The 54,901-nt window shown below is 71.4% G+C and carries 54 protein-coding genes; 35 read left to right on the top strand and 19 right to left on the bottom strand.

What is annotated here, in order from left to right; translation table 11 throughout:
* Window positions 1–43: 43 nt before the first annotated feature.
* Both NS184_RS05600 and NS184_RS05595 read right to left on the bottom strand, forming a co-directional pair.
* Window positions 44–934, bottom strand: coding sequence for an aminodeoxychorismate lyase (locus NS184_RS05600; RefSeq protein ID WP_058725147.1), 891 nt, complete (start codon window positions 932–934; stop codon window positions 44–46).
* Window positions 935–999: 65 nt separating this feature from the next.
* Window positions 1,000–1,350 (bottom strand): hypothetical protein, encoded by a 351-nt coding sequence (locus NS184_RS05595; protein WP_058725146.1) that lies wholly within the window; start codon window positions 1,348–1,350, stop codon window positions 1,000–1,002.
* Between the two features lie 52 nt (window positions 1,351–1,402).
* Between NS184_RS05595 and NS184_RS05590 the strand changes: the two genes are divergently transcribed.
* Complete coding sequence (locus tag NS184_RS05590; protein ID WP_058725145.1) at window positions 1,403–1,903, top strand: 8-oxo-dGTP diphosphatase; 501 nt, start codon at window positions 1,403–1,405, stop codon at window positions 1,901–1,903.
* Here the strand turns inward: NS184_RS05590 and NS184_RS05585 are convergent, their stop codons facing one another.
* The 3 genes from NS184_RS05585 to NS184_RS05575 form a co-directional block, all read right to left on the bottom strand.
* Window positions 1,904–2,191 (bottom strand): hypothetical protein, encoded by a 288-nt coding sequence (locus tag NS184_RS05585; protein ID WP_058725144.1) that lies wholly within the window; start codon window positions 2,189–2,191, stop codon window positions 1,904–1,906.
* 75 nt (window positions 2,192–2,266) lie between these two features.
* Window positions 2,267–3,805, bottom strand: coding sequence for an ABC transporter permease (locus NS184_RS05580; protein WP_058725143.1), 1,539 nt, complete (start codon window positions 3,803–3,805; stop codon window positions 2,267–2,269).
* A gap of 128 nt (window positions 3,806–3,933) precedes the next feature.
* A complete protein-coding gene (locus NS184_RS05575) occupies window positions 3,934–5,622 on the bottom strand; it encodes a cation:proton antiporter (RefSeq protein WP_058725156.1) in 1,689 nt (562 codons plus the stop codon).
* 116 nt (window positions 5,623–5,738) lie between these two features.
* Here NS184_RS05575 and NS184_RS05570 point away from each other — a divergent pair, with 116 nt between their 5' ends.
* The 3 genes from NS184_RS05570 (at window position 5,739) to NS184_RS05560 (ending at window position 8,954) form a co-directional block, all read left to right on the top strand.
* Window positions 5,739–6,995, top strand: coding sequence for an inorganic phosphate transporter (locus tag NS184_RS05570; RefSeq protein WP_058725142.1), 1,257 nt, complete (start codon window positions 5,739–5,741; stop codon window positions 6,993–6,995).
* On the top strand, window positions 6,995–7,291 hold the full coding sequence (locus tag NS184_RS05565) for a hypothetical protein (RefSeq protein ID WP_058725141.1): 297 nt from the start codon (window positions 6,995–6,997) through the stop codon (window positions 7,289–7,291). Before NS184_RS05570 ends, NS184_RS05565 begins: the two co-directional genes overlap by 1 nt.
* 190 nt (window positions 7,292–7,481) lie before the next feature.
* Complete coding sequence (locus NS184_RS05560) at window positions 7,482–8,954, top strand: aspartate ammonia-lyase (RefSeq protein WP_058725140.1); 1,473 nt, start codon at window positions 7,482–7,484, stop codon at window positions 8,952–8,954.
* Window positions 8,955–8,990: 36 nt separating this feature from the next.
* Here NS184_RS05560 and NS184_RS05555 read toward each other — a convergent pair whose 3' ends face one another.
* Both NS184_RS05555 and NS184_RS05550 read right to left on the bottom strand, forming a co-directional pair.
* Complete coding sequence (locus tag NS184_RS05555) at window positions 8,991–10,070, bottom strand: YihY/virulence factor BrkB family protein (protein ID WP_058725139.1); 1,080 nt, start codon at window positions 10,068–10,070, stop codon at window positions 8,991–8,993.
* 173 nt (window positions 10,071–10,243) lie between these two features.
* Window positions 10,244–11,560 carry an MFS transporter gene (locus tag NS184_RS05550; RefSeq protein WP_083513482.1) on the bottom strand — a complete coding sequence of 439 codons (1,317 nt, stop codon included), beginning with the start codon at window positions 11,558–11,560 and terminating at the stop codon, window positions 10,244–10,246.
* A 69-nt stretch (window positions 11,561–11,629) separates the two neighbouring features.
* Here NS184_RS05550 and NS184_RS05545 point away from each other — a divergent pair, with 69 nt between their 5' ends.
* The 3 genes from NS184_RS05545 to NS184_RS05535 all read left to right on the top strand — a co-directional run bounded on the left by NS184_RS05545 (window position 11,630) and on the right by NS184_RS05535 (window position 15,219).
* Window positions 11,630–12,001: an FKBP-type peptidyl-prolyl cis-trans isomerase gene (locus NS184_RS05545; RefSeq protein ID WP_022902133.1), complete on the top strand. Its 372-nt coding sequence runs from the start codon at window positions 11,630–11,632 to the stop codon at window positions 11,999–12,001.
* Entirely contained in the window at window positions 12,001–12,837 is an 837-nt protein-coding gene (locus NS184_RS05540) for an aldo/keto reductase (protein ID WP_058725138.1), read from the top strand. The genes NS184_RS05545 and NS184_RS05540 overlap by 1 nt, the downstream gene beginning before the upstream one ends.
* A gap of 138 nt (window positions 12,838–12,975) precedes the next feature.
* The gene (locus tag NS184_RS05535; protein ID WP_058725137.1) at window positions 12,976–15,219 is read left to right on the top strand and encodes a HelD family protein; all 2,244 of its coding nucleotides are present in this window, start codon (window positions 12,976–12,978) and stop codon (window positions 15,217–15,219) included.
* A 547-nt stretch (window positions 15,220–15,766) separates the two neighbouring features.
* Here NS184_RS05535 and NS184_RS05530 read toward each other — a convergent pair.
* The 3 genes from NS184_RS05530 to NS184_RS05520 are packed head-to-tail and all read right to left on the bottom strand — an operon-like array spanning window position 15,767 to window position 18,220.
* Entirely contained in the window at window positions 15,767–16,036 is a 270-nt protein-coding gene (locus NS184_RS05530) for a protealysin inhibitor emfourin (RefSeq protein ID WP_058725136.1), read from the bottom strand.
* Window positions 16,037–16,068: 32 nt separating this feature from the next.
* Window positions 16,069–17,118, bottom strand: a complete 1,050-nt coding sequence (locus tag NS184_RS05525; protein WP_058725135.1) for a M4 family metallopeptidase — start codon at window positions 17,116–17,118, stop codon at window positions 16,069–16,071.
* Window positions 17,119–17,167: 49 nt separating this feature from the next.
* Complete coding sequence (locus NS184_RS05520) at window positions 17,168–18,220, bottom strand: glycoside hydrolase family 6 protein (protein ID WP_058725134.1); 1,053 nt, start codon at window positions 18,218–18,220, stop codon at window positions 17,168–17,170.
* Between the two features lie 103 nt (window positions 18,221–18,323).
* On the opposite strand from NS184_RS05520, the gene NS184_RS05515 reads away from it, so the two are divergent.
* The 3 genes from NS184_RS05515 (at window position 18,324) to NS184_RS05505 (ending at window position 19,941) form a co-directional block, all read left to right on the top strand.
* Window positions 18,324–18,770: a VanZ family protein gene (locus tag NS184_RS05515; protein ID WP_058725133.1), complete on the top strand. Its 447-nt coding sequence runs from the start codon at window positions 18,324–18,326 to the stop codon at window positions 18,768–18,770.
* A 119-nt stretch (window positions 18,771–18,889) separates the two neighbouring features.
* Window positions 18,890–19,159 carry a 30S ribosomal protein S15 gene (gene rpsO / locus NS184_RS05510; RefSeq protein ID WP_058725132.1) on the top strand — a complete coding sequence of 90 codons (270 nt, stop codon included), beginning with the start codon at window positions 18,890–18,892 and terminating at the stop codon, window positions 19,157–19,159.
* 164 nt (window positions 19,160–19,323) lie between these two features.
* Window positions 19,324–19,941 carry a CE1759 family FMN reductase gene (locus NS184_RS05505; RefSeq protein WP_058725131.1) on the top strand — a complete coding sequence of 206 codons (618 nt, stop codon included), beginning with the start codon at window positions 19,324–19,326 and terminating at the stop codon, window positions 19,939–19,941.
* Window positions 19,942–19,955: 14 nt separating this feature from the next.
* Here NS184_RS05505 and NS184_RS18230 read toward each other — a convergent pair whose 3' ends face one another.
* Window positions 19,956–20,291 carry a hypothetical protein gene (locus tag NS184_RS18230; protein WP_193750401.1) on the bottom strand — a complete coding sequence of 112 codons (336 nt, stop codon included), beginning with the start codon at window positions 20,289–20,291 and terminating at the stop codon, window positions 19,956–19,958.
* A 48-nt stretch (window positions 20,292–20,339) separates the two neighbouring features.
* Here NS184_RS18230 and NS184_RS05495 point away from each other — a divergent pair, with 48 nt between their 5' ends.
* Complete coding sequence (locus NS184_RS05495; protein ID WP_058725129.1) at window positions 20,340–21,308, top strand: FAD:protein FMN transferase; 969 nt, start codon at window positions 20,340–20,342, stop codon at window positions 21,306–21,308.
* 260 nt (window positions 21,309–21,568) lie between these two features.
* Here the strand turns inward: NS184_RS05495 and NS184_RS05490 are convergent, their stop codons facing one another.
* Window positions 21,569–22,798, bottom strand: a complete 1,230-nt coding sequence (locus NS184_RS05490; protein WP_058725128.1) for a hypothetical protein — start codon at window positions 22,796–22,798, stop codon at window positions 21,569–21,571.
* 303 nt (window positions 22,799–23,101) lie between these two features.
* Between NS184_RS05490 and NS184_RS05485 the strand changes: the two genes are divergently transcribed.
* Window positions 23,102–25,375, top strand: a complete 2,274-nt coding sequence (locus tag NS184_RS05485; protein ID WP_058725127.1) for a polyribonucleotide nucleotidyltransferase — start codon at window positions 23,102–23,104, stop codon at window positions 25,373–25,375.
* Between the two features lie 211 nt (window positions 25,376–25,586).
* On the opposite strand, the gene NS184_RS05480 is transcribed toward NS184_RS05485, so the two are convergent.
* The 3 genes from NS184_RS05480 to NS184_RS05470 form a co-directional block, all read right to left on the bottom strand.
* Window positions 25,587–26,114 carry a YbhB/YbcL family Raf kinase inhibitor-like protein gene (locus NS184_RS05480; RefSeq protein ID WP_058725126.1) on the bottom strand — a complete coding sequence of 176 codons (528 nt, stop codon included), beginning with the start codon at window positions 26,112–26,114 and terminating at the stop codon, window positions 25,587–25,589.
* Between the two features lie 104 nt (window positions 26,115–26,218).
* On the bottom strand, window positions 26,219–27,184 hold the full coding sequence (locus tag NS184_RS05475; protein WP_058725125.1) for a ferritin-like domain-containing protein: 966 nt from the start codon (window positions 27,182–27,184) through the stop codon (window positions 26,219–26,221).
* Window positions 27,185–27,438: 254 nt separating this feature from the next.
* Window positions 27,439–28,086 carry a TetR/AcrR family transcriptional regulator gene (locus NS184_RS05470; protein WP_206556260.1) on the bottom strand — a complete coding sequence of 216 codons (648 nt, stop codon included), beginning with the start codon at window positions 28,084–28,086 and terminating at the stop codon, window positions 27,439–27,441.
* A 243-nt stretch (window positions 28,087–28,329) separates the two neighbouring features.
* Here NS184_RS05470 and NS184_RS05465 point away from each other — a divergent pair, with 243 nt between their 5' ends.
* Both NS184_RS05465 and NS184_RS05460 read left to right on the top strand, forming a co-directional pair.
* Window positions 28,330–29,664: a M16 family metallopeptidase gene (locus tag NS184_RS05465; protein WP_058725124.1), complete on the top strand. Its 1,335-nt coding sequence runs from the start codon at window positions 28,330–28,332 to the stop codon at window positions 29,662–29,664.
* Between the two features lie 8 nt (window positions 29,665–29,672).
* A complete protein-coding gene (locus NS184_RS05460; RefSeq protein ID WP_058725153.1) occupies window positions 29,673–30,275 on the top strand; it encodes a histidine phosphatase family protein in 603 nt (200 codons plus the stop codon).
* 60 nt (window positions 30,276–30,335) lie between these two features.
* On the opposite strand, the gene NS184_RS05455 is transcribed toward NS184_RS05460, so the two are convergent.
* Window positions 30,336–30,842 (bottom strand): GNAT family N-acetyltransferase, encoded by a 507-nt coding sequence (locus tag NS184_RS05455; RefSeq protein WP_058725123.1) that lies wholly within the window; start codon window positions 30,840–30,842, stop codon window positions 30,336–30,338.
* Window positions 30,843–30,865: 23 nt separating this feature from the next.
* Here NS184_RS05455 and NS184_RS05450 point away from each other — a divergent pair, with 23 nt between their 5' ends.
* Together NS184_RS05450 and NS184_RS05445 are read left to right on the top strand one after the other, a co-directional pair.
* On the top strand, window positions 30,866–31,612 hold the full coding sequence (locus tag NS184_RS05450) for a 4-hydroxy-tetrahydrodipicolinate reductase (RefSeq protein ID WP_058725122.1): 747 nt from the start codon (window positions 30,866–30,868) through the stop codon (window positions 31,610–31,612).
* A gap of 10 nt (window positions 31,613–31,622) precedes the next feature.
* Window positions 31,623–32,075: a tetratricopeptide repeat protein gene (locus tag NS184_RS05445; protein WP_430733538.1), complete on the top strand. Its 453-nt coding sequence runs from the start codon at window positions 31,623–31,625 to the stop codon at window positions 32,073–32,075.
* A 58-nt stretch (window positions 32,076–32,133) separates the two neighbouring features.
* Here NS184_RS05445 and NS184_RS05440 read toward each other — a convergent pair whose 3' ends face one another.
* Complete coding sequence (locus tag NS184_RS05440) at window positions 32,134–33,054, bottom strand: TIGR01777 family oxidoreductase (RefSeq protein WP_058725152.1); 921 nt, start codon at window positions 33,052–33,054, stop codon at window positions 32,134–32,136.
* 58 nt (window positions 33,055–33,112) lie between these two features.
* Between NS184_RS05440 and NS184_RS05435 the strand changes: the two genes are divergently transcribed.
* The 14 genes from NS184_RS05435 to dapF all read left to right on the top strand — a co-directional run bounded on the left by NS184_RS05435 (window position 33,113) and on the right by dapF (window position 48,285).
* Window positions 33,113–33,940: a thymidylate synthase gene (locus NS184_RS05435; protein WP_193750400.1), complete on the top strand. Its 828-nt coding sequence runs from the start codon at window positions 33,113–33,115 to the stop codon at window positions 33,938–33,940.
* A complete protein-coding gene (locus NS184_RS05430) occupies window positions 33,940–34,482 on the top strand; it encodes a dihydrofolate reductase (protein ID WP_058725119.1) in 543 nt (180 codons plus the stop codon). Before NS184_RS05435 ends, NS184_RS05430 begins: the two co-directional genes overlap by 1 nt.
* Before the next feature lie 379 nt (window positions 34,483–34,861).
* Window positions 34,862–35,839 (top strand): 4-hydroxy-tetrahydrodipicolinate synthase, encoded by a 978-nt coding sequence (gene dapA / locus NS184_RS05425; RefSeq protein WP_058725118.1) that lies wholly within the window; start codon window positions 34,862–34,864, stop codon window positions 35,837–35,839.
* Between the two features lie 47 nt (window positions 35,840–35,886).
* Window positions 35,887–37,563, top strand: coding sequence for a ribonuclease J (locus NS184_RS05420; protein WP_058725117.1), 1,677 nt, complete (start codon window positions 35,887–35,889; stop codon window positions 37,561–37,563).
* A 116-nt stretch (window positions 37,564–37,679) separates the two neighbouring features.
* On the top strand, window positions 37,680–40,637 hold the full coding sequence (locus tag NS184_RS05415) for an FtsK/SpoIIIE family DNA translocase (RefSeq protein WP_058725116.1): 2,958 nt from the start codon (window positions 37,680–37,682) through the stop codon (window positions 40,635–40,637).
* A 5-nt stretch (window positions 40,638–40,642) separates the two neighbouring features.
* Window positions 40,643–41,281: a CDP-diacylglycerol--glycerol-3-phosphate 3-phosphatidyltransferase gene (gene pgsA, locus NS184_RS05410; RefSeq protein WP_058725151.1), complete on the top strand. Its 639-nt coding sequence runs from the start codon at window positions 40,643–40,645 to the stop codon at window positions 41,279–41,281.
* Window positions 41,254–41,820 carry a CinA family protein gene (locus tag NS184_RS05405; RefSeq protein ID WP_430733537.1) on the top strand — a complete coding sequence of 189 codons (567 nt, stop codon included), beginning with the start codon at window positions 41,254–41,256 and terminating at the stop codon, window positions 41,818–41,820. Before pgsA ends, NS184_RS05405 begins: the two co-directional genes overlap by 28 nt.
* A gap of 153 nt (window positions 41,821–41,973) precedes the next feature.
* Window positions 41,974–42,282 (top strand): helix-turn-helix domain-containing protein, encoded by a 309-nt coding sequence (locus NS184_RS05400; RefSeq protein ID WP_058725115.1) that lies wholly within the window; start codon window positions 41,974–41,976, stop codon window positions 42,280–42,282.
* A gap of 65 nt (window positions 42,283–42,347) precedes the next feature.
* Entirely contained in the window at window positions 42,348–42,572 is a 225-nt protein-coding gene (locus NS184_RS05395) for a DUF3046 domain-containing protein (protein ID WP_058725114.1), read from the top strand.
* A 257-nt stretch (window positions 42,573–42,829) separates the two neighbouring features.
* On the top strand, window positions 42,830–43,897 hold the full coding sequence (gene recA, locus NS184_RS05390; protein ID WP_058725113.1) for a recombinase RecA: 1,068 nt from the start codon (window positions 42,830–42,832) through the stop codon (window positions 43,895–43,897).
* A gap of 146 nt (window positions 43,898–44,043) precedes the next feature.
* Window positions 44,044–44,781 (top strand): regulatory protein RecX, encoded by a 738-nt coding sequence (locus NS184_RS05385; RefSeq protein ID WP_152998072.1) that lies wholly within the window; start codon window positions 44,044–44,046, stop codon window positions 44,779–44,781.
* A gap of 150 nt (window positions 44,782–44,931) precedes the next feature.
* Window positions 44,932–46,425 (top strand): tRNA (N6-isopentenyl adenosine(37)-C2)-methylthiotransferase MiaB, encoded by a 1,494-nt coding sequence (gene miaB / locus NS184_RS05380; protein ID WP_058725111.1) that lies wholly within the window; start codon window positions 44,932–44,934, stop codon window positions 46,423–46,425.
* Entirely contained in the window at window positions 46,412–47,398 is a 987-nt protein-coding gene (gene miaA, locus NS184_RS05375; protein ID WP_193750399.1) for a tRNA (adenosine(37)-N6)-dimethylallyltransferase MiaA, read from the top strand. Before miaB ends, miaA begins: the two co-directional genes overlap by 14 nt.
* A complete protein-coding gene (dapF, locus tag NS184_RS05370; RefSeq protein ID WP_058725110.1) occupies window positions 47,395–48,285 on the top strand; it encodes a diaminopimelate epimerase in 891 nt (296 codons plus the stop codon). The genes miaA and dapF overlap by 4 nt, the downstream gene beginning before the upstream one ends.
* A gap of 393 nt (window positions 48,286–48,678) precedes the next feature.
* Here dapF and NS184_RS05365 read toward each other — a convergent pair whose 3' ends face one another.
* A complete protein-coding gene (locus NS184_RS05365) occupies window positions 48,679–49,290 on the bottom strand; it encodes a class I SAM-dependent methyltransferase (RefSeq protein ID WP_058725109.1) in 612 nt (203 codons plus the stop codon).
* Window positions 49,291–49,351: 61 nt separating this feature from the next.
* On the opposite strand from NS184_RS05365, the gene hflX reads away from it, so the two are divergent.
* Window positions 49,352–50,890: a GTPase HflX gene (hflX, locus tag NS184_RS05360; protein WP_058725108.1), complete on the top strand. Its 1,539-nt coding sequence runs from the start codon at window positions 49,352–49,354 to the stop codon at window positions 50,888–50,890.
* Between the two features lie 185 nt (window positions 50,891–51,075).
* Here hflX and lexA read toward each other — a convergent pair whose 3' ends face one another.
* Window positions 51,076–51,720, bottom strand: a complete 645-nt coding sequence (gene lexA / locus NS184_RS05355; RefSeq protein WP_058725107.1) for a transcriptional repressor LexA — start codon at window positions 51,718–51,720, stop codon at window positions 51,076–51,078.
* Window positions 51,721–51,956: 236 nt separating this feature from the next.
* On the opposite strand from lexA, the gene NS184_RS05350 reads away from it, so the two are divergent.
* The 4 genes from NS184_RS05350 (at window position 51,957) to hisH (ending at window position 54,839) form a co-directional block, all read left to right on the top strand.
* Window positions 51,957–52,346, top strand: coding sequence for a LysM peptidoglycan-binding domain-containing protein (locus tag NS184_RS05350; protein WP_058725148.1), 390 nt, complete (start codon window positions 51,957–51,959; stop codon window positions 52,344–52,346).
* A gap of 137 nt (window positions 52,347–52,483) precedes the next feature.
* A complete protein-coding gene (locus NS184_RS05345; RefSeq protein WP_058725106.1) occupies window positions 52,484–53,608 on the top strand; it encodes a histidinol-phosphate transaminase in 1,125 nt (374 codons plus the stop codon).
* Window positions 53,605–54,207, top strand: coding sequence for an imidazoleglycerol-phosphate dehydratase HisB (gene hisB, locus NS184_RS05340; protein ID WP_058725105.1), 603 nt, complete (start codon window positions 53,605–53,607; stop codon window positions 54,205–54,207). Before NS184_RS05345 ends, hisB begins: the two co-directional genes overlap by 4 nt.
* Window positions 54,204–54,839, top strand: a complete 636-nt coding sequence (hisH, locus tag NS184_RS05335; RefSeq protein ID WP_058725104.1) for an imidazole glycerol phosphate synthase subunit HisH — start codon at window positions 54,204–54,206, stop codon at window positions 54,837–54,839. Before hisB ends, hisH begins: the two co-directional genes overlap by 4 nt.
* Window positions 54,840–54,901 lie beyond the last annotated feature (62 nt).

Genomic DNA, 54,901 nt, shown 5'->3' with positions numbered 1-54,901 from the left:
CGGGCCTCCCGTCCGTCACGGGGTGGGTCCGTGACCGGCGCGGTCAGGACTCGCGCGACAGCAGGAACTCGTTGATGCGCTCGGTGAGCGGCAGGTCCATCGCCCGGGTGACCCCGTTCACCGACCGGATCGGCGCCGCCTGGCGGACGCTCGACACGAGCCAGAGCGCGTCGGCTGCCTCGAGGTCGGCGAGCGTCACGAGCTCGTAGGCGGTGTCCATGCCGGCCTCCTCGGCGAACCGGAACACATCGGCCTGCGTGGTGCCGGCGAGGATGCCGATGTCGGTGCGGGGGGTCACGAACCGACCACCGACGGACATGACCAGGTTCGCGCGGGTGCCCTCGAGCACGTAGCCGTCCGTCGACACGAAGAGTGCGTCGTCGGCCCCTCGGCGGTCGGCCTCGCGCAGTGCGGCCATGTTCACCGCGTACGAGAGCGTCTTCGCCCCCTGCAGGAGCCACGGCGACGTGCGCTCGACGTCGTGCCGGTAGCCGCGGTCGAGCGTCACGACCGAGATGCCCTCGGTGCGTGCGGGCGTCTGGTCACCCGACGGCGCCGCGTACGCCCAGCCGGTCGGGCGGTCGGAGCCCTCGACGCCGCGGGTCAGCACGGTCTTCACGAAGCCCTCGCGGACGGGGTCCAGCTCGGCGCACACGGCCTCGATCGTGCGGCGCCAGGCGTCGGCGTCCGGGACGGGCAGGTCGAGCATGCGGGCGGACCGCTCGAAGCGCGCGAGGTGCGGCTCGAGCGCCTGCGGCCGACCGTCCACCACGGTGATGGTCTCGAACACGCCGTCGCCGCGGATGATCCCGAGGTCCTGCACCTGCACGTGCTCCTCGAGCGGGGCGGCGAACCAGAACGTGTCGGCGTCCGGGTCGTGCGGTGCGGCGTCGCGGGAGGGCTGGTTGAGGATCGCGAGGACGGTTTCGGTCATGTGCCCATCCAACCGCAGCGCGACCGGCCCCGGCACCGGACCGCGGCCGACGCCCCCGGCGCCGGTCAGCTCGCGTCGGGGAGTGCGCCCATGAGCTTCCAGACCGCCTCGGTCAGCTCCGGGTGCTGCAGGGCGATGCGGCGCAGCCGGTGGTACTCCTCGCCCATCGCGGTGCCCTGGCCGGACGCCGGGTGCATCGACCACTGCGCACTGCGCTTCCCGAGCGCGGCGTCGAGCTCGAGGGAGTCGGCACGGAGGATGAGCACGACCTGCTCGTCGACCGTCGGCAGCGTCGGCATGAAGTCCCACGGGTCCTCGCCCTGCCGGCTCCGGTGCTCGACGAGCATCGAGATCTCCTCGGCGGCCTCGGCACGCAGCACTTCGAGGCTGCGCCCCGACCTGCGGGACTCAGCCATGATGCCCCCGCAGCACGCCTGCCATGGGACGAGCGTACGCCACACTGGGGAGGTGACCGAACGCGCCGACCGCACGATCCAGCACCCGGCCGTGGTCGTCGTGTACCTGCTCCGCGACGGGGCCGACGGCCCCGAGGTGCTGCTCGGGGAGAAGCGCCGCGGCCTCGGCACCGGCCGCCTGGTCGGGCCCGGCGGCAAGCGGGAGCCCGGTGAGGCCGCGGTCGACACGGCCGTCCGCGAGGTGGCCGAGGAGGTCGGCCTGCGGCTCGACCCCGACGACCTGGAGGCGCGGGGCACGTTGGACTACCGGTTCCCGTTCCGTCCGTCCTGGTCGCAGGTCTCGGACGTCTTCGTCTGCCGCCGCTGGCAGGGGGACCCGACGGGCAGCGACGAGCTCGAGCCCCGGTGGATCCCGGTCGACACCGTTCCCTACGGGGCGATGTGGGACGACGCGCAGTACTGGCTGCCCGGGGTGCTCGCGGGCGGTCGCGTCCGCGCGCGCTTCACGTTCGCGGAGGACAACGCGACCGTGGCCGGGTTCACCGGAGCGTGATCAGCGGACCTGCTGCGTGCGGGTGCTGCCGGTCCGTGCTTCCTCGGCCGCGGCCATGACGTCCGCGTCGCCACTGCGGCCACCGAGCGGACGCACGAAGAAGTCGACGATGCCGAAGCCGATCGCGCCGATCATCGCGAACATCGCCCAGCCGACGAAGAGCCCGGCGGTGTTCCGGCCGTCGGCAGGGGCCAGGAACACGCTCAGCGCGTAGAGCACGACCGCGAGGGCGAGGAACACGACGACGACGGTGACGAGGACGCGGTGCCAGGCGATGCGCGGGTTCATCCGCCCAGGATACGCCCGGCGGCGGCGGGCCCCAGCGCCCGGCGCGGCGGGCCTCCGCACCCCGACCGGTGGGCCTCAGCGGTCGGCGTGCCGGCCGTGGGGGCGGTCGTCGTCCGGGCCGCCGGTCCGTGCGGACGACCGAGCCGGCACGTCGGAGCGCGTGGGCACCCGCGAGCCGTCCGCCCGTGGGACGGGACGCGTGCGCGGACCGCTGGTCGGGCCTCCCGGCCGTCCCGCAGGAGCGGACCGCTCGCCCGAGCGCACCACCGGGATGCGACCGGTCGGCGAGCTCTCGGTCTCGAGGCCGTCGCGACCGCCCATGAAGACGTCGCCGCCGGCTCGTTCGTCCTCCCAGTCGTCGTCGCGCAGCACGCTGAGCGTGCCGGTCTCCGTCGAGGTCAGACCGTGCCGCTCGAGTTCCTGGTCGCGCTGCTTGCCGAGGAAGTCCCGGTTCGCGTTCTGGGCGTCCTGGAACATCGTCGTGCGGCCGGTGACGATCGCGCGGATGCGTCGGTGCTCCCACCACATCTTGCCGAAGTACATGAGCACCAGGCCCGCTCCGGCGTAGCAGGCCATCGTGACCAGCCCGCGCGTCAGACCGGGCCCGACGCCGTAGATCTGGTGCTTGATCATGTCGACCATGCTCGAACCGACGACGACGTTGTTGAGCCACGCGAACGGCTCGGGCATGAACCACTTCGGGTACGCGCCGCCGGAGGACGGCATGGAGAGGAAGACGAAGCAGATCATGGCCGGGGCGGCGATGAACCGGCCGGCGAAGTAGCTCAGGCCGTTGACCGCGAGTCCGATCGCCACGATCCATCCCCACGCGATGAGGACGAGCGGGACGAAGTGGCCCTGGATCGCGCCGACGACCGGGCCCGCCAGGGTGTTCGTGATGAGGGAGATGACGAGGCCGCCGACGACGATCACGGCCATGCGGGTGCGGTGCCGGAGCGGGCCGCCCATGATCCCGATGAACATGGCCACCATGTAGCCGCCGATGCACCACGCGAGCATCACGTACATCGAGACGGTGCCGTACTCGTCGTAGGCGGGGAGCGGGGCGAGCTCGGTGACCTTCGGGGCTGCGGCTCCGCCGGCACCGATGACCGCGGACAGGGTGGCGGGGACGAGCGCCGCGACCTGGTACTGGTGCGCGCTGGCCTTGAAGAACTCGTTCGCCGACGGGTCGTAGGCGACGGCCATGCTGCCGGCGAGCACGTCGCGCTTCGCGGTGGCGAGCGAGTCGTACACGTGGAAGGCGTACTCGCCCGGCAGGGCCTTGCCGACGGCCGCGACGAGCGTCGGGTCGCTGCCGACGAGGGCGACGGGGACGTCGTGCGGGTGCGGCGCGTGGAACGCGACTACGTAGCAGAGGCAGAACCCGACGATGAAGAACAGCGGCATCCAGAGCTGCAGACCGATGAGCTGCAGCGACGGGTGCAGCGTGCCGTACCAGCGCCGGTAGCGGCTGATGCGCTGCGGCTCGGGGACGGGAGCCTGGCGGACCCGACGGTGACCGGCGACGGACGACCCTCGACGGGGACGCGTGCCGCGGGTCGACGGGCGGGTGGTCCGCTTCGGGGGGAGGTCGTTCCGCGGGGTGCTCACTCGGCCACGTGCTCCTGTTCTCGATCGGAGCGCCAGGATACGCCGTGACGTCCGACAGCGACCGGGGTGCGGAGCGCGCGGCCGCGCGGCGTGCACGGTCGCGCGCCGCACCCGGTGCTCCGGCGCGGTCAGCTCCGGCTGCGGGACGCCTGTGCCGAGTCCATGGCGAGCTCCTCGGCGTCGAGCGTCACGAGTACCCGGCGCATGACCTCCTCGTCGAGGTTGCCCTTCTCGCGCTCCTCGAGCACGATCTCCCGTCGCCGGTCGAGCAGGTCGCGGCGGATGTCCTGCATCTGCGCACCCCGGAGCCGCGAGGGCAGCTGCTGGTCCTCGGTCTCCTCCTCCACGGCGTCCTGCCGGAACGTCTCGGCGGCGCGTTCGAGCCGTGCCTTGAGCCGCGCGACGAACACGTCCGTCGCCTCGACCCCGAAGCGCTCGCCCCACTCCGGCCGTCGCTGCTCGATGAGCTCGATCGCGGCGCGGGTGGTGCGCTCGTTCAGCCGCATCTCGCTCCGGACGTCCTGGATGCCTTCCTCGGGGTCCTGCACCTTGAGCGCCCGGATGACGAACGGCAGCGTCAGGCCCTGGAGCAGGAGGGTGCCGACGGTGACGATGAACGCGATCACGAAGATGGTGTCCTGCGCCGGGATCTCCGTCGGGTTCGCCACGACCGACACCGCGGCGGCGAGCGTGACCACACCGCGCATCCCGGTCCACGAGATGACGGTGAGCTCGCGCCAGTTGAGCTTCGGCTCCGCCGAACCACGGATCCACCGCAGCGACGGGTGCCCGCGGGAGAGCCGGATGCGCAGGGGCCGGAGCCAGCGTCCGTTGATCCGGTTGCGCACGTAGGACTCGAACACGAAGAGGGGCCGGACGAGGATCACGACGAGGAGGATCACGACCGCCGCGGTCAGCGTCTGACCGAGGCTCCGCTCGCTCGCGATGAGCTTCTGCACGACGTCGTTGAGCTGCAGACCGATGAGGGCGAAGACGAACCCCTCGAGGATGACGTCGATGCTCGTCCAGAGGGGGCGCTCCTGGAGCCGGGTCGCGTAGCCCTCCTTCGGCGAGTTGTAGCCGATGTAGAGGCCCGCGGTGACGACCGCGATCACCCCGGACCCGGACAGGTGCTCCGCGCCGATGTACGCGACGAAGGGCAGCAGGATGCTCATGATCGTCTCGACCACGGGGTCGTTGATCCGCATCCGGATCCAGTGCACGGCGACACCGAGCACCCCGCCGACCACGAGGCCGACGCCGATCGCGAGCCCGAAGATGCCGAGGTCCTGCCAGATGGTCAGTGACGTCCCCGCGATGATGAGCGTGAACACCCGCACCAGCGTCAGCGAGGCCGCGTCGTTGATGAGGCTCTCGCCGGACAGCACCGTCATCACGCGCCGGGGGAGCCCGAGCTTCCGGCCGATCGCCGCCGCGGACACGGCGTCCGGCGGAGCGACGATCGCGCCGAGGAGGATCGCTGCCGGCAGCGTCATGTCCGGGATGAGGAAGTACGCGACGACACCGACCACGAGCGCCGTGACGATCACGAGGAAGATCCCGAGGCGCCGGATCTGCTTGATCGACGTCTGGAAGCTCTGCCACGACACGTCGAGCGCCGCCGAGTAGAGCAGCGGCGGGAGCACGACGGTGAGGATGACCTCGCTGTCGATCTCGATGTGCGGCAGTCCGGGGATGAACGACGCCGCGAGGGCCACGGCCGTGACGAGCAGGGGAGCGGGCAGGCCCTTCGCCCGCGCGAACCCCGTCACCGCAAGCGATCCGATCAGCAGGATGAGCAGCTCGACAGGGTCCATGAGGAACATTCTCTCATCGGAATGGTTCCGTTCCTGAACGGATCGACAGCACTGGTGAACGCGACGTGAACGGCAGGGTTTGTGCTCGGGGCGGTCGCCTGGGACACTTTCCCGCGGTGGACATCACACTCATAGTCGTCCTGGTCATCGCGTTGGCCCTCTTCTTCGACTTCACAAACGGTTTTCACGACACCGCCAACGCGATGGCGACCCCGATCGCGACCGGCGCCATGAAGCCCAAGGTCGCGGTCACCGTCGCAGCGGTGCTCAACCTCGTCGGTGCGTTCCTCAGCACCGCCGTGGCGACCTCGATCTCGCACGGCCTGATCAACGAGGGCCCCGGCGGCGTCGCGATCACCCCGGAGATGATCTTCGCGGGGCTCATCGGCGCGGTCGTGTGGAACATGATCACGTGGCTGCGGGGCCTGCCCTCGTCGTCGTCGCACGCGCTGTTCGGCGGACTGATCGGTGCCGCGATCGTCGGTGCCGGGTTCGGCTCCGTGAACTACGCGGCACTGCTGACGGTCGTGATCATCCCGGCCTTCCTGTCGCCCGTGATCGCGGCGCTCGTGTCGTTCCTGTCGACGCGCATCGCGTACCGGATCACCCGTCGCCCGGTCTTCCCGAACGAGCGCGGCGGCTTCCGCATCGGGCAGGTCTTCACGAGTTCGATGGTGTCGCTCGCGCACGGCACGAACGACGCGCAGAAGACGATGGGCGTCATCACGCTGACGCTCATCGCGTCCGGTGCGCAGTCGGCGGACCAGGGCGTGCAGTTCTGGGTCGTCGTCGCGTGTGCCCTCGCGATCGCCCTCGGCACGTACACCGGCGGCTGGCGCATCATCCGCACGCTCGGGTCCGGTATCACCGAGATCCGTGCGACGCAGGGTTTCGCCGCCGAGGCCTCGACCGCCGCCACGATCCTCGCGTCGAGCCACCTCGGGTTCGCGCTGTCCACCACGCAGGTGTCGTCCGGCTCGATCATCGGCGCAGGCCTCGGCCGTCGTGGGTCGAAGATCCAGTGGTCGACCGCGGGCAAGATCGTCATCGCCTGGTTCATCACGCTGCCCGCCGCGGCTGCGGTCGGCGCGGTCGCGTCCGGCATCGCCCGCATCGGCGTCGTCGGGCTCGTGATCGACGCCGTCGTCGGAGCCGCGGTGATCCTCGGCCTGTACCTCTGGTCGCTCCGCAAGCCGCACGACCAGGCCGCCGCGATCGAGGTGGACGTGGCCGCGAACGCGGTCCTCACCCGCAAGGAGCGCCGGGACATGCAGCGCAAGAAGCGCGCCGAGGTCGTCTCGGCCCGTCGTGCCGAGCTGAGCCGTGAGCGCACCCTGCGCCGCATGGCCGCTCGCAAGGGAGGTCGTCGCTGATGGGCATCGACTGGTTCGCCTTCCTGACGGTCGCGATCGCCTCGGTCGTCGGCGCGTGTTTCGTCGTGACGGTGTACTCGATCGGCCTGCGCTTCTGGAGCGCTGCGGACAGCCGCGCCGGCAAGTACACGGTGAAGGACGACGGCACCGTCGGGCCGGCCACGGCCGGGTTCCCGATCCCCGGACAGACCCCGCCGGGGGTGCGGCTGTACCGCTCGCTCGCGGTCGCCTGCTTCGCGGTGAGCGCCGTCGCCGTGCTCTACGGCATCTACCTCATCGTCCCGCAGTTCCACTGACGCGCACCGCGTGACGCCACGCGTCGGCTCGCGCGCTGCAGGTCGCTGACGCGACGGGATGACGGCCGGGAGGCTCGTGGCGGCACCGCCACGAGCCTCCCGGTCGGTTCCCGGTCGCGTCGGACGCATGCCGACACGCGCCCGCCAGCGGACCAGGACCGGCTGGACGGTTCGGACTAGCCTGGGCCGGGTGAGCAACGACGCACCACGACCCACCCGCACCGAGTCCGACTCCCTGGGCAGCCGAGAGGTCCCGGCCGACGCCTACTGGGGGATCAACACCCTCCGGGCGCTCGAGAACTTCCCCATCACGTCCGTCCCGATCGCGGTGTACCCGGACCTCATCGAGGCCCTCGCGACCGTCAAGCAGGCCGCGGCCCGCGCGAACAAGGCGATCGGGGTGCTCGACGGCGAGCGCGCCGACGCCATCGACGCAGCCGCGCAGGAGGTCCGCGACGGACGGCTCCGCGACCAGTTCGTGGTCGACGTCGTGCAGGGCGGCGCCGGGACGTCGACGAACATGAACACGAACGAGGTGCTCGCGAACCGCGCCCTCGAGCTGCTCGGGCGGGAGAAGGGCGACTACGCGTACCTGCACCCGATCGACCACGTGAACCGCAGCCAGTCGACGAACGACACCTACCCGACGAGCATCAAGCTGGCGATGATCCTCGGCGTGCGGCGGCTCAACGCCCAGCTCGAGGCGCTGTCCGACGCGTTCGCCGAGCGGGGGCGGGCCTTCGCGGACGTCCTGAAGATCGGACGGACGCAGCTCCAGGACGCCGTGCCGATGACGCTCGGTCAGGAGTTCACCGGGTTCTCGCACACCATCCAGGAGGACGTGCTCCTGCTGTCGAAGGTCATGCCGCTGCTCGCCGAGACGAACCTCGGCGCGACGGCGATCGGCACGGGCATCACCGCCGACCCGCTGTACCGCGACGAGGTCCGGCGGCAGCTGCAGATCGCGACCGACCTCGACGTCGTGACCGCGCCGGACCTCATCGAGGCGACGAGCGACGCCGGGGCGTTCATGACGCTGTCCGGCACGGTGAAGCGCAGCGCCGCGAAGCTCTCGAAGATCTGCAACGACCTGCGGCTCCTCGCGTCGGGGCCGCAGGCCGGCCTGGGCGAGATCACCCTCCCGGCACGCCAGGCCGGGTCGTCGATCATGCCGGGCAAGGTCAACCCGGTGATCCCCGAGGTGGTGAACCAGATCGCGTTCGCGGTCGTCGGGGCCGACACCACCGTCACGATGGCGGCCGAGGGCGGTCAGCTGCAGCTCAACGCGTTCGAGCCGATCATCGCGCACTCGATCATGCAGTCGTTGCAGTGGATGGCGAACGGCTGCGAGACCCTCCGCGTGCACTGCGTGACGGGCATCGAGGCGAACGAGGCGAAGCTCGCGGCGCAGGTGGACACGAACGTCGGTGTCGTGACCGCGCTGACGCCCTACATCGGGTACGCGGCGGCGGCGTCGATCGCGCACACGGCACTGACCACCTCGACGCCGATCGCGACCCTCGTCACCGCTGCCGGCCTCATGGAGGAGGACCAGGTGCAGCGGGTCCTGTCGCCCGCGCGCCTGTCGGGCATCGAGCTCGCGACGGGGGCGATCCCCGTCGTCACCGAGGAGATGCTGGACCAGGCCGCGCGGGAGCGCTGACGCGGCGGGGGTGCTGACGTCGGACCCCCGGTGCCGCTACGGCATCGGGGGTTCGCTCACCTGCACCTTGCCGGCGAGGTCGCGGAGGTGCGCTGCCTGCGCGGAGTCCTCCTCGTCGCGGGGGAGCTTCGCCGCCTCGACCCGGACGTGGTGTGCGGCTGCGATGTCGGCGTCCCGCCAGCGGGCCAGCACGAAGTTCCGCGTGACGTCGCGGAGGGGGAGCCGGATCGACTCGTCGGCCTCGATCCCGGCGAACAGCTGGCGCATCCGGATCACCTCGGAGTCGAGCTCCCCGCCGACCACGAGCACGAAGTTCGAGATGTACAGGTACACGAGCAGCAGGATCGCGCCGCCGAGCCACCCGTACGCGCGGTTGCCGGCGCCGATCGTCTCGACGTAGACGGCGAACCCGAACGTCGCGATCGCCCAGGTCACGATCGCGAACGCGGCACCGGCCGACACCCACCGGAGCTGCGGCGTCCGGACGTTCGGCGTCGCGTAGTAGAGCACCGCGACCATGACGACGAGGACCGCGGCGAGCACGGGCCACTTCGCCACGTTCCACAGGTCGTCCACCCAGACCGGCCAGCCCATCTGGTCGACGACGGCCGCGGCGATGGTCGGTGTGCCGAGCAGGATGAGGATCGCGATCGCCCCGCCGACCATGACGAGCAGGGTGACGAGGAGCATCATGCTGCGGAACTTCCAGATCCGCCGACCCTCCTCGACCTCGTACGCGGTGTTCATCGCCCGTCCGAACGCGGTCGCGTACCCGGACAGCGACCACAGCGTCAGGACCACGCCGGTCGCGAACCCGAGCCACGGGTTGTCGAGCGAGAGCAGTTGCCGGAGGGGCTCCTCGAGGTGCTGTGCGGTCTCCGGGCGCACGATGAACCCGAGGATCTGGATGATGTCCTCGAGCCCGTCGCCGGACCGGTCCACGATCGCCAGCGCCGACACGACCGCGAGCGCGGTCGGGAACACCGTGAGGGTCGCGAAGAACGTCAGCGACGCCGCCGCGTCGACGACGCGGTGCCGGATCACGGAGTGGTAGGTGCGCCGGACGACGGCTCGGACCCCGGTCCGCTGGATGGCGCGCGCATCACGGTCCGGCATGCGTACGAAACTACCCGGAATCGGACGGGAGGCGCGGTGCGGGCCCGCCACGCGCCTCCAGGCTGTCGGTGGTCGCCCTGGCGACCCGCTGCCGAGTCTCGGCCACGCGGACAGTTCCGCGATCCGCGAGGCTGGAACTGTCCGCGCGGCCGAGTCTCGTGGCGCGGCGGCCGCTAGTCCGCGTGCGGGTGCAGCGCGTCGTACCGGCGGAACGACGGCACGAGCCGGAGCAGCAGCGCGACGAGCCCGATGATGAGCACGCCTCCGATGATCGGCGGGTACGCGATGCCCGCCGCGACGACGAGGCCGGCGTAGAGGTCACCGACCCGCGGGCCGCCCGTGACGACGACGATGAAGATGCCCTGCAACCGCCCGCGCATCCCGTCGGGTGCCGCGGCCTGCAGGATCGTGTTCCGGAAGACCGAGCTGACGTTGTCGGCGCCGCCGGAGACCGCGAGGAAGAGCGCCGCCAGACCGAGGGCGGGCAGGATCCCGACGTCGAAGCGTTCGCCGGCGCGGCCGCCGAGCGCGTGCGCGACCGCGATCGTGATCCCGAACGCGGCGATCGCACCGCCGTACGCCGTGATCGCCCAACCGACCGCCTCGCCCTGGCGACGGACGTGGCCGAGCGGGCCCGAGAACACGCTCGACAGCAGCGCCCCGATCGCGTACGCGGCGGTGAGCGTCCCGACCGTGATCGATCCGCCGCCGATCACGAGCGCGCCGATCGCGGGGAAGAGCACCCGCGGCTGGCCGAAGGTCATCGCGACGATGTCGAGCACGAACGTCATCGTGATGTTCCGGGAGCGCTTCAGGAACCGCGCCCCCTCGATCAGCGAGCTCAGCCCGGGGCGGAGCGCGTCGTGCTCGGCCGCCATCCGCGGCAGCGTGAACACCCCGAGGAACGCGAACGTGAACAGGACGACGTCGATCGTGTACGTCGGGGCAAAACCGACGCTGGCGATGAGGACACCCGCGATCGCCGGACCCACCGTGACCTGGAACCCGGACGCGATGCCGCCGAGGGCGCTCGCCGCGGGCAGCAGGTCGGTGCCGACGAGTCGCGGCACGATCGCCGAGCGGGAGGCGTTGCTGACCGTCGCCGCGACGGCGTTCACGGTGGCGAGGACGTAGAGCAGCGCGACGCTGTGCAGGCCGAGCCAGGCGTGGGTGGCGATGAGGGCGACCGCGGCCCAGGCGACGACCGCCGACACGAGCGCCACGAGCCGACGGTCGAACGCGTCCGCGAGCATGCCGCCGTAGAGGCCCGCGACGATCATCGGCACGAGCGCGATCACGCCGACGAGCGCGACGGCGAAGGTGGAGTGGGTGATCTCGTACACCTCGAGGCCGACCGCGACGGTGGTCATCTGCGTGCCGATGCCGGCGATCGCCGTCCCGGCCCAGAGCCGAGCGAACGCGGGGGAGCGGCGGAGCGGGGTGAGGTCGGCGAGCAGGCGGCGGCGCGGGGCGGTGTCGGATCGTGTCACGGTGGAACCATTCTGCTGCCTCGAACGGGCTGCACGGCCAGGACCGCGCTCTCTGGTTGACTGGCGGGCATGACTGACCTCAACAGCAAGCCCGAGTTCGACGCACCCGAGGGTCCGGCCCCCACCGAGCTCGTGATCACCGACATCGTCGAGGGCTCCGGCGACGAGGCCACCGCGGGTTCGACCGTCAAGGTCCACTACGCCGGCGTCGAGTACGAGTCGGGCGAGGAGTTCGACAGCTCGTGGAACCGCGGCGAGCCGATCGACTTCCCGCTCGCGGCGCTCGTGCGCGGCTGGCAGGAGGGCATCCCCGGCATGAAGGTCGGCGGTCGCCGCAAGCTCGTCGTCCCGCCGGAGCTCGCCTACGGCCCCGCCGGTGGTGGACACTTCCTCTCCGGCAAGACCCTGATCTTCGTCATCGACCTGCTCGGGGTCCGCTGATGCAGGTCGGCGCCCCGACGATCGAGCTGAACGACGGCCACCGGTTCCCCGAGCTCGGTCTCGGCACCTACGGCCTGAACGGCGACGAGGGCACCGCGCAGGTGCAGGCGGCGATCGCGAGCGGCTACCGGCTGCTGGACACCGCCCTGAACTACGGCAACGAGGACGCCGTCGGTCGTGCCGTGCGCGAGTCCGGTGTCGACCGCGAGGACCTCGTGGTCACCACGAAGCTGCCGGGGCGCCACCACGGGTACGACGAGGCGCACCGGTCGATCGACGAGTCGCTCGCGAACCTCGGCCTCGACCACGTGGACCTGTACCTGATCCACTGGCCGAACCCGTCCGTCGACAAGTTCGTCGACACGTGGAAGGCCTTCGTGGACCTCCGTGACGCCGGCAAGGTGCGGTCGATCGGTGTCTCGAACTTCACGCCGGACCACCTGAAGCGCATCGTCGACGCCACCGGGGTGGCACCGGCGGTGAACCAGGTCGAGCTGCACCCGTACTTCCCCCAGGCCGAACTGCGGCGGGTGCACCAGGAGCTCGGCATCGTGACCGAGAGCTGGAGCCCGCTGGCGAAGCAGTCCGAGCTCATGAGCGAGCAGCCGGTCGTCGCCGCGGCCGAAGCCCACGGGGTCACGCCGGGCCAGGTCGTCCTGCGCTGGCACGTGCAACTCGGCGCCGTGCCGGTGCCGAAGTCCGGCGACCCCGACCGGCAGCGGCAGAACCTCGACGTCTTCGGCTTCGAGCTGACCGACGACGAGGTGCAGGCGATCTCCGCGCTCGAGCGGGGGCGCCTCTGGGACGGCGACCCGGACACGCACGAGGAGATGTAGCGCTGCGCGTCTGATGGACGGGAGGCGCGTGGCGGGTCCGCCACGCGCCTCCCGTCCGTCAGGGGCTCGCGACGCGACGTCTCCGGTGTCGGTCCTGCGGGACTACACTGGACACCCCTGTTTCCCGAAGGGTGGCGTGTGTCCGAACCGACCGAGATCGACCGCGAGCGTGGCTACGTCGACGGGCTGTTCGCCCGCCTCGACGAACTGACCGCCGAGGCCGAGCAGCGACTCGCCGAGACCCGCCGTCAGGCGGTCGGTGGGAACCACCAGAGCCGCAGCGAGCGCGATGCGTACGCCCGGCTGTACGAGGACACCATCGCGACGCTCGAACGGGTCGGCGACCGCCTCGTGTTCGGTCGGCTCGAGGTCTCCGAACCGGACAGCGACGAGGACGCGTTCCGGTACATCGGCCGGGTCGGTCTCCGCGACGACGACCACCGGCCGCTCCTGCTCGACTGGCGTGTCCCCGGCGCGAGCGCGTTCTACCAGGCGACCGCCGCGCACCCGATGGGCATGCGGGCGCGCCGGCACCTCACGCTCGACGGCCGGACCGTCGTCGGGGTCGAGGACGAGGTGTTCGACGCAGCCCTGTACGACGACGAACGCACGCACCTGCAGGGTGAGGGGGCGCTCCTCGCGGCCGTGACCGCCGAGCGCACCGGGCGCATGACCGACATCGTCGCCACGATCCAGGCCGAGCAGGACCGCATCATCCGCTCCCCGCTCGAGGGCGTGCTCATCGTGCAGGGCGGCCCCGGCACGGGCAAGACCGCGGTGGCGCTGCACCGGGCGGCGTACCTGCTGTACTCCTACCGCGAGCGCCTCCGCGGGTCGGGCGTGCTCATGGTCGGGCCGTCGTCGGCGTTCCTGACCTACATCGAGCAGGTGCTGCCGTCCCTCGGCGAGACCGGTGTCGTGATGGCGTCGCTCGGGTCGCTCTACCCGGGCGTGCGCGCCTCGACGCACGACCGTCGGGACGTCGCGGCCGTGAAGGGATCGGCGGAGATGGCGTCGCTGCTCCGCCGTGCCGTCCGCTCGCGGCAGGTCGTGCCGACCGAGCCCGTGACGCTCGACGTCGAGGGCGAGCGGCTCGTCGTCCCGCCGCAGCTCGTCGCCGACGCCATGAAGCGCGCGCAGGACCGCGGCAAGCCGCACAACGTCGCGCGGGTGACGTTCAACAAGATCGCCCTTGACGCGATGACCAGACTGCTCGCCGACCAGCTCCGCGAGCGCGGCACCACGGTGGACGAGGCCGACGAGAAGGTCCTCCGCGAGGACATCCGGTCCTCCTACGACGCCCGCGTCCTGCTCAACACCGCGTGGCTCCCGCTGCCCGCCGAGAAGTTCGTCGAGGACCTCTACGCCCGGCCGAACTGGCTGGCGTCCCTCACCCCGGACTGGACCCCGGAACGTCGGGCCCTGCTGCTCCGTCCCCGTGGTTCGGCGATGACGGTCGAGGACGTCCCGCTCCTCGACGAGGCCGCCGAGCTGCTCGGTCCCTTCGACCCCACCGGCGGCGCGGCGAAGCGTGCGGCGAAGGCGAGCCGCAACCGGGACATCGAGAACGCTCGTCAGGCCATCGAGAACATGGGCGTCGAGGGCATCGTCACCGCTGAACAGGTCGCCGGTTCCTTCGCCGAGGGCGGCGACCCGCGCACGACGGCCGAGCGTGCCGCCGAGGACCGCGAGTGGACCTACGGGCACATCGTGGTCGACGAGGCGCAGGAGCTCTCCCCGATGCAGTGGCGGGTGCTCGCTCGTCGGAACCCGCTGCGGTCCTTCACGATCGTCGGTGACATGGCGCAGGGCTCCTCGCCGGGCGCCGCCCGCACCTGGGACGACGTCGTCGGGGCGCTCGCCCGCCGTCGCCGTGGCCGGGTACCGCAGGTGCCGATCGAGCACCGCGTCGAGGAGCTCACGGTGAACTACCGCACGCCGCGGTCGATCGTGCGTGCAGCCGGGGAGTACGCGGCGTCCGCGGGGCTCGTCGTCACCCGGACCGAGGCCGTGCGCGACGGCGACCCGGTGCAGCGGGTGTCGGTGCCGCGGGCCGACGTGCTCGACACCGTCGCGTCGTTGGTCGACGGGGAACGCGAGTCGATCGGCAGCGGGACCATCGGCGTGATCGTGCCCGAGGCCGACGTCGACGCCGTGCGGCACCGGCTCGCCCGGACCGAAGCGGACGTCCGGTCGCTCGGGTCGCCGCGGCCGGGGTCGGTGACGGTGCTCACCGGGGCGGACGCGAAGGGCCTCGAGTTCGACGGGGTGCTCCTCGTGGACCCGGAGCGCGTCGGGGCGGATGCCGCTCGGGCGGCCGCCGCGGTGTACGTCGCGATGACCCGGCCGACACGGCGTCTGACGATCGTCGACGTGACCTGACGGGCGCACCGCCCCGCGCCCGCGTGCGCGCCCGCGTGCGCGTGCGCGCCCGCGTGCTGCGGCGCGCCGTGTGACGCCCGGCGCCCGCGCACGTGCTTCGCACAACCGAAGTCTCTTCGCATCGTGGTTTCGCGCGGTTCGGGATGCCCTTGGTTGTGCGCTGACGCACGTCGTCGGGGCGCCGCGTGGCGGGCTGGCGCCGTGCCACGACCTGCGCGCGCGTGCCGCGTGTGTGCACCGCGCAACCGAAGTCCTGTCGCACCGTGGTTGCGCGCGGTTCGGGATGCCTTTGGTTGTGCGCTGGCGCACATCGAGGGGAGGCGCGTGGCGGACCGGCGCCGTGCCTCCCGTCCGGCGCAGCACGACCCGCGTGCGCGTGCCGTGTGTGTGCGCCGCACAACCGAAGTCGTGTCGCACCGCCGTTGCGCGCGGTTCGGGATGACTGTGGTTGTGCACCGGTGCGCGCGGCCCGGGAGGCACGTGGCGGGCTGGTGCCGTGCCGCCGGTTGGTCCCGGCGCGTACCCTGCGTGCCGTGGCCGGCACCGGTCAGGCGGCGTCGCCCTCGTCCCGGACGCGTGCGACGAGGGACGCCCACGGCTCCTCGAGCCGGCTCCCCGGGATCGTCACGGTGCGCTGCTCGATCGTGATCGTCCACGTGAAGTCGTCGCGCACGCCCGGCGCCGGAGCCGGCACGTCGCGGGGGAGCGTGCCGACGAGGTCCGTCCACGCCGCTGGGTCACCGCATGCGTCGGTGTCGACGCGCCACCTCCGGGTGGTGCCGGCGAAGCCCCCGGTCCTCCGGACGTCGATGTGCATGCCCCGACCGTACGCCGGGCAGGGAGACGAGGTCAGCTCAGGACGCCGACGCCGCGCCACGCCTGCTGCACCGCGGCGTGCTCCCGTGACCCCGACCCGAACCGGGTGGCCGCCGCGTCGACCGTGACCGCCGCGAAGCCCGCGAAGTCGATCGACTCCGTCGTGGCGTCCGAGGTGAGGGCGTCCCACCAGACGGCCCCGGCGCCCTCCCAGGCGTTGCCGCCGATGGCCGTGGCTGCGAGGTAGAAGGCGTGGTTGGGGATGCCGGAGTTCGTGTGCACGCCCCCGTTGTCGTCGGTGGTCTCGAGGTAGTCCGCCATCGTCGCCGGTTGGGGGTCCTTCCCGAGCACCGGGTCGTCGTAGGCCGTACCCGGAGCCCGCATCGAGCGGAGGGCGACGCCGTGCACGCGCGGGGTGAAGAGCCCCTCGCCGATGAGCCACGAGGCCTGCTCGGCGGTCTGCCCGCGGGAGTACTGCAGCACGAGGGAGCCGAAGACATCGCTGATCGACTCGTTCAGCGCACCGGACTGCCCCTCGTACGTGAGGTCGGCCGTGTACTGCGTGACGCCGTGCGCGAGCTCGTGGCCGATCACGTCGACCGCGATCGTGAAGCGCTCGAACACTTCGCCGTCCCCGTCACCGAACACCATCCGGCTGCCGTCCCAGTAGGCGTTGTCGTAGTCCTGCCCGTGGTGCACGGTGGCGTCGAGCGGCAGTCCGGCGCCGTCGATGGAGACCCGGTCGAAGACCTCGAGCCAGAACGCGTGCGTGTCGCCGAGTCCGGTGTAGGCCTCGTCCACGGCGGGGTCTCCCGTCTCGGGCTCGCCTTCCCTCCGCACCACCGTGCCGGGCAGGGTCGTCGTGCCGTGCCCGTCCGAGATGGTCCGTTGCGGCGACCGGTCGACCGTGCCGCTCACACCCCGGGGTGCGTCGCGGTGCTCGTGCTTCGGCTGCTGCACGACCTCGAGCGACGCGAGGGCGGACCGCGCGGCGGAGGAGGCCCGGGGGAGGTCCGGCGCGTCGGCGACGGCTCGGAGGAGGTAGGGCGGGACGACGGAGCGGAAGCGCGCGGTCGGGGTCATGTCCCGATGCAACCACCGGGCACCGACACCGCGCCGTGAGGCTGCTCGTTCAGCCACGCTTCCGGTTCGCCACGAGATCGAGTGCGTACGACTCCCACCACTGCCCGGCCGCGGGACCGCCGTTGCAGGTCCCGTCGCTGAGTCCCGGCGTCTTCACCCAGAGCAGGGCGTCGAGTCGTGTGCTGCCCCGCGTGACGTGCGGTGTCTGCCCGAGTCCGGCTCCGGAGGGGTTGCACCAGGTCCCGCGCCACCCCTTCCCGTTGCGGGAGACGTCGATGACGAAGTGCGGGTCGTCGCCGATGCGGTCCGCGAGCTCGTCCGCGTAGGCGCGCTCCGTGTCCACGCGGTAGAAGTTCGAGACGTTCGTGAAGAACCCCTGGGTCCGGTCGACGCCCGCCCGCCGCAGCCAGGACGCCTGCTGGGCGACCGGGACGCGGTCCTCGTTGCCCCCGTCGAGGTACACGGTCAGGCCGTGCCCGCTCAGCGCGTCGACCGCCTTCCGCAGCAGGGGGAGCCGGGAGTCCCGGAGCCGCTCGCACACCGCGATCTGCGCGATCGAGTCGGGCTCGACGAGCACGACGGCGTGCGACCCGGACATCGCCCGTGCCGCGGCGCGGACCCAGGGCACGTACCCGGCCGTCGTGCTGCCGCCCTTCGAGTAGTGGCCGCAGTCGCGGTCCGGCACGTTGTACAGGACGAACACCGGGGTCCGGCCCTGCTGGCGCGCGCTCCGGACGACGTCGCGGACCGTGACGCGCGTGGCGGCGACCGAGTCGTCGGTCAGCCAGGTCGCGATCGGCTGGTCGGCGATGACGGCGATCTGCCGCGCGGTGGCGTCCTGGCCGGCTGCCCGCGCCGCTGCCTCCCGTCGGCCGGGTTGGTTCTCGGCGGACGGCTGGACCGCGAGACCTCCGGGGAACGCCTGAGCGGCGGTGCGTCGCTCGACGACCTGGCGCCCGTCGGGAGACCCGTCGCGGGGGAGCGTCACCACGAGCGCGAGAACGACGGCGGCGACCACGGCGGCGGCGACACCGATCCACGTCCACTGGTGCCCCGTCGACGACCGGTGCGGTGCACGCCGGCGGTTCCCCTGGTCCGTCATGGGCCCATGCTCCCAGGAGAACGGCGCCGGCGGGGAGCGGCTCGGGGCGTTCTGCCAGCGGTGGGCCAGGGGTTTCCCGACCAGGGTGCGTCAGACTCTCCGGATGCTCCGGAAACTCCTCCTCCTCGCCGTCACCGCAGCGTACGCCTGGGTGATCTGGCGGATGACCCTGACGCCGGAGGTCTTCACGGCGGCCCAGGGGTCGCTCGTGGAGCACGCGATCCGGTGGGCCCAGCGGATCACCGGCAGCGGTTGGCTCACGTACGACCGGACGGAGTTCCTCGCCAACATCGCGATGTTCGTCCCGGTCGGCATGCTCGCGGCGCTCTGGCTGCCCCGCCGTTGGTGGCTGCTCGGGGCGGTCGTCGCGGTCGGCCTCTCGATCGGCATCGAGCAGTACCAGGGCGCGTTCCTGCCGAACCGCGTGTCCGACCCCCGCGACGTGCTGTCGAACGGGCTCGGCGGTCTCCTCGGCGCGACGCTCGTCGGGCTGTTCCGCAGCCTGCTGCCCGCGCCTCGGCGTCGTCGCCTGCGTCCCCGCACGGTCTGAACTCCTGGTAGGCTTCTCCGGTTGCCGTCGAACGGCCGCGGACAAAGAGCGCTCGTGCATCAGGCACGGGCACCGCGCAACGACAGTTCTCGTTCAGAGGACAGGGAAGGGGATCATCCATGGCACTTGACGCGAAGGTCAAGCAGGAGATCATCGAAGAGTACGCGACCCACCCGGGCGACACCGGATCCCCCGAGGTCCAGGTCGCCGTTCTGACGCGTCGCATCAACGACCTGAACGAGCACCTCAAGGAGCACAAGCACGACCACCACTCGCGTCGTGGTCTGCTGCTCATGGTCGGTCAGCGTCGCCGCCTCCTCGGTTACCTCGCTGACGTGGACATCAACCGCTACCGTGCGCTCATCGAGCGCCTCGGCCTGCGCCGCTGAGTCCCACGCAGACACTGCTCGGCTGAACGCCCGGTCTTCCTCGGAAGGCCGGGCGTTCTCCGTACGCGGCCGGGAGGCCCGTGTGGACCCGCGCGGGAATGGTTGCGTCCGGCGATCGGTTCGGTACGATGTTCATGCAAACGCATCGAAAGTCGGGAACCATCATGACCACCATCGCCGTCGTCTCCGCCGGACTGTCCGACCCCAGCTCGACCCGCCTGCTCGCCGACCGCCTCGGGCGGGCCGCGGCCGAAGCACTGCTCGCGGACGGCACCACCGCCGCGGTCGAGCACGTCGAGCTCCGCCCGATCGCGCACGAGATCGTCGACGCGATGTTGACCGGTTTCGCCGCGCCGGCCCTCGCGAAGGCGATTGCCACGGTCGTCGAGGCGGAAGCGGTCGTGTTCGTCACGCCGGTCTTCACCGCCGGTGTCAGCGGGCTCGCCAAGTCGTTCCTCGACGTGATCGACAAGGACGCCCTCGCCGACATGCCCGTGCTCCTGGGCGCGACCGGCGGCACCGCGCGGCACTCGCTCGCGATCGACCACGCGCTCCGTCCGGTGTTCGCCTACCTCCGAGCCGCCGTCGTGCCGACCGGGGTGTTCGCCGCGACGGACGACTGGGGCACCGCGGGCGACGCCGCTGTGCTCGAGGGGCGCATCAGCCGCGCCGGCGCCGATCTCGCATGGGCGGTCCGGTCCTCCCGCCGGGTCCCGCAGCAGGCGGACGCCCTGCCCGCGACGCCGGACTTCGCCGCGATGCTCGGCGGCCTCGGGCACTGATCGCGCTCCTGCTCTTACCGTGCGCCCAGGGTTCGTCCGGCACGGGCGCAGTCGCTTCCCGGGTGCTCCATCGGCGGGCTCGCCAGCCTCGTACCGAGACGAGGAGGAACGATGGGCATCAACGGCAGGAAGTGGACGACGAGCTCGCTCGTGAGCCTGGGTGGGCTCGTGGTCGCGATGGTGACCGGCGCCGGCCTGTGGGTCGGGCACGAGCAGGGAACGACGAGCACCGACACGAGCACGAGCTCCGGCAGCAGCACGAGCAGCAGCAGCGGCAGCAGTGACAGCAGCAGCACGAGCGGCAGCAGTGACAGCAGCAGCACGAGCGGCAGCAGCTCGTCCGGTGTCACGCAGGGCAGCCAGAACTCGTCCTCCGACGCGACGACGACGGGCTCCTGATGCGCGCCGCCGCCGAGTGGGCGCTCTGGACCACCACCGCCCGGGTCGTCCTCGACCACCGCGACCGCCGACACCTCGCCGCCGCCGAAGCCTGCGTCCGCGAGGTCACCGACGCCGTCGACCGCGCCTGCAGCCGCTTCCGCGACGACTCCGAACTCGTCGCGCGCACCGCCGACCTCGAGCACGGCGCCGAGGTGTCGCCGCTCCTGGCGTCCCTCGTGCACCAGGCGCTGGACGCCGCGCGGCTCACCGACGGCGACGTCGACCCGACGCTCGGCAACCGCATGGTGACGCTCGGGTACGACGCGGCGTTCCACCAGCACGGCGACAGGCTCACCGACGACGCGGGAGTCACGGACCCGGCGGCCCTCGCGGCCGCCCTCGACACGCGTCCCGCCTGGCAGCGCATCCTGCTCAGCGGCACCTTCCTCCGGGTCCCGGCCGGCACCCGCCTCGACCTCGGCGCGACCGCGAAGGCCGCCGCCGCCGACATGGCGGCCGCGAGCATCACCGCGCGTCTCGGCATCGGAGCGCTCGTGTCGCTCGGCGGCGACGTCGCGACGGCGGGCCCCGACCCGTCCGGCGGCTGGCAGGTCCGGGTGCAGGATCTCGAGACGGATCCGCTCGACCACGTCCGCGTTGCGTCGGGGTGGTCGATCGCGACGTCGAGCACGCAGAAGCGGCGGTGGGAGCGGGACGGACACGCAATGCACCACATCCTCGACCCGCGGTGGGGGCTCCCCGCCGAGCCGGTCTGGCGGTCGGTGACGGTGGTCGCTCCCTCGTGCGTGACCGCGAACACGCTCTCGACCGCCGCGGTCGTCCGTGGTCGGCGTGCGCCGGAGATGCTCCGCGCCAGCGGTCACGCGGCACGGCTCGTCGGTGCGTCCGGCGAGGTGGTCCGGCTCGGTGGCTGGCCGGTCGAGGACGGACTGCAGCGTGCGGGTGCCGCAGGTCGCGCGGCCTGACACGTCGTACGGTGCGGCTACCAGGCGCGTCGTGCGCGGTCGTGCGCACGGCCGCGAACGGCCGCGCACCCGCTCGGCTGGAGCGAGCGGGGTCCCTTGACTGCGTCGGACGGCGCCCGCGCGGTGACCACGCGCCGGGCGGGAGGCCCGTGGCGGCGCCGCCTCGCGCCTCCAGGCTGGATGCGGGTTGCGTCAGGACACGTGGCGGCGCCGACCCGCGCCTCCCGTCCGGACACCGACCGCGCCGCGGCCCACGCGCGTCAGTACCAGTGCGGGTTGACGCTCATCTCGTGGTTCCAGGCGCCGCAGGGCGACCCGTAGGCGTCGTGGATGTACGCGAGACCCCAGTTGATCTGCGTGGCTGCGTTCGTCCGCCAGTCCGCGCCGGCGACCGCCATCTTGTCGGCGGGGAGCGCCTGCGGGATGCCGTACGCGCCACTCGACACGTTCAGGGCGTTCGCCCGCCAACCGGACTCCTGCGTCCACAGCGAGACCAGGCAGCTCATCTGGTCGGACCCCCAGCCGTAGGCGCCGATCGCGCTCCGGGCGTACGCCTGGGCACCCGCCGGGTCGACGACCACACCGCCGGTGCTCGGGTAGTTCGTCCCGGAGCCACCGCTCGTGCTGCCGCCCCCGTCGCTGCTCCCGCTCGCGCCGGGGCTGTCGTTGGCCGCAGCTGCCTGCTGTTCGCGCTGCCGCTCGGCCGCCTCCTCGCGCCGGCGCTGCTGCTCGGCCTTCTGCGCCGCGACCTGGAGGCCGAGCTGGTAGCCGCGCTCCTCCGACGCCGTGGTGTCCTGCAGGGACGCGAGCTGGGCGTAGAGCTCGTCGCTGCGCTGCTGGGTGTCGTCCACCGCGGCGTCCGCGGCTTCCTGCGCCGACTTCGCGTCGGCGGACTTCGCCTCGGCGGCGGACGCGAGGTCGGCCCGCTCGTCCTCGGCACGCTTCGCCTGCTCGTGCAGCGACGACGCCGTCCCGGCAGCGACGGACGCGTCGTCCATGACACCGGCCCACGTGGAGGAGAGCTGGTCGAGCGCACCGAGCTGGTAGAGCAGCTGGTCCGGGTCCTTCGTGGTCGCGATCCGGGTGGACATCTGGTCGGTCGCGCCGTCGCGGTACAGGTCGGCGGCGAGCTGCCCGGCGCGCTGCTGCGCCCGCTCCGCGGTCGCCGAGGCGCTGTCCGCCTGGGCCTGGAGGCTCGTGGCGGTCTGGGTGGCCGTCGCCAGCTCCGCATCGGCCCGGTCCGCCGCCTCGGAGGCGGTGATCGCGGCGGCGGACTTCGCGGCGGCGTCGGCCTGCACCTGCTGCAGTGCGGTCTGCACGCGGTCGACCTCGGCCTTCTTGGCCTGCTCGTTGCCCTTCGCACGCTGGACGTCCTGCCACGTCGGGTAGGTCGTCGCGCTCGCCGGGGCCGCGGTCACGAGGGGGGCGACGAGCACGCCCGCGACCACGGCGGCCACGACGAACCCTCGCCCGGAGAGGGGGAGGCGCATGCTCGGTACGCTAGCGGCCAGGTGCGGGTTCCTCGTGCGCCTCGCCCGCGGATCGCCTGAGGACTGGTAAAGTCCATCTCGTCCGGGGACCGTTCCTCGGCACGCGACCGGGATCGAACCCGGTCGTCACACAAACACTGCGCAGACCGGGCACGGAGCTGGTCATCGGTGGTGGCTCGCGGGCCGACAAGGTGTCCCGAGTGCTTCTACTGCTGGCCAGACATGCGTCCCGACACCTCGGCGCGCACGCACCGTCGTGTGCCGTCGCCGGGTCTGCCGAGAACACGTCAAGGAGGCACCCTTTTGGAGGGTCCCGAGATCAAGTTCGCCGAAGCCGTCATCGACAACGGCAAGTTCGGCAAGCGCGTCGTCCGGTTCGAGACCGGCCGACTCGCGCAGCAGGCGCAGGGCGCGGTCGCCGCGTACCTCGACGAGGAGACCATGCTCCTCTCGGCCACCAGCGCCGGCAAGCACCCGCGGGAGGGCTTCGACTTCTTCCCGCTGACCGTCGACGTCGAGGAGCGCTCGTACGCCGCGGGCAAGATCCCCGGCTCGTTCTTCCGTCGTGAAGGCCGCCCGAGCACCGAGGCGATCCTCGTCTGCCGCCTCATCGACCGGCCGCTGCGCCCGTCGTTCGTCGACGGCCTCCGCAACGAGGTCCAGATCGTCATCACCGTCCTGAGCATCGCGCCGGACGAGTTCTACGACGCGCTCGCGATCAACGCGGCGTCCGCGTCGACGCAGATCTCCGGTCTGCCGTTCTCCGGCCCGATCGCCGGTGTGCGCCTCGCGCTGATCGGCGACCAGTGGGTCGCGTTCCCGAAGGCGTCGCAGCTCGCCGAGGCCGTCTTCGACCTCACCGTCGCGGGTCGTGTCGTCACGGACGAGGCCGGCAACGAGGACGTCGCGATCATGATGGTCGAGGCCGAGGCCACCGAGCACAGCTGGGACCTCATCCAGGGCGGCGCGACCAAGCCCGACGAGGCGATCGTCGCGCAGGGCCTCGAGGCGGCGAAGCCGTTCCTCAAGGTCCTCGTCGAGGCGCAGGCGAAGATGGCCGCGCAGTCGGCCAAGGAGATCCAGGACTACCCGGTCTTCCCGCCCTACGCCCCCGAGGTCTACGACGCCGTCGAGGCGGTCGCCCTCGACGAGCTCAAGGACGTCTACCAGATCGCCGGCAAGCTCGAGCGTCAAGACAAGGACGACGCCCTGAAGGCCCGCGTGAAGGAGGCCGTCGCGGCCAAGGTCGAGGCCGGCGAGCTCCCCGAGAGCGCCAACGGCCAGGTCAGCGCCGCCTACAAGTCGGTCACGAAGAAGGTCGTCCGCGGCCGCATCCTGACCGAGCAGGTCCGCATGGACGGCCGTGGCCTCGCCGACATCCGTCCGCTCGACGCCGAGGTCGCCGTGATCCCGCGCGTCCACGGTTCGGCGATCTTCCAGCGCGGCGAGACGCAGATCCTCGGTGTCACCACGCTGAACATGCTCAAGATGGAGCAGCAGATCGACTCGCTGTCGCCCGTCACGAAGAAGCGCTACCTGCACCACTACAACTTCCCGCCCTACTCGACCGGTGAGACCGGCCGTGTGGGTTCGCCGAAGCGTCGCGAGATCGGGCACGGCTTCCTCGCCGAGCGCGCCCTCGTGCCGGTGCTGCCGTCGCGCGAGGAGTTCCCCTACGCCATCCGTCAGGTGTCCGAGGCCCTCGGCTCCAACGGTTCGACGTCGATGGGCTCCGTCTGCGCCTCGACCCTGTCGCTCCTCAACGCCGGTGTGCCGCTCAAGGCCCCGGTCGCGGGCATCGCGATGGGCCTCGTCTCCGACACCGTCGACGGCCAGACCCGCTACGCGGCGCTGACCGACATCCTCGGTGCCGAGGACGCCCTCGGCGACATGGACTTCAAGGTCGCCGGTACGTCGGACTTCGTCACGGCGATCCAGCTCGACACGAAGCTCGACGGCATCCCCTCGTCGGTCCTCGACGCCGCGCTCAAGCAGGCCAAGGAGGCGCGCTCCGCGATCCTCGGTGTGCTGAACGAGGCCATCGACGCCCCCGACGAGATGGCCGACACCGCTCCGCGCGTCATCTCGGTGCAGATCCCGGTCGACAAGATCGGCGAGCTGATCGGCCCGAAGGGCAAGACGATCAACGGGATCCAGGACGAGACCGGCGCCGACATCTCGATCGAGGACGACGGCACCGTGTACATCGGCGCCGTCGACGGTCCGTCGGCCGAGGCCGCCCGTGCCCAGGTCAACGCCATCGCGAACCCGACGAACCCGGAGATCGGGGACCAGTTCCTCGGCACGGTCGTCAAGATCGCGACGTTCGGTGCGTTCGTGTCGCTGCTCCCGGGCCGTGACGGTCTGCTCCACGTCTCCGAGGTCCGCAAGCTCGCCGGTGGCAAGCGTGTGGAGAACGTCGAGGACGTGCTCGGCGTGGGCCAGAAGATCCTGGTCGAGGTCACCAAGGTGGACGACCGCGGCAAGCTGTCGCTCGCGCCGGTGGTCGCCGACGAGGTGGACACCGAAGGCGGCAAGGGTCACGAGACCCACGCCGAGGCTCCGGCCGAGGGCTGATCCTCCCGCGTCCCGACGCACGAACGGCCGTCGCTCCTGACCGGAGCGGCGGCCGTTCGCCGTTCGTGGTGCAGCGCACCGGTGCGCCTGCCTGCCGAGTCTCGGCCCTGCGGACACCCTCGCGGAACGGACGCCACGAAACTGTCCGCGGAGCCGAGACTCGGGCGCGCACCGGCGGCCGGCGCACCGGCGGCCGGTGCGCCGCGCGCGATCAGGCGGCGGGGGTCTCCTGCGTGCCGACGAGCTGGGCGCGGCCGAGCAGGTGCTCGCGGAGCAGGAACCCGACGACCGCGGGCGTCGCGTCCGCCGGGGCCTCGAGGACGGGCACGTCCAGGGCGCTCAGCGTGAAGAAGTAGCGGTGAGCGCCGTGCCCGGCGGGCGGGGCCGCCCCGAGGAACGTGTCGGTGCCGTACTCGTTGCGCCGGCGGAGGGCCTCGGCGGGCAGCAGCGCGTCGTCCGTGCCGGCGCCGCGTCCGAGCGAGTGCGTGCCGGCGGGGATGTCGGTCACCGCCCAGTGCCAGAACCCCGAACCCGTCGGGGCGTCGGGGTCGTACACGGTCAGGACGTAGCTGCGGGTGCCCTCGGGCTCACCGGTCCACTCGAGTGCGGGGGAGCGGTCCTCGCCGCCGGCGTCCGAGCCGCGTGCCCAGCCGGGCAGCGCGCCGCCGTCGGTGAAGTCAGGGCTCGTGAGCTCGAAGGAGGGGACCTCGGGCAGCTTCCAGTTCGGGTCGTTCGTCATGCCGCCAGCAAACACCCGGGGCCTGACGGCGGCCGGGAGGAACGGTGCGAACCCGCACCGCGCCTCCCGTCCGCGCACCGGTTGCGTTCAGCGCGCGTGGCGCGTCACGCGGGCCCGGTCGCGCTGCCGGGGTTGCCGCTCGCGACGATCGGACCGTTCACGCCCTCGGGGAAGAACCCGCCCTTGTCGATCTGCACCGGCGTCAGGAAGACGACGTTCAGGACGCGTTCGGCCGTGCGTCCGTACGCGATCGAGTTCGCGTCCGTCGGCACGAGGTTCACCGCGCCGGACGAGGTCACGATGCCCTGGTCGTCGTCGGTCGGGCCGTCGAGGGAGTCGCGCGCGTCGGAGATCTTGCCCGCCGGCACCTGCAGCCCCTTCTCGTACAGCTTCGAGCGGATGATCCCGGCGTGGTAGGCCTCGACCGCCAGGATCCCCGCGGCAGCGCTCAGGTACGTCTTGTTCGTGATGAGCGGTGCTGCGCCCTTGTACGCGGTCACCCCCACGTCCTCGAACACGTAGGCACCGAGCAGGAATGCCTCCTCGCTCGCGAAGGGGTCGAACGTCCCGGTCGGCCCGACGAGGCCGGCGGCCCGCGCAGCAGCGGTGAAGGCGTTCGTGAAGTCGATCTTCGGACGGGAGACCTTCGCGCCGCCGAGCGCCGCCCGGAGGAACGCGACGTGCGCCCGTTCGTCGTTCGCGATCTCGGTGGCGATGCCCCGGATGGCCGCACTCTTGAACGGGACCTTGCTGCCGCCGATCACCGGGCCCTGGGGGTCGATGCCGGTGATCATGCTGTCGGTGAGCCCGTCGCCGAACACGGCGCGCAGGTAGAACTCCGCCTCGAGGTACTCGAGGTTGAGCGCGAAGTTGAGGATCGCGGCGTCCGAGACGGCACCGTCCTCCTCGGGGGACGCGGACGCACGGTCCGTGGTGAGAACCGACGAGCTGAGCGCGGCGATGCCGGCGGAGGCGCCGACGACCCCGGCTGCGGTGAAGAACCGTCGTCGGTCGAGCGCGTTCTCGGCGCTCCGGTCGACGGCGTTGCGGATGAAGGCGTTGTCGAACATCGATGTCCTCGAGACGTGCTGGCAGCACGGGACCCGGTCGACGCTGCAGGGAAACGGGTCGACCCGGCCACGATCGGCGGGATGGTCGATCGTGGCGTCACGGTACCCCCGGACGGGGGGCGCGACCAGGGGTGTGCGGAAAGCGGTCGGCGTGACGGACCGGGGCCGTGCCTCCAGGCCGGATCTGCGACAGCGCTGCGCCTGTGCGACAGCGACAGGAGCGGCGCCAGCGACAGCACCGCGCCGGCTGCTGGTCAGGCGGTGAGCACCCGCTCGACCACGCGCCCGAGCGCCGCGGTGGCGGCGATCGCGTCACCCGCGTACGCACCGGTCATCGCGCCGTCGCGCGCCAGCATCAACTCGTCCGCGCCGTCGCCGGCGAGCGGGTGTCCGGCGGCCTGCAGGAGCGAGGCGAGCCGGTCCGTGTACCAGTCGCGGTGCGTCGCGACGACCTCACGCACGGGGTCGCGTGGGTCGTGGTACTCCGCGGCGGCGTTGAGGAACGCGCAGCCGCGGAAGTCGACGTGGTCCACTTGCTCGGAGACGGCCGCGACCCAGGCTCGGATCGCGTCGGCAGGCGAGGCGGCCTCGGCGACGATGGCCTCGAACTTCGCGACCGCTGCGTCGTGCTGCGCGCGGATGTAGGCGAGGATCAGGTTGTCCTTCGACCCGTAGTGCTTGTAGAACGTCGCCTTCGTGACGCTGGCCTCGGAGATCAGGCGGTCGACGCCGACGTTCCGGATGCCCTCCTCGTAGAAGAGCCGCGTGGCGGTCTCGAGGATGCGGACCTTCGCGCCGCCGGTGCGGGGAGCCGGGGGGACGCTCGACCCGCCCGGCGACGCGAGGTCGTCGCTCGGACCCAGGAGACGCTGGACGGCCGGTTGGGGGGAATCGACCGTCACAGCGTGGCTCCTTGGGCTCATCGGCTCCGGGACCGATCGGGGGAACCGGTCACGCAGGACTGATGTCCCGAGCCACCGGATCGGAATCTAGGGGGGCTTTCGATCCGGTAGCAGAACGATAGCACAAGGAGGACAGACAGACGAGTCGGTCTGTCCTCAATTTCTGTACCCCAGTTCGAGGCACGTCGTGAACGGCGGTGAAACTGGGGGGAAGCCGGTCGACGGTCAGTAGGCTCGTCTCCGATGAGTCACCCTGTGCCGTTGCCACTGGAGGCCCCGGACACGTCGTTCCTGACGTCCGGAGGCGCCTTCGTCCGCCGCTCCGTCCTGCCCTCCGGCGTCCGCGTCCTCACCGAGGCGGTGCCGGGAGCTGCCTCGACGAGCATCGGGTTCTGGGTCGGGGTCGGTTCGCGCGACGAGCGCGAGGGGCAGTTCGGCTCCACGCACTTCCTCGAACACCTCCTCTTCAAGGGCACCGAGGGCCGCAGTGCGCTCGACATCGCGATCGCGTTCGACTCGGTCGGCGGCGAGCACAACGCCGCGACGGCCAAGGAGTACACGTGCTACTACGCACGGGTCCGGGACGCCGACGTCCCGATGGCCGTGCAGGTGATCGGTGACATGGTCACCGGGTCCGTCCTCGACCCCGAGGCCTTCGACATCGAGCGCGGCGTCATCCTCGAGGAACTCGCGATGGCGGCCGACGACCCCGCCGACGTCGCGGGTGAGGCCTTCTTCGCCGCGGCCTTCGACGGGCACCCCCTCGGACGGCCGATCGGGGGCACCCCGGACAGCATCCGCGCCGTGCAGCGCGACGAGGTCCTCGCCCACTACCGGGAGCACTACGCGCCGAACGGCATCGTCGTCACCGCCGCCGGCGCGGTGGACCACGATCGGTTCCGCGACCTCGTGGCCTCGGTGTTCCAGCACGCCGAACGGTCGGCACCGCTCGCGCGCCGGACGCCGCAGCCCGTCGCCGACCCCGCCGTGCCCAAGCTCTCCGTCGTGCACCGGCCGACCGAGCAGGTCAGCATGCTCCGGGGCTCGCAGGGGCTCGACCTCCGTGACGAACGCCGCCCCACGCTCAGCGTGCTCAACGCGGTGCTGGGCGGGGGCATGAGCTCCCGGCTGTTCCAGGAGGTCCGTGAGCGCCGCGGCCTCGCCTACGCGGTGTCGTCCTTCGCTCCGGCGTACCTCGACAACGGCGCCTTCGGTGTCTACGCGGGCTGCGCGCCGGACAACGTGCCCGGTGTCGTCGAGATCGTCGACCAGGAGTTCGCCCGGATGGTGTCGGACGGCATCTCGGACGACGAGCTCCGCCGCGCCAAGGGGCAGATCGAGGGGGCGCTCACCCTGTCGCTCGAGGACTCCGACGCGCGCATGACCCGACTCGGACGCTCCGAGCTCGGAACGGGGGAGTACACCGACCTCGCCACCGCGCTCGAGCGCGTCGACCGCGTGAGCCGCTCCGACGTCCAGGAGCTCGCAGCGGACCTGCTGACCCGGCCGATGATCACCTCGGTCGTCGGCGCCGTGCGCCAGGAGGACCTCGAGACGGCGATCAGCAACGGGGGTTGAGCATCGACATGTCGCACTACCTGTACTTGGTCCGGCACGGCGAACACCAGGACGCCGAGCACGGACTCCGCGACGGCAAGCTGTCCGAGCGTGGCAAGCGCCAGGCGACCCTCGTCGCCGACCGCCTCGGTGGCGTGCCGTTCGACGGCGTCTACCACTCGCCGCTCGAGGCCCCGAGCGAGACCGCGGCGTTCATCGCGCAGCGTCTGCCCTCGATCCAGCCCGAGCCGTCGACGCTCCTGTTCGACTGCATCCCCTCCGGACCGACCCCGGACATGCCGCACGCGTACCAGGGGTGGTACGGCGGCATCACGGAAGAGGAGATCGTCGCCGGTCAGGCCCAGATGGGCGATGCCGTCGCCGAGTGGTTCACCCCGGCTCGTGAGGACCGGCACGACCTCCTCATCACGCACAACGCCGTCATCGGCTGGTTCGTCCGGGAGGCCTTCCAGGCACCGGAGTGGCGCTGGATGGGCACCAACGTGGCGCACACCGCCCTCACGATCATCCGCATCCGCTCGGCGAAGCCCGCCGAGGTCGTCACGCTGAACGACCTGGCGCACCTGCCGGTCGAGTTCCGGACCGGGCTGCCGGTCGACCAGCCCGTCTGAGCACGGCTCCGTCGGGTCACGTCCGTCCGGCGCGGAACCGGCCTGGAGGCACGGCTCGGCTCAGACGACCGGCTTGCGGTACCAGGCGGTCGCGTTGGGGTTCTCGTTGAACGGCTCGGTGCGCTGGTAGCCGCGACTGCGGTACATCGCGCCGGCTGCCGCGAGCGAGTCGTTCGTGTCGAGCACGATGCTGGTCGCGCCGAGTGTCCCGGCCCGCTGCTCCAGGGCGTCCATGACCGCCGTCGCGACCCCGCGGCCGCGTCCGTCCGGCGCGACGAACACGTGCTTCACCTCGAAGCGGACGTCGACACGGTCGGCTGCGGTGTCACCGTCGTCGAGCACCCCGTCCGCGATGCGTCGCAGGCCGCCGCACCCGACCGGCACGCCGTCGTCGTACGCGACCACGAACACGCCGTTCGGCGGCACGAACTCCGCCGCCGGCGTCCGCTTCCGCGAGTACGTCCCCTGCGCGGTCGGGAACGTCCGCTCGCGCTCGTCGAGGTACGCGTCGAGCAGCGCGTCCACCTCGGGCAGGTCGGCCGGCACGGTCCTGACGTCGAGTGGCATGCCCCGATCCTAGGATGGGAGGCATGGTCACTCCCGTCGCCGTCGTCGGCGCCACCGGTCGGCTCGGGGCCCTCGTGGCCTCGGTGGTCGAGGAACTGCCGGACTTCGAGCTCGTCGCACGGCTCTCGTCGAAGGACGGCGCGCACGAGGCCCCGCCATCGGTGTTCCAGGGCTCGGAACTCGTCGTCGACGTGACCGTCCCGGCCCTCAGCCCGGCGATCGTCGAGAACGCGCTCGCCGGTGGTGCGAACGTGCTCGTCGGGACCTCGGGCTGGTCGCAGGACCGGCTCGCACGACTCCGCGCCGGACTCGAGGCCCGACCGGACCAGGGCGTCCTCGTCGTTCCGAACTTCTCGATCGGCTCGGTGCTCGGCACCCACCTCGCGACGATCGCCGCACCGTGGTTCCCCGCCGTCGAGATCGTCGAGACCCACCACGCCGGCAAGGTCGACTCGCCGTCCGGTACCGCCGTCCGCACCGCGGAGCTCATCGCCGACGCTCGCCGCGAGGTCGGCCCGGTCGACGCACCGCACGTCGACCAGCGCGCCCGCGGGCAGCAGGTCGCGAGTGTCCCGATCCACTCCCTCCGGCTGCCCGGGATCAAGGCCGTCCAGGACGTCCTGCTCAGCGGCCCCGGCGAGACCCTGACGATCCGGCACGACACGAACGACGACGTCGCGTACGTCGCGGGCATCCGGGCGGCACTGTCCGCGGTCGGGGCAGTGCGGGGTCTCACCGTGGGGCTCGGCAGCGTCCTCGGCATCGGCTGACGGCGGTCCCGTGCGTTCCGCTCTGCGTTCACCGTTCTGGGGCGCCGCGCTCATGGCGGTGCTCCTCGTGCTCTACATCGTGCTCGTCGGGCAGCGTGCCGTCGCCTTCATCGCGACCGGCGTCCCGGTCGGCATCGGCATCGGCGTGGCGCTGTTCGTCGTCGCGGTGATCGGCGCCCTCCTGTTGGTCCTGGAGCTCCGCTTCGGCTTCCGCATCACACGGCTCGGCGCTCGGCTCGAGGCCGAGGGGGGTGCCCCCGACGACGTCGTGGAGGTGCGCCCCTCAGGTCGGCCGACCCGCGAGGCCGCGGACGAGCTCTTCCCGCGCTACAAGGCGGCGGTCGAGCAGGACCCGTCGGACTGGCGCGGCTGGTACCGCCTCGGCGTCGTCTACGACGCCGCCGGTGACCGCAAGCGGGCGCGGGCCGCGATGCGCGAAGCGCTCACCAGGGCACGCGGATGATGGTCTGGAGGCTCCTGGCGGGCCCGCCCCGTGCCTCCAGGCCGTCTGCTGGTCGCGATCAGAACGCGGCGTCCACCGCATCCTCGGCGCGCGTGTACCGGAAGGCGTAGCCGGAGCCGAGCAGCTTCGTCGGGACCATCTGCTGGCTCGACAGGAGCATCTCGTCCGCGGCCTCACGGAGGACGAGACGCAGCGCGAACTCGGGCATCCGGAACAGGTAGGGGCGGTGCAGGTCCTCCGCGACACGGTGGGTGATGCGGTCGGAGACGGCGGGCTCCGGGCCCGCGAGGTTCACCGGACCCGACACCTCGGCGGCGTCGGGGCTGGTGGCGAGGTGCACGATCGCGCCGACCTCGTCGTCGAGGGCGATCCACGGCCAGAACTGGCCGCCGGTGCCGAGCCTGCCGCCGAGCCCCGCCTTCGTGAGCGGCACGAGCGGGGCGAGCGCGCCGCCGCCCTGTCCGACGACGATGCCGGTCCGCAGCGTCACGACGCGGACGCCGTCCGGGGCCGCGTTCGCTGCGCCCTCCCACGCGGCGCAGACCTCCGCGAGGAAGCCGGAGCCGGCGGCCGCATCGTCCTCGAGCACGTCGGACGGGCGGTCGCCGTAGACACCCGACGCCGAGCCGGACAGGAACAGCGCCGGCGGGTTCGTCGCGTGCCGCATCGCCTCGACAAGCGTCTCGGTGGCGGACACCCGCGACCGGAGGATCTCCTGCTTGTAGGCAGCGGTCCACGGCAGCTTGCCGATGTTCGCGCCGGCGAGGTTGATGACGACGTCCGCTCCGTCGAGGATCGCGGGGTCGAGCGGCCGTGACCCCGGTGCCCAGCGGAACTCGGCGGGGGAGCGGGGCTCGCGACGCACGAGCGTGGAGACGTGGTGCCCGGCCTCGCGGAGCGCGCGGACGAGGGGCGTGCCGATGAAGCCGGACGCGCCGGCGATCACGATCGAGAGCGGCTGTGGGGTGGTGTCGGGCATGCCCACAACGCTACTCAGCAACCCGGACATGTCCCCGGCTCGTCGTAGGCTCGTGGTCGTGACCGACGAGACCGTGCAGCCCGATCCCAGCGTCCCGACCCCCTACGAGGACCTGTTGCGTCGCGTGCTCGAGGAGGGCGCGCCGAAGGGCGACCGCACCGGCACCGGCACACGCAGCATCTTCGGCGCCCAGCTGCGCTACGACCTGTCGGAGGGCTTCCCGCTCGTGTCGACGAAGCGCGTCCACTTCAAGTCGGTCGCCTACGAGCTGCTGTGGTTCCTGCGCGGCGACGGGAACGCGCGATGGTTGCAGGAGCACGGCGTCCGGATCTGGAACGAGTGGGCGGGCGAGGACGGCGACCTCGGCCCGGTCTACGGCGTGCAGTGGCGGTCCTGGCCGACCCCGTCGGGCGAGCACGTCGACCAGATCGCCCAGGTCATCGAGCAGATCCGCAACGACCCGGACTCGCGTCGCCTCATCGTGTCCGCGTGGAACGTCGCCGATGTGCCGGACATGGCGCTCGCCCCCTGCCACGCGTTCTTCCAGTTCTACGTCGTGGACGGCAAGCTCTCGTGCCAGCTCTACCAGCGCAGCGCAGACATGTTCCTCGGGGTGCCGTTCAACATCGCCTCGTACGCGCTCCTGACGCACATGATCGCGGCACAGACCGGGCTCGAGGTCGGCGACTTCGTGTGGACCGGCGGCGACTGCCACGTCTACGACAACCACGTCGAGCAGGTCCGCGAGCAGCTCACCCGCACGCCGTACCCGATGCCGACGCTGCGCCTCGCGACGCGGGACTCGATCGACGACTACGTGTACGAGGACATCGAGGTCGTCGGGTACCACCACCACCCCGCCATCACGGCCGCGGTCGCCGTCTGATGTCCTCTGGCCTGGAGTGGACCGAGCCCGTCCACGGCGTGGGGATGGTCTGGGCGCGGTCGCGGTCCGGGGTGATCGGGGCGGACGGCGGCATGCCGTGGCACGTCCCGGAGGACCTCGCCCACTTCCGGCAGGTCACGGGCGACGCCACCGTGGTGATGGGCCGGCGGACGTGGGAGTCCCTGCCGCCGCGGTTCCGGCCGCTGCCCGGGCGGCGGAACGTCGTGCTCACGCGGGACGCCGACTGGGCCGCGTCGGACGCCGCGTCCGGGGCCGAGGTGGCGCACGACCTCGCGACCGCGCTCGACACCGACGAACCCGTGTGGATCATCGGCGGTGGGCAGGTGTACGCGGCGGGACTCGCCTTCGCCGACCGGGTGTCCGAGACGGTCATCGACGTCGAGGTCCCGGGTGACACACTCGCGCCGGAGCTCGGCGGGGGCTGGACGCTCGTCGACGAGGGGCCGTGGCAGGAGTCCCGCGTCGACGGCACGCGCTTCCGCTTCCTCGAGTGGCGCCGCGCGGAGCGCACGCGTCCGTAGCGCGCGCTGCGGGCGAGCCGCGCCGGCCGCTGCGCTGCGCTGCGCGGCAGCGCGCGGAGCGCGACCAACGCACAGCGCTCGCCGCGCTGCGCGGAGCGCTGCGCTGCGCGGAGCGCTGCGCTGCGCTGCGCTCGCCGCGCTGCGCGGCAGCGCGCGGAGCGCGACCACCGCACAACCAAAGGCAGTGCGCACTGCGGATTCGCGTGGTGCGCACCGTCTTCGGTTGTGCGGGTGCGAACCGCGCCGCGGGGGCGGCCCCGCGCCGGACCCGACCGCCCGCAGCCCGCAGCAGCCGCGCACGGGCCGAGCCGTGCCTCCCGGCCGGCCACCGTCCGGGCGGACTGCGGGCCCGACGCCCGACCCCGGTACGCTGGTCCCCGTGTCCACGCGTGAGAATCCCTTCGGCCAGGTCCTCGTCGCCCTCGTGACCCCGTTCACCGCCGACGGCGAGGTCGACTGGCCCGGCGTCGAACAGCACATCGACGACTGCATCACGGCCGGCGCCGACGGCATCGTCGTCACGGGCACCACCGGCGAGACGTCGACGCTCACCGACCCCGAGAAGCTCCGGCTCGTCGAGGTCGGCAAGTCCGTCGCCGCCGGCCGCGCGAAGATCATCACGGGCGGTGGCTCGAACGAGACCGCGCACGCCATCCACCTCTACAAGCAGAGCGAGAATGCCGGCGCCGACGGTGTCATGATCGTCACGCCGTACTACAACAAGCCGACGCAGGCGGGCGTGCTCACCCACTTCCGGATGATCGCCGACGCCACCGACCTGCCCGTCATCCTCTACGACATCCCCGGCCGCACGGGCATCCCGATCACGTACGAGACCATCGTGCGGGCGTCGCACCACCCGAACATCCTCGCCGTGAAGGACGCCAAGGGCGACTTCGCCGAGGTCTCCCGGGTGCTCAACAACACCGACCTCATGTACTTCTCCGGTGACGACACGAACGTGCTCCCGCACCTGTCGATCGGGGCCACCGGGCTCATCGGCGTCACCGCGAACATCACGAGCACGCCCTACCGCACGATCGTCGACGCCGTGAACCGCGGCGACCTCGCGACCGCGACCGCCGAGCACAAGCGCGTCGAACCCCTGGTCCGTGCGATCATGACCCACGTCCCCGGCACCGTCGCGGCGAAGTACGTGCTGCACGGGCTCGGCCGCATCGGCAGCCCGCGCGTCCGCCTGCCCCTCGTCGGCCCCGAGGACACCGAGGCCTACGCCATCGAGACCTCCCTCGAAGCGGTCCGGGACATCCCGGGCGCCGACTTCTCGAACTTCCGCCCCGACCGCAACGCAGCGGCCGGCGGCGCATTGCCGAAGGTGCCAGGCACCACACGTTAGGAAGACCGCGTCGCACGGGCAGTGCGTCGCACGACAGTCAGGACCGAATGCCCACCCAGATCTCCGAACCGCAGCCGCTCGAAGCCGGCACCCTCCGCGTCGTCCCCGTCGGGGGCCTCGGCGAGATCGGTCGCAACATGACCGTGTACGAGTACGAGGGCAAGCTCCTCGTCGTCGACGCAGGTGTGTTGTTCCCGGAGGAGCACCAGCCCGGTGTCGACCTCATCCTGCCGGACTTCGCACCCATCCGGGACCGCCTCGACGACGTGCTCGGCGTCGTGCTCACGCACGGCCACGAGGACCACATCGGTGCCGTCCCCTACCTCCTGAAGCTCCGCGACGACATCCCGCTGATCGGCTCCACACTGACCCTCGCGCTCGTCGAGGCAAAGCTCAAGGAACACAGGATCAAGCCGTACGCGCTCGTCGTGCAGGAGGACCAGACCGAGCAGCTCGGCCCGTTCCACCTCGAGTTCGTCGCCGTCAACCACTCCATCCCGGACGCCCTCGCCGTCGCGATCACGACCCCCGCCGGTCGTGTCCTGCACACGGGCGACTTCAAGATGGACCAGCTCCCGCTCGACGACCGGATCACGGACCTCCGTGCTTTCGCCCGCCTCGGCGAGCAGGGCGTCGACCTGTTCCTGCCGGACTCGACGAACGCCGACGTGCCGGGTTTCACCGCGCCCGAGCGCGACATCGGCCCGGTCCTCGAGAACATCATCACGCGCGCCCGCAAGAAGGTGGTCGTCGCGAGCTTCTCGTCGCACGTGCACCGCGTCCAGCAGGTGCTCGACGCCGCGGCCGCCGCGAACCGCAAGGTCGCCTTCATGGGCCGCTCGATGATCCGGAACATGACGATCGCGGCCGAGCTCGGCTACCTCCGGGTCCCGGACGACGTCCTCATCGACACGAAGAAGGCGAAGAACGTCCCGGACGACCAGATCGTCTACATGTCGACCGGGTCGCAGGGCGAGCCGATGGCCGTGCTCGCGCGCATGGCGAACCTCGAGCACCAGATCGAGATCGGCGAGGGCGACACCGTCATCCTGGCGTCGAGCCTCATCCCCGGGAACGAGAACGCCGTGTACCGCGTGATCGACGGGCTGACGAAGCTCGGCGCGAAGGTCGTGCACAAGGGCAACGCGCGAGTGCACGTCTCCGGCCACGCCAGCGCCGGCGAGCTGCTCTACTGCTACAACATCCTGCGGCCGAAGAACGTGCTCCCCGTGCACGGCGAGCACCGTCACCTGTACGCGAGCGCCGACCTCGCGATCCAGACCGGCGTCCCGCCGCGGAACGTCATCCTGGGGCAGGACGGCATCGTCGTCGACCTCAAGGACGGCGAGGTCCGCGTCGCCGGCCAGCTCGACATCGGCTACGTGTACGTCGACGGCTCGACCGTCGGCGAGATCACCGACGCCGACCTCAAGGACCGCCGTGTCCTCGCGGAAGAGGGCTTCATCTCGATCTTCTGCGCCGTCGACTTCACCACCGGACAGTGCGTGGTCGGCCCGGAGATCCAGTCGCGCGGCTTCGCCGAGGACGACTCGGTGTTCGACGACGTCCGCCCGCAGATCGCGAAGGCCCTCGCCGAGGCCGCCGCGAACGGCACGCGTGACCAGCACGCCTTCAGCCAGGTGGTCCGTCGCACGGTCGGCCGCTGGGTCAACTCCAAGCACCGCCGTCGCCCGATGATCGTCCCGGTCGTCATCGAGGCGTAACCCTCGGTCGGGGCCGCGCAGTCGCGCGTTCGGCCTGGAGGCCCGTCGCACGTCCGTCACGGACGCTGCGGCGGGCCTCCGCTCGTTTGTCCCCGGGCAGGATTAGGGTTCCACCCATGGCCGGAGGCACCAAGTCGACCACGCGCTCACGCGCGTCCTCGTCGTCGCGCACGAGCGCGACGCGCGGGACGTCGCGCACCCAGGCGACGACGAAGAAGCTCCCGCCGGCCACACAGCCGCCGGTGTTCCGGGAGCAGAACCCCCTCGTGACCGCCTGGCTCGCGATGGCGCACGGCGTCGGCGCGCTCTTCCGCGTGCTCGGCAAGGAGTCCCTCGAGAAGGACCAACGTCGCGACGGCTTCCCGTTCCTGCTCGTCCTGCTCGCGATCGCCGGAGCGGTCGTGGAGTGGTTGAACCCGACGAGCGCGGTGTCGGTGAACCTCGACGCCTACACGTTCGGAGGGCTCTTCGGGCGGCTCGCGTTCGCCCTGCCGGTCATCATGGTCGTGTTCGCCGGGTGGCTCTTCCGACACCCCGCCTCGGTCCACGACAACACCCGCATCGGGATCGGTCTCGGCATCCTGCTCGTCTCGATCTCGTCCCTGTGCCACGTCTTCGGCGGGACCCCGAGCGCGTCCGACGGCATGCCGGCCCTCGCCGCTGCTGGTGGGGTGCTCGGTTGGGTGGTCATCGGGTGGCTCGTCACGATCGCGACCGCGTGGGTCGCCGTGCCCGTGGCCGTGGTGCTCCTCGTGCTGTCCCTGTTCATCATCACGAAGACGCCGCCGAACAAGACCGGACGGCGCTTGCACGAGCTCTACGCCTACCTCTTCGGCGCTCCGGCTCCGGTCGACGAGGAGGTCGACGTCGCCCCCGAGCCGGTCCAGCGGAAGCCGCGCGGCAAGGGGAAGAAGGGTGAGCAGGAGTTCCAGCTGTTCGACGACCTCGGCTTCGGCGAGGACGGCGCCCCTGCTGAGGAGGGTGTCGAGACCATCCCGTGGTGGCGGCGGAACAAGTCCGGGCGCGAGGAGGACCCGGCCTTCGACAGCCCCGTGCTGCCGGCAGCGGCGACCCAGGCGGCACCGACCGCGCCCTCGGTCTCGCCGAACGCCGGGGCAGCCGCAGGGCTCATCGACCACACGCCGTCCGAGCCCGGTTCCGTGAACCTCAACGACTCGGTCGAGCAGGACCTCGAGCAGGCCGAGCAGGCGCTCCGCGACTTCGGCGCCGCGGTGCCCGCCGCACCGGCACCCGTGGCCGAGCCGACGGTGGGCGAGGCGACCCGTCCCGATGCCGGGGTGTCCCCGGTGGTCTCCCCGAGCCTCCCGGCCGAGGACCCGGCGGACGACCAAGCCGACGCTGCCGACGGCCTGTCGGCGACCGCGGACGACGAGGACCCGGACAAGCCGTACCGCCTGCCGGCGGCGACGACCCTGAGCGCGGGGACCCCGTCGGTCGCGCGCAGCCAGGCGAACGACGACATCGTCGCGGCGATCACGGGCGTCCTCACCGAGTTCAAGGTCGACGCGAAGGTCACCGGGTTCTCCCGCGGGCCGACGGTGACGCGCTACGAGATCGAGCTCGGCCCTGGTGTGAAGGTCGAGCGCGTCACGGCGCTCTCGAAGAACCTGTCGTACGCGGTCGCGTCGAACGAGGTCCGGATCCTCTCGCCGATCCCGGGCAAGAGCGCGATCGGTGTCGAGATCCCGAACACCGACCGCGAGACCGTGTCGCTCGGTGACGTCCTGCGGTCGAACGCTGCACGCAAGTCGAAGCACCCGATGACGATCGGCGTCGGCAAGGACGTCGAGGGCGGCTTCGTCGTCGCGAACCTCGCGAAGATGCCGCACCTGCTCGTCGCGGGGTCCACCGGGTCCGGCAAGTCGGTGTTCATCAACTCGATGATCACCTCGCTCCTGATGCGTGCGAAGCCGTCCGAGGTCCGCATGGTGCTCGTCGACCCGAAGCGCGTCGAGCTCTCGATCTACGCCGGGGTCCCGCACCTCATCACGCCGATCATCACGAACCCGAAGAAGGCAGCCGAAGCGCTGCAGTGGGTCGTGAAGGAGATGGACATGCGGTACGACGACCTCGCGTCGTTCGGGTTCCGCCACGTCGACGACTTCAACAAGGCGATCGAGAACAACGAGATCATCCTGCCGGCGGGCAGCGAGCGGAAGCTCAAGAAGTACCCGTACCTGCTCGTCGTCGTGGACGAGCTCGCCGACCTCATGCTCGTCGCCCCACGGGACGTCGAGGAGTCGATCGTCCGCATCACCCAGCTCGCCCGCGCGGCCGGCATCCACCTCGTCCTCGCGACGCAGCGCCCCTCGGTCGACGTGATCACCGGCCTGATCAAGGCGAACGTGCCGTCCCGCGTGGCCTTCGCCGTGACGAGCGTCACCGACTCCCGGGTGATCCTCGACCAGCCGGGCGCCGACAAGCTCATCGGTCAGGGCGACGCGCTCTTCCTGCCGATGGGGTCCTCGAAGGCCCTCCGCGTGCAGGGCGCCTGGGTGCAGGAGAGCGAGGTCGCCGAGGTCGTCCAGCACGTCACCCGACAGGCCCGCCCCGAGTACCGGCAGGACGTCCAGGCGGTCGTCGAGCGCAAGGAGATCGACGCGGACATCGGCGACGACCTCGAACTGCTGCTCGCGGCGGTCGAGCAGGTCGTGTCGACGCAGTTCGGATCGACGTCGATGCTGCAGCGCAAGCTCCGCGTCGGGTTCGCCAAGGCCGGGCGCCTCATGGACCTCATGGAGTCGCGTGACATCGTCGGGCCGTCCGAGGGGTCGAAGGCGCGCGACGTCCTCGTGACGCCGGACCAGCTCCCCGGCGTGCTCGCGAAGCTCCGCGGCGAGGAACCGCCGTCGGCCGCCGCTCCGGCTGCACCGCCGGTGGGTCAGGCGTCTCCGGGCGGTTCGTCCGCGGGAGCCGCTGCCGCGGGTGGTGCCGCGGTCGAGGCCGACGGAGACCGGTACGGCGACGACCCGGTCTCGGACATGACGCGCGGGTACCCTGAAGAGGATGACGGACCGGACGAGGACGCGTGGGGACTGACCGGCAGGGAGTGAGTGCGATGACCAGCACCGAAGGCTCGCACAGTGCAGCGCAGTTCCCGTGGCGCGGGCGGCTGATCCGCAAGGGCGACGGACCCGCCTCGACGGCGAACGTGGCGAACATCATCACGGTCGTGCGCATCCTCATGGCGCCGCTGTTCTTCGTCCTGCTGCTCGCGGACGCCGGGCAGGACACCGCCGTGCGGATCTGGGCGGCGGTCCTCTTCGTCGTCGCGATCGTCACCGACAGTGCGGACGGCATCATCGCCCGTCGGCAGAACCTCGTCACCGACTTCGGCAAGCTCGTCGACCCGATCGCCGACAAGGTGCTCATCGGCGGGGCGCTCGTCGCGCTCTCGATCCTGGGTGAGCTGCCCTGGTACGTGACGATCCTGATCATGGTGCGCGAGATCGGCATCACGGTGTTCCGGTTCGCGGTGCTGTCCGACCGGGTGATCCCGGCGAGCCGTGGCGGGAAGATCAAGACCGTCCTGCAGGCCGTCGCGATCACGCTCGCGCTGTTCCCGTGGTGGCAGCTCGTCGGGGACTGGGCGCACTGGGTGAACGGCATCCTGATGACCGCGGCGTTCCTGGCGACGGTGCTCAGCGGGATCGACTACCTCTGGCAGGCGTGGAAGCACAACCGGACCGCGGCGTGACGTCGTTCGCGGGTGCGTCCAGCGGAGCCGACGCGGCGCGGGCGGCCCGGGCGGTCGTCTCGGAACTGACCGCGCGCGGCGAGACCGTCGCGGTGGCGGAGTCACTGACCGGCGGGCTCGTGGTCGCGACCCTCGTGGGTGTGCCCGGTGCCAGTGCGGTCGTCCGGGGTGGCGTCGTGGCGTACGCGACGCCCGTGAAGGCCTCGGTGCTCGGCGTCGACGCCGAGCTGCTCGCCGAGCGCGGAGCCGTCGACCCCGAGGTCGCGCGGCAGATGGCGGCCGGTGTCCGGTCGGCGCTGTCGGTCGACGGAGAGGCGGCCACGTGGGGGATCAGCACCACCGGTGTCGCCGGCCCTGACCCGCAGGACGGCAAGCCGGTCGGCACGGTGTTCGTCGGGATCGCGTCGGCGGACGGAGCGACCGCCTGGGAACTCCACCTCGACGGCGATCGCGATGCAATCCGTCACGCGACCGTCTCCGAACTCCTCGCACGGATGTCCTCGGCGGCAGACGGCGCTCTCCCCACCGCGGGGGAATAGGCCCCGTTTCCACTGGGTTACATCTGACGCAATCTCCAGCAGGACCGCAGCCCCAGTGGTTAGCATGCTGCAACCGGCAACGCTAGTGTTGCTGGTCCCGACCTTGATCACCCCGATCGAGCGGGCCGGAGACGACAGGAAGGAGGAGATCTCATGGTTCTCGTTCGTCAGGAAATCGGCGACGTCCTTCGGGACTTCCGCTTGCAGAAGGGCCGGACCCTCCGTCAGGTCGCGTCCAAGGCCAGCGTCGCTCTCGGGTACCTCAGCGAGGTGGAGCGCGGACAGAAGGAAGCCAGCTCCGAGATCCTCGCTTCGGTCGCCGACGCGCTCGACACGCCCATCTCCACGATCATGCGTGAGGTGGGTGACCGTCTCGCCGTCGTCGAGGGGCTCACGCCCGTCCCCGACACGCTGCCCGACGAGCTCGTCGCCGAGTTCGACAACGACCTCGCGGTGCGCTGACCCGCACCGACCCTCGAACACCCCCGCCGGTCCGCCGGTGGGGGTGTTCTCGTTAGGGTGGTCCGGTGCGTGTGAGTGAGTTCTGGCGAGCCGTCGACCAGGTGTTCGGCGAGGAGTACGGCGCGGTCGTCACCCGAGACGTCGTGCTCGAGGCCATCGGCGGTCGCTCGGCTGCCGAGGCGCTCCGAGCGGGCGTGGACGCGCGCACGGTGTGGGACGCGCTCTGTGACTCCCAGGACGTGCCGATCGACCGACGGCACGGCAAGGGACTCGCCGAGCCGAAGGACTGACGTCCCACCCGAAACTCTGTTCGGCGTGTTGCTCGAACACGTGTTCTATCGGTGGTAGCTTCCTGCACAACGGACTCGTCCGGGTGTCCTCTCCACCGAGGGCGTGGTCGTCGGCAGTGATGTCGGTGGCCCGCCGTAGGTTGATCGACATCGGGACAGGCCCGACGCCTTGTCGCAGAAGCACCGGCCTTGCAGCACCGGCCGGGGTGGCGCGACAGCCTACAGGCAGCAGACATCGAGCACGAAGGAAGCGCACCATGCCCTCACCCCAGGACCGCGAGAAGGCCCTCGAAACCGCTCTCGCCCAGATCGATCGTCAGTTCGGCAAGGGCACGGTCATGCGTCTCGGCTCGGATGAGCGCGCGCCGGTCTCCATCATCCCGACGGGTTCGGTCGCCCTCGACGTGGCGCTCGGCATCGGTGGGCTCCCGCGCGGCCGCATCATCGAGATCTACGGCCCGGAGTCGTCCGGTAAGACGACCCTCACGCTGCACGCGATCGCGAACGCCCAGCGCAACGGTGGTATCGCCGCGTTCATCGACGCCGAGCACGCGCTCGACCCCGAGTACGCGAAGAAGCTCGGCGTCGACATCGATGCGCTCCTCGTCTCCCAGCCCGACACCGGTGAGCAGGCCCTCGAGATCGCGGACATGCTCGTCCGTTCCGGTTCGATCGACCTCATCGTCGTCGACTCCGTCGCCGCGCTCGTGCCCCGTGCCGAGATCGAGGGCGAGATGGGTGACTCGCACGTCGGTCTGCAGGCACGCCTGATGTCGCAAGCGCTCCGCAAGCTCGCCGGTGGGCTCAACCAGACCCAGACGACGATGATCTTCATCAACCAGCTGCGCGAGAAGATCGGTGTGTTCTTCGGCAGCCCGGAGACCACGGCCGGCGGCAAGGCGCTCAAGTTCTACGCGTCGGTCCGGCTCGACATCCGGCGCATCGAGACGCTGAAGAGTGGTACCGACGCCGTCGGCAACCGCACGCGCGTCAAGGTCGTCAAGAACAAGATGGCTCCGCCCTTCAAGCAGGCCGAGTTCGACATCCTCTACGGCGTGGGCATCTCGCGTGAGGGCTCGTTGCTCGACTTCGGTGTCGACCACGGCATCGTGAAGAAGTCCGGCGCCTGGTACACCTACGACGGCGACCAGCTCGGGCAGGGCAAGGAGAACTCGCGGTCGTTCCTCATCCAGAACCCGGAGATCGCGGCTGAGATCGAGGGCAAGATCCTCACGAAGCTCGGTGTCGGCGGGGCGAAGGACGCTGTGGCCGAGGCCCCGGTCGACTCGATCGCGCCGAAGCTCGCCGAGCGCAAGGGCGCGTGACCTCCTCGGACGGCCGCGCCCCTCGGGGTGACGACGACCTCGCACCGGTCACCGACCTGTTCGGTGCGAGGTCGCGTCGGGGCGTCAAGCGGAGCCATCCATCCGACCCCACGCCCGAAGCGGGAGCAGACGCGCGTGATCTGCCGGTGACCGACGACGCCGACGCCCCGGTCGCGCTGCCGACGGCACTCCGTGGCGCACAGGCGCAGGCAGAGTGGGTGTCCCCGGTCGTCGGCGATGCCGGCGGGCGGAGCACCCGAGCGGAGCGCGGAGGGTACGACCACGACGCCGAGGCCGATGCCCCGACCGCGTCGGTGTTCGCCATCGTGGGCGGTGACGAGCTCGCCCCCGAAGACGCGCCTCGGCCGCTCGACGAGCAGCGTGCCGACGCCGAGCGGTTCAGTATGCGCGCCCTCGGGCGTCGCGGGGTCAGCACGTCGGAGATGCGGAAGACGCTGACCCAGCACGACCTCGAGCCGGACGTCGTCGAGGACGAGATCGATCGACTCACGCGCGTGGGACTGCTCGACGACGTGGCGCTCGCGACCGACCTCGTCGACCGGCTCCACGAGCGCAAGGGGCTCGGCCGGCAGGGGGTCGTGGCGGAGCTCCGGCGTCGTGGCATCGACCAGGTCGCGATCGACGCGGCCCTCGAGGCGGCGGCCGATGATCAGGACGACGAGTTCGTGCGGGCGCTCGACCTCGCTGCCAAACGCGCCGGACAGCTGCGCGGGCTCGACCGTGCCACTGCGGAGCGTCGGCTCTCGGGGTTCCTGATGCGCAAGGGCTACGGCTCGGGTGTCGTGCGGGTCGCCGTCGAGCGGGCGCTCGACGGCTCAGCCAGGCGACCGCGACCGGGTGGCGGCTCCGTCCGGTTCGAGTAGCACCACGGCCGGGACACCTGCCGGCAGCATCGACGGGTGGCACCGCCGCCGGACGGCCGCCGACTCGGTGTCCACCCCGCGGTGACCGAGCCGGGCGGCCCGCTCCAGGGTCCTCGGCACGGGCGGGGATCGACCTACACTGGGACGATCATGGCCACCGTCGAAGCGCGCCCCCGCACCTACGAAGTCCGCACCTACGGGTGCCAGATGAACGTGCACGACTCGGAGCGGCTGAGCGGGTCGCTCCGTGCCGCCGGGTACGTCGCCGCGGACGGCGAGCAGGCCGACGTCGTGGTCATCAACACCTGCGCCGTCCGTGAGAACGCCGACAACCGCCTCTACGGGAACCTCGGACACCTCGCGGGCGTGAAGCGCGAGCACCCGGGCATGCAGATCGCGGTCGGCGGGTGCCTGGCACAGAAGGACAAGAACGTCATCCTCGAGAAGGCGCCGTGGGTGGACGTCGTCTTCGGCACGCACAACATGGGGTCCCTCCCGACGCTCCTCGAGCGGGCACGGCACAACGACGAGGCGCAGATCGAGATCCTCGAGTCCCTCGACGTCTTCCCCTCGACGCTGCCGACGAAGCGCGACTCGACGTACAGCGGCTGGGTGTCGATCTCCGTCGGCTGCAACAACACCTGCACGTTCTGCATCGTCCCGTCGCTGCGCGGCAAGGAGAAGGACCGCCGCCCTGGCGACGTCCTGGCCGAGATCCAGGCGCTGGTCGACGACGGTGCGATCGAGGTCACCCTCCTCGGGCAGAACGTCAACTCGTACGGTGTGGAGTTCGGCGACCGCCAGGCGTTCGGCAAGCTCCTACGTGCCGCTGGTGCGATCGACGGCCTCGAGCGCATCCGGTTCACGAGCCCGCACCCGGCAGCGTTCACCGACGACGTGATCGACGCCATGGCCGAGACGCCGAACGTCATGCCGCAGCTGCACATGCCGCTGCAGTCCGGGTCCGACCGCATCCTCAAGGCGATGCGCCGGAGCTACCGGAGCGAGCGGTTCCTCGGCATCCTCGACCGCGTCCGGGCGAAGATCCCGCACGCGGCGATCTCGACGGACATCATCGTCGGCTTCCCGGGCGAGACCGACGAGGACTTCGAGGACACCCTCCGCGTCGTCGAGGCCTCGCGGTTCGCCTCCGCGTTCACGTTCCAGTACTCGATCCGCCCCGGGACGCCGGCCGCGACGATGCCGGACCAACTCCCGAAGGAGATCGTGCAGGAGCGCTACGAGCGCCTCATCGCACTGCAGGAGCGCATCACCGCCGAGGAGAACGCCGCGCAGGTCGGCCGGGGCGTCGAGGTCCTCGTCGCCACCGGAGAGGGCAAGAAGGACGACGAGACGCACCGGCTGTCCGGTCGTGCGGAGGACTCCCGCCTCGTGCACTTCTCCGTGCCGAGCGGTTCGGACGTGCCGCGCCCCGGCGACGTCGTCACGGTCGAGGTCACGCGTGCCGCGCCGCACTTCCTCATCGCCGACAACGACGGGCCGCTGCGGATCCGACGGACCCGGGCGGGCGACGCGTGGGACCGCGCGCAGGCCGAGAGCTGCGGGGTGCCGACGCCCTCCACGCCCGGTGACGGGCCGCGTCCGGTGTCGCTCGGCCTCCCGTCGCTCCGTGTCGGCCGCTGACGCCGAGCACCCTCCGGCGGCGGGATCGGACCCCGTCGCGGGCCCTGGGCGCGCGGCCGACCTGATCGCGGTCGTCGGCGCGACGGGCACGGGGAAGTCCGACCTCGCCGTCGCGATCGCCGACCTGGTCCGGGCCGCCGGTCGCCCCGCCGAGGTCGTCAACGCCGACGCGATGCAGCTCTACCGCGGCATGGACATCGGGACGGCGAAACTGACGACCGCGGAACGGCAGGGCATCCCGCACCGGCAGCTCGACGTCCTCGACGTGACCGACGAGGCGAGCGTCGCCGCGTACCAGCGGGACGCCCGCCGCGAGATCACGCGGATCCAGGACGCGGGCGGCGTCGCGGTCCTCGCCGGCGGGAGCGGGCTGTACGTGTCCGCCGTGCTGTTCGACCTCGACTTCCCGGGAACCGACCCGGAACTCCGCGCACGGCTCGAGCGGGAGCACGACGAACTCGGACCGGGCATCCTGCTCGACCGGCTGCGCAGCCTCGACCCGCACGCGGCGGCGACCATCGACGCCCGCAACCCGCGGCGACTGACCCGAGCACTCGAGATCGCGAGTCGCTCCGAGGTCGTCACCCCGAGCCTCCCGTCCGCGCCCCGCGCCTGGCGACCCGCGCGGATCCTGCACCTGCGCCGCGACCGCGCGCACCTGGTCGAGGCGCTGCAGTCGCGAGCCCAGCGCATGTTCGACGCCGGGCTGCTCGACGAGGTCGATCGCCTCCGTGGCGCGGGTCTCGAGCGGGGCCGGACCGCCTCGCGGGCCATCGGGTACTCGCAGGCGCTCGACGTGCTCCGCGGGGACGCGACCGTCGCGGAGGCGGTGGCGGCGACGAGCCTCGCGACGCGGAAGTACGCCCGGCGACAGGTCGCGTGGTTCAAGCGGTACGCGACCGCCGAGGACCTCGACGTCACCGGAGCGGACCGGACGGACCTGTCGGCGCTGGCCCGTAGGATCGTGGCGTGACCGAGCTGCACTTCACGAAGGGCCAGGGGACCGGCAACGACTTCGTCCTGTTCGCCGACCCCGACGCCATCGTCGACCTCACCCCCGAGCGCATCCGCGCCATCGCGGACCGCCGCTTCGGCGTGGGCGGGGACGGCGTGATCCGTGCCGTGCGCTCCGAGACCCTGCCCGAGGGACGTGCACTCGTCGCGGTGGAGCCCGAAGCCGTCTGGTTCATGGACTACCACAACGCCGACGGAACGGTCGCCGAGATGTGCGGCAACGGCGTCCGGGTGTTCGCGCGGTACCTCACCGAGTCCGGACTGGTCGAGCTCGCGCCCGGCGAGACCCTGACGATCGGCACCCGCAAGGGGTTGGTGGACATCCAGCGGACGACGAACGGGTTCCAGGCAGACCTCGGCCGCTGGGGGCTCGGGATCGAGGGTGGCGGCGCCGGCGACGTGCTCGTGCGGGCGAAGAACCTCGACGGCGCCCGGCCCGGCCTCGGCATCGACGTGGGCAACCCGCACGTCGTGGTCGCCGTCGCGACGGAGGACGAGCTGGCCGAGCTCGACCTGACCTACGTGCCGGTGCTCGACCCCGCGCCGGAGTCCGGGGCGAACGTCGAGTTCGTCCTCCCGGGGGAGCCCCTCATCAACGACGGCGTCGGAGAGATCACGATGCGCGTGCACGAACGTGGCAGCGGCGAGACGCTGTCGTGCGGCACCGGTGCGGTCGCGGCTGCCCTGGCGACACGGCACTGGGTCGGCTCCGGTGCACCGGACACCTGGCGCGTGCGGGTGCCCGGCGGCGTCGTGACCGTGCGCATGTTCGCGGCCGAGGACGGCGAGCACGTCGCATTGTCCGGGCCTGCCGAGCTGGTGTTCTCGGGCGACCTCACCGTCTGACGGGCGGGCGCGGGACACAGCGCACTGACGAACCAGGATTCCGACGTCGAACCAGGCGGAGGGGGCGGTTCGATGTCGGTTCCGTGGTTCGTCGCATGGCCGACAGAGCGCGACGCGACGCCACGCGACGTGACGCCACGCGACGCCACGCGACGCCACGCGACGCAACGCGACGCGACGCGACGCGACGACCGTGACGCGTGCGCGGCGGTGGTCGACGGGCGGCCCCGCCGCGGCCTGGAGGCCCGTGGCCCGCGACCGACGTCGGTGACGCCCGGCGTGCCTCCAGTCCGGATCCCGCGGCCGACGTCGGTGACGCCCGCCGTGCCTCCGGGCCGGATCGCGCGGCGCGCCCGCCGCGCTGCGCGGCTGACGCGCTGCGCGGCTGACGCGCTACGCGCCCCGGTGCACGCGGATGACCCGGAACCCCTTGTCGGTCGATGCCCGAGACACCGTGAAGTCGGACCCGAGGGTGTCGCGTAACCAGCGCTGGAGCGAGTCGCCGCCGAGGTCCTTCGAGACGACCAACCATGCCTCGCCGCCGACCTCGAGCCGGGGGAGCCAGGTGAGCAGGATGTCGTGCAGTTCGTCCTTGCCGACGCGGATCGGCGGGTTCGACCAGATCGTCCGGAAGCGGAGGTCGGCGGGGACCTCGCCGGGGAGGGCCACCGTGACGTTCGTCGCCCCGGCGGTCGCCGCGTTCGCCCGCGCGAGCCCGAGGACGCGCTCGTTGACGTCGACGCCCCAGACCTGCGCGTCGGGCGACTCGAGCGCCATCGTGATCGCGATCGGACCCCAGCCGCAGCCGATGTCGAGGAGTGCGCCGTCGGCGGCCGGCGGCGGCACCGATCCGAGCAGGACCTTCGTACCGCGGTCGACCCCGTCCGGGCTGAACACGCCGGCGGCGGTCGAGAGGGTGAGGGCGCGACCGGCGAGCGTGACGTGCACCTGGCGCTCTCGGATCTCCGACGAGGGGCTGGCGGAGAAGTAGTGGTCGTTCGCCATGGATGAACCGTAGCGTCTCACCCGTGTGTCCCGGGCGTGGCGGCGGTACCCTGTGGACAGGATGACGGATACCCCTCAGCAGAACCACCAGTCCCACGACGACAGCGCCGACGGTGTCGTCGAGCGCGTGCTGCGCAACGCCGACCAGCGCGCCACCTCATCGATCTTCGCCCCGGCCCAGGCGATCCAGACCCGCTCCGTCGACGACCACGGTTGGACGGGCGACGGCGACCAGTACGACCGCGAGGACCGTGCGGCCCTCCGCCGTGTCACGGGCCTCTCCACCGAACTCCAAGACGTCACCGAGGTCGAGTACCGGCAGCTCCGGCTCGAGCAGGTCGTCCTCATCGGCGTGTACCCGCAGGGCGACGCGCAGGACGCGGAGAACTCCCTCCGCGAGCTCGCTGCCCTCGCCGAGACGGCAGGTGCTGTCGTGCTCGACGGGCTCCTGCAGCGTCGGCCGACGCCGGACCCCGCGACCTACCTCGGCAAGGGCAAGGCCGAGGAACTCGCGATGATCGTCAAGGCCACCGGGGCCGACACCGTCATCGCGGACACGGAGCTCGCACCCTCCCAGCGTCGTGCGCTCGAGGACGTCGTCAAGGTGAAGGTGATCGACCGCACGGCCGTGATCCTCGACATCTTCAGCCAGCACGCGAAGACCCGCGAGGGCAAGGCCCAGGTCGAACTCGCGCAGCTGCAGTACCTCCTCCCGCGCCTCCGCGGCTGGGGTGAGTCGATGTCCCGGCAGGCCGGTGGTCAGGTCTCGGGCGGTGCGGGCATGGGTTCCCGTGGCCCCGGTGAGACGAAGATCGAGCTCGACCGTCGTCGCATCCACACGCGGATGTCGAAGCTCCGTCGGCAGATCGCCGGGTTCCGCCCGGCGCGAGAGGCCAAGCGCGCCGACCGACACCGCAACGACGTCCCGAGCGTGGCGATCGCCGGGTACACGAACGCCGGCAAGTCGTCGCTCCTCAACCGTCTGACGAGCGCGGGCGTGCTGGTGCAGAACCAGCTGTTCGCCACCCTCGACGCGACCGTCCGGCGCACGAACTCTGCCAAGGGCCGCGAGTTCACCTTCGTCGACACCGTCGGGTTCGTCCGGAACCTGCCGCACCAACTGGTCGAGGCGTTCCGGTCCACCCTGGAGGAGGTCGGCGAGGCCGACGTCATCGTGCACGTCGTCGACGGCTCGCACCCCGACCCCGCCGCGCAGCTGGCGACGGTCCGCGAGGTCGTCGGCGACGTCGGTGCGCGGGAGATCCCCGAGATCGTCGCGTTCAACAAGGCGGACCTGGTCGACGAGTCGCAGCGGCTCGTGCTCCGCGGTCTCGTGCCGGACGCCGTGTTCGTGTCCGCCCGCACGGGCGAGGGCATCCCGGAGTTGCTCGCCGCGATCGAGGACCGCCTGCCCGAGCCCGACGTGTCGCTCACCGTGGTGATCCCGTACGACCGCGGAGACCTCGTGTCGTCACTGCACGACGCGGGTGCGGTGGAGTCGGTGGACTACGTGGAGGACGGGACACGGCTGCAGGTGCGGGTGTTCCAGCGGCAGGTCGCGGAGCTCGACCCGTTCGTGGTCACGCCGGTCGCGTCCTGACGCGCTGACGCGCTGACGCGGTCCGGCCTGGAGGCACGGGGTGCGTCCGGCAGGTCCCTCACCACTGCCTCGAACCACGAAACCGACATGGAACCAGCCTTGAGGACTGGTTCCATGTCGTTTCCGTGGTTCCGAAGTCGTCTCGGCTCGCGAGCAGCGCGGTGACGGCGTCGGCGCCGCGTGCGTCAGATCGAGCGGAGGACCGCGACGACCTTGCCGAGCACGGTGGCGGCGTCACCGAGGATCGGCTCGAACGCGGAGTTGCGGGGGAGCAGCCACGTGTGACCGTCGCGCTGCCGGAACACCTTCACGGTGGCCTCCTCGTCGAGCATCGCCGCGACGACGTCGCCGTTCTCCGCGGTCTGCTGTGAGCGGACGACCACCCAGTCCCCGTCGCAGATGGCGGCGTCGATCATCGACTCGCCGACCACCTTGAGCATGAAGAGGTCTCCGGTGCCGACGAGCTGGCGGGGGAGCGGGATGATCTCGTCGACGTGCTGCTCGGCCGTGATCGGGACACCCGCGGCGATCCGGCCGACGAGCGGCACGAGCGTGGTCGCGTCGACGTCGGGCCCGTCGGCGTCGGCGCTGGGCTCGTCGACCAGGACCTCGAGTGCGCGCGGTCGGTTCGGGTCACGACGGATCCAGCCCCCGAGCTCGAGCTGGCCGAGCTGGTGGGAGACGCTCGAGAGTGATGAGAGACCGGCAGCGTCGCCGATCTCCCGCATGCTCGGCGGGTAGCCCCGGCTGGCGATCGACGCGCGGATGGCGTCGAGGATCGCCTGCTGCTTCGGCGTCAGCGGCTTCTGTCCGCGCAGTTCGTCCGCCACGTGGTCTCACCCTTCGTCGGTGCGGGACCTGGCCCGGCGGGAATGTCGGTGGTCCCCGCTTGACTCGTCCCAGTCGGTCGAAACAGTATCCGACCGCCGATACCCGGACAAACACCTGTTCGAGCGTGTCGCGAGAATTCCCTGCAGAAATCCCTCCTGGGGACTTGTGCAGCCACCGGTTCGAAACTATGTTCGGTACACGACTTCGGATCACCGAACGGGAAGGCAAGAACGACATGAGCACCATCGCCATCGCTGAGACCCAGCGTCACGCAGCTCCCGCCGTGCGTACGCGCCTGCGCCTGACGCGTCGCGGGCGGATCGTCTTCACGACCCTCGCCGCGCTCCCGATCCTGCTGATCGTCGCGCTGGCGGTGCTCAACGGTGGTCGCGCATCCGCCGGTGACGCCTCCGGATCCGGGTCCGCGCACTTCGAGACGGTCACGGTCCAGCCCGGCGAGACGCTGTGGCAGCTGGCGGAGGAAACCGCTCCGAACGCCGACCCGCGCGACTTCGTGCAGGACGTGGTGAGCCTCAACGCGCTCGACGGCGCGGGGCTCCAGGCGGGCGAGAAGATCGCGATCCCCGCGAAGTACATCCCCGCGGAGTACGCAGACGCGAAGTAGGTCCACCCGAGATCGCGCGACGGGATGGCCTGCGCGCGATCACGCGGGGAGATCCCGCGTGCGGTGCGGTGCGGTGCGGTGCGGAGTCCGTCCGGACGGCCGGTCTTCATGTCGCCCGAGCGGCCTACGATGGATCGGTGGCATTCACGCTCGAAGACCTCCCGATCCGAGACGACCTGCGCGGGCAGAGCCCCTACGGTGCTCCGCAGAAGCACGTGCGCGTCCAGCTGAACGTCAACGAGAACACCCATCCGGTCCCGGCCGAGGTCGCCGACGACATCGTCGAGTCGATCCGGCAGGCCCTCGCCACCGTGAACCGCTACCCCGACCGCGAGTTCAGCGAGCTCCGTCGTTCGCTGACCGACTACCTCAACGGGGGACTCGAGGGCCCTGCGCTCCTGACGCCTGAGCAGCTCTGGGCGGCGAACGGGTCGAACGAGGTCCTGCAGCAGCTCCTCCAGGCGTTCGGTGGCCCTGGGCGGAGCGTCCTGGGGTTCCCCCCGACCTACTCGATGCACTCGATCCTCGCGTCCGGCACCGGCACGCGGTGGATCCCGGCAGAGCGCGACGCCGAGTTCGGCATCTCGCCCGAGACCGTCGCCGCCGCGATCGCCGAACACCAGCCGGACATCGTGTTCCTGTGCGGTCCGAACAACCCCACGGGGACACCCCTGCCCATCGAGACGATCGCGGCAGCCTACGACGCGACCGACGGCATCGTCATGGTGGACGAGGCCTACGCCGAGTTCATGCCCGACGATGCCCCGAGCGCCCTCACGCTCCTGCCGGGTCGTGAGCGGCTGGTCGTCTCGCGCACCATGAGCAAGGCGTTCGCGTTCGCGGGCGCGCGGGTGGGGTACCTCGCCGCGCACCCGGCGGTGATCGACGCCATCCGGCTCGTCCGCCTCCCGTACCACCTCTCCGCCCTGACCCAGGCGGCGGCGGTGGCAGCCCTCCGGCACGCCCCGGCGATGCTCGCCATGGTGGACGACATCAAGCAGCAGCGTGACCGGATGATCACCGAGCTCCAGGACATGGGGTACCGCACCTACGAGTCGTGGTCGAACTTCGTGCTGTTCGGCGGTGTCGCGGACCCGCACGCCGCGTTCGAGGCACTGCTCGACGAAGACGTCATCGTGCGCGACCTCGGGATCCCGAACCACCTCCGCGTCAGTGCGGGGACGGCGGAGGAGACCACGGCCTTCCTCGACGCCATGCGCCGCGTGGCCGCGGTCCAGCCCCCGGTTAGGGTTGACGCATGACCGCCCGCACCGCCTCGATCAGCCGGAGCACGAGCGAGTCGAGCATCGAGCTGGAGCTCGACCTCGACGGCACCGGCTCCTCCGACATCTCGACGAGTGTGCCGTTCTTCGACCACATGCTCACGGCGTTCAGCAAGCACTCGCTGATCGACCTGCGGGTGCGCTCGACCGGTGACACCGACATCGACGCGCACCACACCGTCGAGGACACCGGCATCGTGCTCGGGCAGGCGCTCCGTCAGGCCCTCGGCGACCGGTCCGGCATCGGCCGCTACGGCGACGCACTGGTCCCGCTCGACGAGGCCCTCGCGCAGGCCGTGGTCGACGTGTCCGGCCGTCCGTTCCTGGTGCACACGGGCGAGCCCGAGGGCTTCGCGTTGCACCGGATCGGCGGGCACTTCACGGGTTCCCTCGTCCGCCACGTCTTCGAGGCGATCACGTTCAACGCCGGCATCACGGTGCACGTTCGCGTTCTCGGCGGACGAGACCCGCACCACATCGCAGAGGCCGAGTTCAAGGCGCTCGCCCGTGCGATGCGGAACGCCGTGGAGCTCGACCCCCGCGTCGACGGCATCCCGAGCACGAAGGGCACCCTGTGAGCGCGAAGCCGAACGTCGTCGTCCTCGACTACGGCTCGGGCAACGTCCACTCGGCGGCCAAGGCGCTCGAACGCGCGGGCGCCGAGGTCACGCTCAGCGCGGACAAGCGCACCGCGCTCGAGGCCGACGGTCTGCTCGTGCCCGGTGTGGGGGCGTTCGGCGCGGTCGTCGACCAGCTCGAGTCCGTCCGCGGCGGCGAGATCGTCGACCACCGGCTGGCCGGTGGCCGTCCCGTGCTCGGCATCTGCGTCGGCATGCAGGTCTTGTTCGCGCGGGGCGTGGAGCGGGGTGTCGACGTCGAGGGGCTCGCGCAGTGGCCCGGGGCCGTCGAGGAGATCCAGGCAGAGGTACTCCCGCACATGGGCTGGAACACGGTGGAGGCGCCGGAGGACTCCGTGCTCTTCGACGGTCTGCGCGACGAGCGGTTCTACTTCGTGCACTCCTACGGAGTCACGGACTTCCCGCTCGAGGCGTACGGCCCCTTCCGACAGCCGAAGCTCACGTGGGCGGAGCACGGGCAGCGGTTCGTCGCCGCGGTGGAGAACGGACCGCTCACCGCGACCCAGTTCCACCCGGAGAAGTCCGGCGAGGCCGGCATCCAGCTGCTCCGCAACTGGGTCCGGGCCCTCTGATCCGGCGCTGAGCAGCGAACGCGGGCACCCCGAGCACGCCCGACCCCCGAGCACACCCTGCC

The sequence above is a fragment of the Curtobacterium luteum genome (assembly GCF_001475545.1).
In the GTDB taxonomy this organism is placed as follows: Bacteria; Actinomycetota; Actinomycetes; order Actinomycetales; family Microbacteriaceae; genus Curtobacterium; species Curtobacterium luteum_A.
This window is presented reverse-complemented; position numbering and strand designations above follow the sequence as displayed.

Coding starts and splice junctions, on each gene's coding strand:
- NS184_RS05480 (WP_058725126.1), bottom strand. CDS start 26,114: ATGACGAACGACCCGAACTGGAAGCTGCCCGAGGTCCCCTCCTTCGAG.
- NS184_RS05495 (WP_058725129.1), top strand. CDS start 20,340: ATGCGCGCCGCCGCCGAGTGGGCGCTCTGGACCACCACCGCCCGGGTC.
- NS184_RS05525 (WP_058725135.1), bottom strand. CDS start 17,118: ATGACCCCGACCGCGCGCTTCCGCTCCGTCGTCCCGCCCTACCTCCTC.
- hisB (WP_058725105.1), top strand. CDS start 53,605: ATGACCGCCCGCACCGCCTCGATCAGCCGGAGCACGAGCGAGTCGAGC.
- NS184_RS05475 (WP_058725125.1), bottom strand. CDS start 27,184: ATGTTCGACAACGCCTTCATCCGCAACGCCGTCGACCGGAGCGCCGAG.
- NS184_RS05450 (WP_058725122.1), top strand. CDS start 30,866: ATGGTCACTCCCGTCGCCGTCGTCGGCGCCACCGGTCGGCTCGGGGCC.
- miaB (WP_058725111.1), top strand. CDS start 44,932: ATGGCCACCGTCGAAGCGCGCCCCCGCACCTACGAAGTCCGCACCTAC.
- NS184_RS05415 (WP_058725116.1), top strand. CDS start 37,680: ATGGCCGGAGGCACCAAGTCGACCACGCGCTCACGCGCGTCCTCGTCG.
- NS184_RS05585 (WP_058725144.1), bottom strand. CDS start 2,191: ATGAACCCGCGCATCGCCTGGCACCGCGTCCTCGTCACCGTCGTCGTC.
- NS184_RS05530 (WP_058725136.1), bottom strand. CDS start 16,036: ATGCACATCGACGTCCGGAGGACCGGGGGCTTCGCCGGCACCACCCGG.
- NS184_RS05430 (WP_058725119.1), top strand. CDS start 33,940: ATGTCCTCTGGCCTGGAGTGGACCGAGCCCGTCCACGGCGTGGGGATG.
- recA (WP_058725113.1), top strand. CDS start 42,830: ATGCCCTCACCCCAGGACCGCGAGAAGGCCCTCGAAACCGCTCTCGCC.
- pgsA (WP_058725151.1), top strand. CDS start 40,643: ATGACCAGCACCGAAGGCTCGCACAGTGCAGCGCAGTTCCCGTGGCGC.
- NS184_RS05600 (WP_058725147.1), bottom strand. CDS start 934: ATGACCGAAACCGTCCTCGCGATCCTCAACCAGCCCTCCCGCGACGCC.
- NS184_RS05595 (WP_058725146.1), bottom strand. CDS start 1,350: ATGGCTGAGTCCCGCAGGTCGGGGCGCAGCCTCGAAGTGCTGCGTGCC.
- NS184_RS05460 (WP_058725153.1), top strand. CDS start 29,673: ATGTCGCACTACCTGTACTTGGTCCGGCACGGCGAACACCAGGACGCC.
- NS184_RS05505 (WP_058725131.1), top strand. CDS start 19,324: ATGACCACCATCGCCGTCGTCTCCGCCGGACTGTCCGACCCCAGCTCG.
- NS184_RS05540 (WP_058725138.1), top strand. CDS start 12,001: ATGCAGGTCGGCGCCCCGACGATCGAGCTGAACGACGGCCACCGGTTC.
- NS184_RS05465 (WP_058725124.1), top strand. CDS start 28,330: ATGAGTCACCCTGTGCCGTTGCCACTGGAGGCCCCGGACACGTCGTTC.
- NS184_RS05545 (WP_022902133.1), top strand. CDS start 11,630: ATGACTGACCTCAACAGCAAGCCCGAGTTCGACGCACCCGAGGGTCCG.
- NS184_RS05365 (WP_058725109.1), bottom strand. CDS start 49,290: ATGGCGAACGACCACTACTTCTCCGCCAGCCCCTCGTCGGAGATCCGA.
- NS184_RS05455 (WP_058725123.1), bottom strand. CDS start 30,842: ATGCCACTCGACGTCAGGACCGTGCCGGCCGACCTGCCCGAGGTGGAC.
- NS184_RS05490 (WP_058725128.1), bottom strand. CDS start 22,798: ATGCGCCTCCCCCTCTCCGGGCGAGGGTTCGTCGTGGCCGCCGTGGTC.
- NS184_RS05440 (WP_058725152.1), bottom strand. CDS start 33,054: ATGCCCGACACCACCCCACAGCCGCTCTCGATCGTGATCGCCGGCGCG.
- hflX (WP_058725108.1), top strand. CDS start 49,352: ATGACGGATACCCCTCAGCAGAACCACCAGTCCCACGACGACAGCGCC.
- NS184_RS05520 (WP_058725134.1), bottom strand. CDS start 18,220: ATGACGGACCAGGGGAACCGCCGGCGTGCACCGCACCGGTCGTCGACG.
- rpsO (WP_058725132.1), top strand. CDS start 18,890: ATGGCACTTGACGCGAAGGTCAAGCAGGAGATCATCGAAGAGTACGCG.
- NS184_RS05555 (WP_058725139.1), bottom strand. CDS start 10,070: ATGCCGGACCGTGATGCGCGCGCCATCCAGCGGACCGGGGTCCGAGCC.
- NS184_RS05575 (WP_058725156.1), bottom strand. CDS start 5,622: ATGGACCCTGTCGAGCTGCTCATCCTGCTGATCGGATCGCTTGCGGTG.
- NS184_RS05400 (WP_058725115.1), top strand. CDS start 41,974: ATGGTTCTCGTTCGTCAGGAAATCGGCGACGTCCTTCGGGACTTCCGC.
- NS184_RS05350 (WP_058725148.1), top strand. CDS start 51,957: ATGAGCACCATCGCCATCGCTGAGACCCAGCGTCACGCAGCTCCCGCC.
- NS184_RS05565 (WP_058725141.1), top strand. CDS start 6,995: ATGGGCATCGACTGGTTCGCCTTCCTGACGGTCGCGATCGCCTCGGTC.
- NS184_RS05515 (WP_058725133.1), top strand. CDS start 18,324: ATGCTCCGGAAACTCCTCCTCCTCGCCGTCACCGCAGCGTACGCCTGG.
- NS184_RS05420 (WP_058725117.1), top strand. CDS start 35,887: ATGCCCACCCAGATCTCCGAACCGCAGCCGCTCGAAGCCGGCACCCTC.